The 57671-nt window shown below is 33.6% G+C and carries 50 protein-coding genes and 1 tRNA gene (2 of these 51 only partly in view); 37 read left to right on the forward strand and 14 right to left on the reverse strand.

The genetic code is table 11. The annotated features are described in order from the left end of the window. The 8 genes from ACFSTE_RS02325 to ACFSTE_RS02360 all read left to right on the forward strand — a co-directional run. A protein-coding gene (locus ACFSTE_RS02325; RefSeq protein WP_378258293.1) for an efflux RND transporter permease subunit crosses the window boundary here: on the forward strand, positions 1 to 860 show its final stretch. It extends 2866 nt beyond the left edge of the window; the window shows 860 of its 3726 coding nt (coding positions 2867-3726); its start codon lies off the left edge, out of view; its stop codon occupies positions 858 to 860. A 41-nt stretch (positions 861 to 901) separates the two neighbouring features. Next, positions 902 to 2131, forward strand: a complete 1230-nt coding sequence (locus tag ACFSTE_RS02330; protein ID WP_176027746.1) for a TolC family protein — start codon at positions 902 to 904, stop codon at positions 2129 to 2131. Positions 2132 to 2207: 76 nt separating this feature from the next. Further along, positions 2208 to 2774 (forward strand): DUF3347 domain-containing protein, encoded by a 567-nt coding sequence (locus ACFSTE_RS02335; protein ID WP_378258295.1) that lies wholly within the window; start codon positions 2208 to 2210, stop codon positions 2772 to 2774. Beyond that, positions 2771 to 5260: a heavy metal translocating P-type ATPase gene (locus ACFSTE_RS02340; protein ID WP_378258297.1), complete on the forward strand. Its 2490-nt coding sequence runs from the start codon at positions 2771 to 2773 to the stop codon at positions 5258 to 5260. The genes ACFSTE_RS02335 and ACFSTE_RS02340 overlap by 4 nt, the downstream gene beginning before the upstream one ends. Positions 5261 to 5322: 62 nt before the next feature. Then, a complete protein-coding gene (locus tag ACFSTE_RS02345) occupies positions 5323 to 7038 on the forward strand; it encodes an efflux RND transporter periplasmic adaptor subunit (protein ID WP_378258299.1) in 1716 nt (571 codons plus the stop codon). 205 nt (positions 7039 to 7243) lie between these two features. Beyond that, complete coding sequence (locus ACFSTE_RS02350) at positions 7244 to 7996, forward strand: M15 family metallopeptidase (RefSeq protein ID WP_378258301.1); 753 nt, start codon at positions 7244 to 7246, stop codon at positions 7994 to 7996. Positions 7997 to 8769: 773 nt separating this feature from the next. After that, positions 8770 to 8952 carry a hypothetical protein gene (locus ACFSTE_RS02355; RefSeq protein ID WP_176027741.1) on the forward strand — a complete coding sequence of 61 codons (183 nt, stop codon included), beginning with the start codon at positions 8770 to 8772 and terminating at the stop codon, positions 8950 to 8952. A gap of 182 nt (positions 8953 to 9134) precedes the next feature. Then, positions 9135 to 9899 carry a hypothetical protein gene (locus tag ACFSTE_RS02360; protein WP_176027740.1) on the forward strand — a complete coding sequence of 255 codons (765 nt, stop codon included), beginning with the start codon at positions 9135 to 9137 and terminating at the stop codon, positions 9897 to 9899. Positions 9900 to 10020: 121 nt separating this feature from the next. Here ACFSTE_RS02360 and groL read toward each other — a convergent pair whose 3' ends face one another. The 7 genes from groL to miaB form a co-directional block, all read right to left on the reverse strand. Beyond that, positions 10021 to 11661, reverse strand: a complete 1641-nt coding sequence (gene groL / locus ACFSTE_RS02365; protein WP_176027739.1) for a chaperonin GroEL — start codon at positions 11659 to 11661, stop codon at positions 10021 to 10023. A gap of 115 nt (positions 11662 to 11776) precedes the next feature. Continuing rightward, entirely contained in the window at positions 11777 to 12052 is a 276-nt protein-coding gene (locus tag ACFSTE_RS02370; RefSeq protein ID WP_176027738.1) for a co-chaperone GroES, read from the reverse strand. 157 nt (positions 12053 to 12209) lie between these two features. Beyond that, on the reverse strand, positions 12210 to 12536 hold the full coding sequence (secG, locus tag ACFSTE_RS02375) for a preprotein translocase subunit SecG (RefSeq protein ID WP_176027737.1): 327 nt from the start codon (positions 12534 to 12536) through the stop codon (positions 12210 to 12212). 7 nt (positions 12537 to 12543) lie between these two features. After that, positions 12544 to 13596: a hypothetical protein gene (locus tag ACFSTE_RS02380; protein WP_378258307.1), complete on the reverse strand. Its 1053-nt coding sequence runs from the start codon at positions 13594 to 13596 to the stop codon at positions 12544 to 12546. A gap of 12 nt (positions 13597 to 13608) precedes the next feature. Further along, entirely contained in the window at positions 13609 to 14115 is a 507-nt protein-coding gene (locus ACFSTE_RS02385) for an LptE family protein (RefSeq protein WP_176027735.1), read from the reverse strand. 41 nt (positions 14116 to 14156) lie between these two features. Further along, positions 14157 to 15416, reverse strand: a complete 1260-nt coding sequence (locus ACFSTE_RS02390; protein ID WP_176027734.1) for a sigma-54 interaction domain-containing protein — start codon at positions 15414 to 15416, stop codon at positions 14157 to 14159. A 25-nt stretch (positions 15417 to 15441) separates the two neighbouring features. After that, positions 15442 to 16887, reverse strand: coding sequence for a tRNA (N6-isopentenyl adenosine(37)-C2)-methylthiotransferase MiaB (miaB, locus tag ACFSTE_RS02395; RefSeq protein WP_176027733.1), 1446 nt, complete (start codon positions 16885 to 16887; stop codon positions 15442 to 15444). Between the two features lie 138 nt (positions 16888 to 17025). Between miaB and ACFSTE_RS02400 the strand changes: the two genes are divergently transcribed. The 8 genes from ACFSTE_RS02400 (at position 17026) to ACFSTE_RS02435 (ending at position 27409) form a co-directional block, all read left to right on the forward strand. Continuing rightward, positions 17026 to 17817, forward strand: a complete 792-nt coding sequence (locus ACFSTE_RS02400; protein WP_378258310.1) for a hypothetical protein — start codon at positions 17026 to 17028, stop codon at positions 17815 to 17817. Between the two features lie 92 nt (positions 17818 to 17909). Beyond that, positions 17910 to 20414: a type I DNA topoisomerase gene (gene topA / locus ACFSTE_RS02405; RefSeq protein ID WP_176027731.1), complete on the forward strand. Its 2505-nt coding sequence runs from the start codon at positions 17910 to 17912 to the stop codon at positions 20412 to 20414. A gap of 6 nt (positions 20415 to 20420) precedes the next feature. Next, a complete protein-coding gene (locus ACFSTE_RS02410; RefSeq protein ID WP_378258312.1) occupies positions 20421 to 21584 on the forward strand; it encodes a formimidoylglutamase in 1164 nt (387 codons plus the stop codon). Between the two features lie 112 nt (positions 21585 to 21696). Continuing rightward, positions 21697 to 23070: a T9SS ring complex lipoprotein PorK/GldK gene (porK, locus tag ACFSTE_RS02415; RefSeq protein WP_176027729.1), complete on the forward strand. Its 1374-nt coding sequence runs from the start codon at positions 21697 to 21699 to the stop codon at positions 23068 to 23070. Positions 23071 to 23146: 76 nt separating this feature from the next. Next, a complete protein-coding gene (gene porL / locus ACFSTE_RS02420; RefSeq protein ID WP_176027728.1) occupies positions 23147 to 23782 on the forward strand; it encodes a type IX secretion system motor protein PorL/GldL in 636 nt (211 codons plus the stop codon). Positions 23783 to 23851: 69 nt separating this feature from the next. Continuing rightward, complete coding sequence (gene porM / locus ACFSTE_RS02425; RefSeq protein WP_176027727.1) at positions 23852 to 25396, forward strand: type IX secretion system motor protein PorM/GldM; 1545 nt, start codon at positions 23852 to 23854, stop codon at positions 25394 to 25396. 14 nt (positions 25397 to 25410) lie between these two features. Continuing rightward, the gene (porN, locus tag ACFSTE_RS02430) at positions 25411 to 26301 is read left to right on the forward strand and encodes a type IX secretion system ring subunit PorN/GldN (RefSeq protein ID WP_176027726.1); all 891 of its coding nucleotides are present in this window, start codon (positions 25411 to 25413) and stop codon (positions 26299 to 26301) included. Positions 26302 to 26371: 70 nt separating this feature from the next. Next, positions 26372 to 27409, forward strand: coding sequence for an NAD(P)/FAD-dependent oxidoreductase (locus ACFSTE_RS02435; protein WP_378258316.1), 1038 nt, complete (start codon positions 26372 to 26374; stop codon positions 27407 to 27409). A gap of 109 nt (positions 27410 to 27518) precedes the next feature. Here ACFSTE_RS02435 and ACFSTE_RS02440 read toward each other — a convergent pair whose 3' ends face one another. Continuing rightward, a complete protein-coding gene (locus tag ACFSTE_RS02440) occupies positions 27519 to 27893 on the reverse strand; it encodes a DUF983 domain-containing protein (protein WP_176027724.1) in 375 nt (124 codons plus the stop codon). 57 nt (positions 27894 to 27950) lie between these two features. Here ACFSTE_RS02440 and ACFSTE_RS02445 point away from each other — a divergent pair, with 57 nt between their 5' ends. The 8 genes from ACFSTE_RS02445 (at position 27951) to ACFSTE_RS02480 (ending at position 40355) form a co-directional block, all read left to right on the forward strand. Next, complete coding sequence (locus ACFSTE_RS02445; protein WP_176027723.1) at positions 27951 to 29867, forward strand: ABC transporter ATP-binding protein; 1917 nt, start codon at positions 27951 to 27953, stop codon at positions 29865 to 29867. Positions 29868 to 29986: 119 nt separating this feature from the next. Then, on the forward strand, positions 29987 to 30169 hold the full coding sequence (locus ACFSTE_RS02450) for a CPXCG motif-containing cysteine-rich protein (protein WP_176027722.1): 183 nt from the start codon (positions 29987 to 29989) through the stop codon (positions 30167 to 30169). Positions 30170 to 30272: 103 nt separating this feature from the next. Next, positions 30273 to 30345 (forward strand) — tRNA-Met (locus ACFSTE_RS02455). 718 nt (positions 30346 to 31063) lie between these two features. Beyond that, on the forward strand, positions 31064 to 32344 hold the full coding sequence (locus tag ACFSTE_RS02460) for a hypothetical protein (RefSeq protein ID WP_378258319.1): 1281 nt from the start codon (positions 31064 to 31066) through the stop codon (positions 32342 to 32344). Continuing rightward, positions 32314 to 33006 carry a condensin complex protein MksE gene (locus tag ACFSTE_RS02465; protein ID WP_378258321.1) on the forward strand — a complete coding sequence of 231 codons (693 nt, stop codon included), beginning with the start codon at positions 32314 to 32316 and terminating at the stop codon, positions 33004 to 33006. The genes ACFSTE_RS02460 and ACFSTE_RS02465 overlap by 31 nt, the downstream gene beginning before the upstream one ends. Continuing rightward, positions 32999 to 36169 (forward strand): coiled-coil domain-containing protein, encoded by a 3171-nt coding sequence (locus ACFSTE_RS02470; protein WP_378258323.1) that lies wholly within the window; start codon positions 32999 to 33001, stop codon positions 36167 to 36169. Before ACFSTE_RS02465 ends, ACFSTE_RS02470 begins: the two co-directional genes overlap by 8 nt. Further along, a complete protein-coding gene (locus ACFSTE_RS02475; RefSeq protein ID WP_378297929.1) occupies positions 36166 to 37104 on the forward strand; it encodes a Wadjet anti-phage system protein JetD domain-containing protein in 939 nt (312 codons plus the stop codon). The genes ACFSTE_RS02470 and ACFSTE_RS02475 overlap by 4 nt, the downstream gene beginning before the upstream one ends. A gap of 17 nt (positions 37105 to 37121) precedes the next feature. Next, complete coding sequence (locus ACFSTE_RS02480; protein WP_378258327.1) at positions 37122 to 40355, forward strand: hypothetical protein; 3234 nt, start codon at positions 37122 to 37124, stop codon at positions 40353 to 40355. Between the two features lie 266 nt (positions 40356 to 40621). Here ACFSTE_RS02480 and ACFSTE_RS02485 read toward each other — a convergent pair whose 3' ends face one another. Next, entirely contained in the window at positions 40622 to 42265 is a 1644-nt protein-coding gene (locus ACFSTE_RS02485) for a recombinase family protein (RefSeq protein ID WP_378258329.1), read from the reverse strand. Continuing rightward, a complete protein-coding gene (locus ACFSTE_RS02490; protein WP_378258331.1) occupies positions 42262 to 42426 on the reverse strand; it encodes a hypothetical protein in 165 nt (54 codons plus the stop codon). Before ACFSTE_RS02490 ends, ACFSTE_RS02485 begins: the two co-directional genes overlap by 4 nt. A 521-nt stretch (positions 42427 to 42947) precedes the next feature. Here ACFSTE_RS02490 and ACFSTE_RS02495 point away from each other — a divergent pair. Then, positions 42948 to 43322: a tyrosine-type recombinase/integrase gene (locus ACFSTE_RS02495; RefSeq protein WP_378297931.1), complete on the forward strand. Its 375-nt coding sequence runs from the start codon at positions 42948 to 42950 to the stop codon at positions 43320 to 43322. Between the two features lie 409 nt (positions 43323 to 43731). Then, entirely contained in the window at positions 43732 to 45255 is a 1524-nt protein-coding gene (locus tag ACFSTE_RS02500; RefSeq protein ID WP_378258335.1) for a S1C family serine protease, read from the forward strand. A gap of 356 nt (positions 45256 to 45611) precedes the next feature. Here the strand turns inward: ACFSTE_RS02500 and ACFSTE_RS02505 are convergent, their stop codons facing one another. The 3 genes from ACFSTE_RS02505 to tssD are packed head-to-tail and all read right to left on the reverse strand — an operon-like array spanning position 45612 to position 47850. After that, positions 45612 to 46190, reverse strand: coding sequence for a hypothetical protein (locus ACFSTE_RS02505; RefSeq protein WP_176028905.1), 579 nt, complete (start codon positions 46188 to 46190; stop codon positions 45612 to 45614). Continuing rightward, a complete protein-coding gene (locus tag ACFSTE_RS02510; RefSeq protein ID WP_378258337.1) occupies positions 46190 to 47128 on the reverse strand; it encodes a hypothetical protein in 939 nt (312 codons plus the stop codon). Before ACFSTE_RS02510 ends, ACFSTE_RS02505 begins: the two co-directional genes overlap by 1 nt. 2 nt (positions 47129 to 47130) lie before the next feature. Continuing rightward, positions 47131 to 47850, reverse strand: a complete 720-nt coding sequence (gene tssD / locus ACFSTE_RS02515) for a type VI secretion system tube protein TssD (RefSeq protein WP_378258339.1) — start codon at positions 47848 to 47850, stop codon at positions 47131 to 47133. A 489-nt stretch (positions 47851 to 48339) separates the two neighbouring features. On the opposite strand from tssD, the gene ACFSTE_RS02520 reads away from it, so the two are divergent. Genes ACFSTE_RS02520 through ACFSTE_RS02530 form a run of 3 tightly spaced genes read left to right on the forward strand, consistent with a single transcriptional unit; the run spans position 48340 to position 49591 of the window. Next, positions 48340 to 48567, forward strand: a complete 228-nt coding sequence (locus ACFSTE_RS02520; RefSeq protein WP_176027647.1) for a hypothetical protein — start codon at positions 48340 to 48342, stop codon at positions 48565 to 48567. Then, positions 48536 to 49378: a hypothetical protein gene (locus ACFSTE_RS02525; RefSeq protein WP_378297933.1), complete on the forward strand. Its 843-nt coding sequence runs from the start codon at positions 48536 to 48538 to the stop codon at positions 49376 to 49378. Before ACFSTE_RS02520 ends, ACFSTE_RS02525 begins: the two co-directional genes overlap by 32 nt. A gap of 15 nt (positions 49379 to 49393) precedes the next feature. After that, on the forward strand, positions 49394 to 49591 hold the full coding sequence (locus tag ACFSTE_RS02530; protein WP_176027649.1) for a hypothetical protein: 198 nt from the start codon (positions 49394 to 49396) through the stop codon (positions 49589 to 49591). A gap of 5 nt (positions 49592 to 49596) precedes the next feature. On the opposite strand, the gene ACFSTE_RS02535 is transcribed toward ACFSTE_RS02530, so the two are convergent. After that, positions 49597 to 50031, reverse strand: coding sequence for a helix-turn-helix domain-containing protein (locus ACFSTE_RS02535; RefSeq protein ID WP_176027650.1), 435 nt, complete (start codon positions 50029 to 50031; stop codon positions 49597 to 49599). Between the two features lie 470 nt (positions 50032 to 50501). Between ACFSTE_RS02535 and ACFSTE_RS02540 the strand changes: the two genes are divergently transcribed. The 8 genes from ACFSTE_RS02540 to ACFSTE_RS02575 all read left to right on the forward strand — a co-directional run. Next, on the forward strand, positions 50502 to 50957 hold the full coding sequence (locus tag ACFSTE_RS02540; RefSeq protein ID WP_378258345.1) for a hypothetical protein: 456 nt from the start codon (positions 50502 to 50504) through the stop codon (positions 50955 to 50957). Positions 50958 to 51063: 106 nt separating this feature from the next. Then, a complete protein-coding gene (locus ACFSTE_RS02545; protein WP_378258347.1) occupies positions 51064 to 51315 on the forward strand; it encodes a hypothetical protein in 252 nt (83 codons plus the stop codon). A 180-nt stretch (positions 51316 to 51495) separates the two neighbouring features. Further along, complete coding sequence (locus tag ACFSTE_RS02550; RefSeq protein ID WP_378258349.1) at positions 51496 to 52125, forward strand: hypothetical protein; 630 nt, start codon at positions 51496 to 51498, stop codon at positions 52123 to 52125. A gap of 54 nt (positions 52126 to 52179) precedes the next feature. After that, positions 52180 to 53946 carry a type VI secretion system Vgr family protein gene (locus tag ACFSTE_RS02555; RefSeq protein WP_378258351.1) on the forward strand — a complete coding sequence of 589 codons (1767 nt, stop codon included), beginning with the start codon at positions 52180 to 52182 and terminating at the stop codon, positions 53944 to 53946. Between the two features lie 2 nt (positions 53947 to 53948). Continuing rightward, complete coding sequence (locus ACFSTE_RS02560) at positions 53949 to 54107, forward strand: hypothetical protein (protein WP_378258353.1); 159 nt, start codon at positions 53949 to 53951, stop codon at positions 54105 to 54107. A 2-nt stretch (positions 54108 to 54109) separates the two neighbouring features. Then, entirely contained in the window at positions 54110 to 55069 is a 960-nt protein-coding gene (locus tag ACFSTE_RS02565) for a hypothetical protein (RefSeq protein ID WP_378258354.1), read from the forward strand. A 6-nt stretch (positions 55070 to 55075) separates the two neighbouring features. Next, positions 55076 to 55564, forward strand: a complete 489-nt coding sequence (locus tag ACFSTE_RS02570; RefSeq protein WP_378258356.1) for a DUF4280 domain-containing protein — start codon at positions 55076 to 55078, stop codon at positions 55562 to 55564. Between the two features lie 10 nt (positions 55565 to 55574). Further along, positions 55575 to 57671, forward strand: partial view of a hypothetical protein gene (locus tag ACFSTE_RS02575; protein WP_378258358.1) — the 5' portion only. 1041 nt of this gene lie beyond the right edge of the window; 2097 of the gene's 3138 nt are visible here — the first part of the coding sequence; it begins with the start codon at positions 55575 to 55577; its stop codon lies beyond the right edge, outside the window.

Genomic DNA, 57671 nt, shown 5'->3' on the forward strand with positions numbered 1-57671 from the left:
TTTACGTTCCAGTAGAAAAAGGAGACCCGGTACCTCTGAGCGAATTGGTGACTATCCGGTATGAGCAAGGAGCACAAGCTATAAAAAGTGAGGATACATTTTTGGTAGGAGCTGTATTGTTTGATAAAAAAGCAGGGTTCGCAGAGGTTGATGTAGTGGAAAAAGCACAACGGTTGATCACAGAGAAGATCACTGTAGGGGAGATACAGGTTCCTTCAGGGATTAGTTATCGTTTTACAGGAACCTATGAAAATCAAATCAGGGCAGAAAAAACCCTGTCAATTGTAGTGCCTTTAGCTTTATTGATGATCTTTTTGATTCTGTATTTTCAGTTTAGATCAATAAGCATTTCGTTGATGGTCTTTACAGGAGTGGCAGTAGCATTTGCTGGGGGATTTATGATGATTTGGTTATATGATCAGCAATGGTTTCTCAATGTAGAGATACTGGGAGTTAACCTTCGTACGCTCTTTAATATACAAACCATTAATCTCAGTGTAGCAGTATGGGTTGGTTTTATCGCATTATTTGGAATAGCAACCGATGATGGAGTAGTAATGGCTACATATCTGAAACAAACATTTGATAAAAATACCCCTGCAACCCGGGAAGAAATTCATAGGTCAGTAATAGAAGCGGGAGAAAAACGGATAACCCCCTGTCTGATGACTACAGCGACAACGATTTTGGCATTAATCCCTATTCTTACTGCAACGGGAAGAGGAAGTGATATCATGATTCCAATGGCGATTCCGAGTTTTGGAGGAATGGTCATTGCTTTAGTGACGCTATTCGTAGTACCTGTTCTATTTAGCTGGAAAAAAGAAATTTCGATACGAAGTAGTAAAGAAAATAAATAATTAATAGTGTGAGTCAACAATATAAACATAAAAAAGATCTCTTGAGAAAAAAGAATATGCGTACCACCATTTTATTGGGAATGTTGTTATTCCAGTTTGTATGCAGTGGACAGACCTTACAGGAATATCTAAAAGAAGCAGCAGCAAATAATCCTGAACTGCAAGCGATGAAGTATCAAATTCAGGGAGAAGAAGAAAAGATTAAAGAGGTAGGTAGTTTACCAGAAACATCTGTCGGAGCAGGATATTTTATGAGTGAACCAGAAACAAGAACCGGAGCACAAAAAGCAAAACTAAGTGTGCAACAAAAAATCCCCTGGTTTGGTACAAATGCTTCTAAAAGGAAAACTCAACAGACCAAAAGTGAAATGACCAAGAGTAAATACGAAGTGTTAAAAAGAAAGATTTTTCTTCAGATTGAGCAGAAATACTATCAGGTGTATGGTCTTAAAGCTACTTTAAAGGTATTAGAACAACGAGAAAAAATACTGGATACCTATAAGGAATTAGGTTTGGTCGCAGTAGAGAATAACAAAGCGTCAACAGTAGATATTCTGAGAATTAATATCGCAAAAAATGGAATACTCAATAGTAAAGAAGTCATTAAAGGAGCAATTCTTTCCGCGGAGTCTGCATTTAATCAATTATTGCATAGAGATGGTTTCGACCCGTTGCATATTGTCGATAATTTATTTATTCCCGAAGAAGAACCAACGATGATGCTGGATGATATTACATATCATCCCGAGTTAATTACATATGATTATTATCAAGAGGTGTTGGAAAATCAATTAATAACTAATAAAAGAGAAGCCATGCCGGATATAGGAGTTGGGGTAGATTATATTGTAGTAGAGGAACGCCCCGATATGAACTTTTCAGATAATGGAAAAGATATTGTTATGCCAATGGTTACATTCTCATTTCCATTGTTTTCTAAAAAATATTCTTCTAGATCGAAGCAAATAGACCTGGAGAAAGAAGCAGTAGCCCAGAAAAGAGAAGCCACTCAGAATGTATTGGAGAAAATAATGGATACAGCAATTAATGATCGGATTACAGCAAGAATTAATTATACGACCTATCAGAAAAATATAGATGAAGCACTATTAGCAGAAGAGATTATTAGAAAAACATATGAGACAGGAACTATCGATTTTGAAGAGGTTTTGGAGATACAGGAGTTGATCCTGGAATTTGAAAAGAAAAAAATAGAAGCTATTCAGGCGTATTATTCTCATAGTGCAATTTTAAATTATCTACGGCAGTAAAAACATTCTATAGCAAACGAATTTTAAGTTCGAGATAAACCTCGGATATCAAGTAAACAATTAAAAAAACGAAATAATGAAAACATCAGTAGTAAAAATAATAGTAGTGGCAATTTCTTTTGGAATTTTTTCATGTGGAAAAGACAAAAAAGAGCCCGTAAACAAAACGTCGGTAACAGTAGCAGTAGAAGAAGATAAACCAATTGTTGATATCAATAAAACATCAACAAAAAGTACCGTTGTGTTTGCAGATCCTAAGACTCAAAAGCTGTACGGGTCTTATTTACAGATAAAAAGAGGGTTGGTGAATTCTGATCTCAAAGGGGTGAAAAATGCAGCGAAAGAATTAGAAGGAGTGATAGGAGAAGATACTTCTTTAAAGCAATTAAAAGCTACAGCAAGTCTGATGAGTCTGACCAAAGAATTGACAAAACAACGTGATTTTCTCGTGGGACTTACAGAAGAGATGGAAAGAATCCTTAAGGGGGTAGAGATTACTTCTGGAGAGATATATAAACAGTTTTGTCCGATGGCTTTTGAAGGAAAAGGAGGGTATTGGTTATCCGATTCTAAGGAAGTTAGGAATCCGTATTACGGAGATAAAATGCTGAAATGTGGAAGTGTAGAAAAAACAATTCAATGATCGAAACCTATTACATACAGGGAATGAGCTGTAATGGCTGTAGAAGTCATGTAGAAAAACTGTTGAGAGAAGTTTCGGGGGTTAGAGAAGTTACAGTTGAGTTAGAAAACGGGAAAGCTGTAATAGAAATGGATGATCCGATCATGATCGCTGATTTTCAGAAAGCATTACAAAAAGATACTGACAGATATCTGATAACACAGGAAAAAGAAACGAAAGCATGTTGTAATACTTCTGCTCCCGAAGTCAAAAAGAAAGGAGAAGGAACGGGGGTTTTTTACTGTCCGATGTATTGCGAAGGAGATAAGACATATACGAAAATGGGAGACTGCCCGGTATGTGGAATGGATCTGGTAGAAGAAGTGAAGACCAAAGTCGTCTTGTATACCTGTACGGAGCATCCAGAGATTAAGGAGGAGTCTCCAGGTTATTGCCCTTTGTGTAAGAAAGAATTAGTGGTGTTAGAAGAGGTCTCCTCTGAGGAGAAGAATTACCAGTTGCTTTCTAAAAAAATGTGGATAGCAGTTATCTGCACACTTCCTGTTTTTTGTATTGCAATGTCCGATATGATTCCTCAGAATCCTTTGATGAAACTGTTAAGAGGTACGCAATGGAACTGGATACAATTATTATTGTCGATTCCTGTCGTGTTTTATGCGGCAAGGATGTTTTTTGAAAGAGCTTATAAATCCTTGCGAAATCGTCATTATAACATGTTTACCTTGATCGGGATTGGAGCAGGTAGTGCCTGGGTTTTTAGTGTGTTAGCAGTGATATTTCCTCAGCTAATCCCAATGGACTTTAAGACAGCTACCGGAGAGGTACATGTCTATTTTGAGGCAACGACTGTAATATTGACATTAGCATTGTTAGGTCAGCTGCTGGAAGCTAAAGCACATAGCAAGACTAATAATGCGATAAAAGAATTATTAAAACTAGTTCCTAATACAGCATATCGAATTATAAATGGAAATGAAGAGATCATTGGGATAGACAAGATTGTTCTGGGAGATATTTTAAGAGTCAAGCCAGGAGATAGAATTCCTGTTGATGGAATACTAACTGATGGAAGTACTATTGTAGATGAAGCTATGATCACAGGAGAAGCGATTCCGGTACAGAAAGAGAAAGGAGATGTATTGCACTCAGGGACGGTTAATGGAAAACAATCGTTTCTGATGCAGGCGACCAGAGTAGGAGAGGAAACCTTGTTAGCGCAGATTATAGAGATGGTTAATAATGCGGGTAAAAGTAAAGCTCCTATTCAGAAATTAGCAGATAGAATTTCTGGATATTTTGTTCCGGTAGTTGTGGGAGTCGCTTTTATTACAGCAATAATTTGGGGGATTTATGGACCAGAACCTTCAGTTGTATATGGATTTATCAATGCGATAGCAGTGCTTATTATAGCGTGTCCTTGCGCATTGGGATTAGCTACTCCTATGTCTGTAATGGTTGGAGTAGGGAAAGGAGCGCAGTCAGGAGTACTGGTCAAAAATGCCGAAGTACTGGAAAAAATGACTGCTATAGATACATTGGTAGTGGATAAAACAGGAACTCTTACAGAAGGAAGTCCATCTGTTGTTCAGATAGTGTGGGAGGCAAGCACAAAAAAAGAAGAACTGCTCTCGGTTTTATTTGCTGTCAACCAACATAGTGAACATCCTCTGGGGGCAGCTATTTCACAATACGCAAAAGAGAAAGGTGCAGAAAAAAGAGCTGTAAGAGATTTCGAAGCGGTAATAGGGAAAGGAGTGATAGCTATGGTGTCAAACCAGTCTGTATATGTTGGAAACCTCGAATTAATGGAAGAGTATGGGGTTACTGTATCAGACCGTATTAAAGAGGTAGCATTGAAAGAACAGAAAAAGGGACGTACGGTATCTTATGTAGCGGTAGCGAAAAAAATAGAAGGAATTATCATTTTGGAAGACCTCATAAAAGCAGGAGCAAAAGAAGAAATTGAAAAACTAAAACAAAAAGGAATCAGTGTTGTAATGCTTACTGGGGATCACGAAAAAACAGCTAATGCAGTTGCTAAAAAACTTGGAGAAATCCCTTGTAAAGCCAATATGTTGCCCCAGGATAAACTCGCATATATAGACGAATTACAAAAGAAAGGACAGATTGTGGCAATGGCAGGAGATGGGATTAATGATGCTCCTGCATTGGCTAAAAGCGATATAGGAATTGCAATGGGAACCGGAACAGATGTAGCGATAGAAAGTGCTTCTGTTACATTAGTTAAGGGCGATTTATCAGGGATTGATAAAGCCTATGTGTTAAGTAAAAAAGTGATGAAAAATGTTAAACAAAATCTGTTTTTTGCTATTGTGTATAATGCTGTGGGAATCCCAATAGCAGCAGGGGTTTTATATCCTTTTTTTGGTGTTTTACTATCCCCAATGATTGCTGCTTTGGCAATGAGTTTCAGTTCTGTTTCTGTGATAGGAAATGCATTAAGGTTGCAAAAAATAAGATTGTAAAAACGATACATCTATAAGAATGTTATGCATAATTAGTAGGTGGATAATGAAAAACAAAAGAGATGAGAAAGTATAGTGTATATATAGGTATTTTGATTATAGGAATCGGTATCGGATATGTTTTGTTTGGGAAGAGAGCAGCTGTTGCTTCAGAAGGAGTAAAAGAACATAAACATACAGAAAAGGAACAGATGTGGACTTGTTCAATGCATCCGCAAATTATGCAGCCGGAACCTGGAGATTGTCCAATATGCGGAATGGATCTGATTCCAGCAGATCAAACAACAGATGGGTTGACTTCTGGTCAGTTTAGAATGACTGAAAATGCAATGGCGCTAGCTAATATAGAGACCAGTGTCATCGGGAAAGATGCATTGACTGAAGGGGCGATAAAACTATCAGGAGTAATTACAGAAAATGAAGAAGAAAATGCAGTGCAGACGGTCCATTTTTCCGGCAGGATCGAAAAACTATATGTTAAGTATACGGGGGAGACAGTTCGTAACGGACAATTGTTAGCTTTGATCTATTCTCCAGAATTAGTAGCAGCTCAACAAGAATTGCTCACGGCAGTTTCTTTAAAGTCGGCGCAGCCTGCTCTGTATGAGGCGGTAAAGAGGAAACTTGCATCTTGGAAGCTTACAGCCACGCAAATAGAAGAAATAGAACGTTCCGGAAAGGTGAAAAGCAACTTTCCGGTATATGCAAATGTATCTGGAGTTGTCACTGAAAAAAATATAGAAGTTGGAGATCACTTAAAAGAGGGGCAGGCAATGTTTAGAATTGCGAATCTCAATACGGTTTGGGGAGCTTTTGATGCGTATGAAAATATGATTTCGTCTCTAAAAATAGGGCAAAAAGTAATCGTTAGAACTCATGCATTTCCTGAAGAATCACTAGAAGCTACAGTTTCTTTTATAAACCCTGTGTTAGATAAAAAAACAAGAACAGTAACTGTAAGAGTGTTGTTAAAAAATAAAGACGAGCGATTAAAACCCGGAATGTTTATAGAAGGAGTTATCAAAAAAAATGAAACGGCGAAACAGGGAGGAGAAGCGATTTTGATACCTAAAAGTGCCGTTTTATGGACAGGGAAACGATCCGTAGTATATGTTAAACCAGAACACAAACAAGCTGTTTTTGAAATGAGGGAAGTAGTTTTAGGGGCGTTATCAGGGGATGACTATGTAGTGATTTCAGGAGTGTCAGAAGGAGAAGAAATTGTAGTTAATGGAACATTTACAGTGGATGCCTCTGCTCAGTTACAGGGAAAATATTCTATGATGAACAGAAAAGAGGAAAAGAAAAAAGAAGAAAATATAATAACTCCGGTTTTTAGTGAAGTTTTTCAGCAGGAAATGCAACAGATAATAAATGGGTATATTCAGGTTAAAGATGCGCTTATTAAAGGAGATTACCAGTTAATTAAAGATGCAGGGGTAAAAAATCTGGAGGTTTTTGATAATGTTAAAACCACAGATTTTTCAGAAAAAGAGAAAGGCTTAGTGAGTCAATTAAAAAAGAAAACAGCAAGAATAACAACAGCAACAGCATTGGGAGTGCAGCAGAAAGAATTTAAAAAGCTCTCGGATGCTATGATAGAAATTACAGAGGGATTTGATCAGAAAGGACGCACGCTGTTTGTTCAATTTTGTCCAATGGGAGATGAAAACAGAGGAGCTAAATGGCTTAGTTATGAAGATGAAGTGATGAACCCATATTTTGCAGGAGAAATGCTTAGATGTGGGAGTGTGGTAGATACTTTGCAGAAGCAATAAAAACAGGTTCTTATAACAGAGGGAGCTGATATGACTATTTACTTTGCTTAGAGCCCGGATCAATAATAGTAATAAGTGAAAAGAAGCTATCTTTGGTCTTTGGTAATCAGAAATGCGTATGGAATTCTGAAAAAGAAAATTATTTCAGAGCCTTGTTATAACTTGTTTAATAGGTGTATATGCATTCGTTCATAGAGGGAAAAAGATGAATAAATGGATTGTTTTAATTGTTTTGGGGTGTTTGATTTCTTGTAAAGAAGAGAAAAAAACATCAGTCAAAGAGCAGAATATGATAACAGAGGCTATAGAGAAAATCATTTTGGTTGGGCAAAAAATAGCTAAAAAAACTACCCGGGAGGCAGAAGTAATACAGGTCAGAGAAAACAGAAGAAATCGGTTGTTACATCTCGATGATGAAGCATTTGTGGCAATCAGGGAATTGTCTGATGGTTTTGTGTATGATATTAAATATGCAACCCCTGATAATTTTTTGAAAAAAGCCGTGTATTCATGTGGAGAGTGTTATATCAGAGGAGTGGTTGCGAAAGCTCTAATCGCTGCTAATATGGATTTTAATAAGCAAGGATATAGAATTAAATTCTATGATTGTTATCGTCCATTGAGTGTGCAGAAAAAAATGTGGAAAATCTTTCCTAACCCTGGCTATGTAGCTAATCCTAAAGGAGGATCTGTGCATAATAGAGGAGCAGCAGTTGATATCTCATTAGAATATATGTCGGGAAAACCAGTAGACATGGGAAGTCCATATGATCATTTTGGGAAAGAATCAAGGCACTCTTATACAGGTTTTTCTGATCGTATTCTGAAAAACAGAAAAATACTAAGACAAGGAATGGAAAAACACGGATTTGAAACCATTCGATCCGAATGGTGGCACTATAACTACCCTCCAAAACATCGTTTTAAAGTAGCAGATTTTCAATGGTCATGTAATTAATACAGGAGTTGATTGTTTGAAAAAAAACAGAAGTGTAATTCGAAGATGTTATTTTTTTGTTAAAATAAAATGAGGAAATATGCAGTTGCTCATTTTAAAAAGAGCTCGTAAATAATGATTTATACTAGTAATTTTTATTTTTCTACAAAAAAAACTTAAAAAAAGGGGAAAAATCCCCTCTTTTCGCACTTGCTTTATCCCCTATTTAGTTATAGGTTTGAATCGTAAAAACAAAGAAAAATTAAATGATGATTTTCTGAAACTACTTCAGTTTGTTTTATACTGATTGTTTCTTTTTCAGAGAATTATGGGTTTTTCTGATTGTTTGATATCCCCACGAGTGCGCTTTTGCGTGCAATATTGAAGTGCTTCACATCTTTCTTTTTTTATGAGAAGAGAGGGGTGGGCGTGTTTCAAAATTAAACTAGTGTATAACTACTAAATTGTAACCAGTATGGTATTTAAAAAATATCTTGAAGTTAGAAAAAACAGTGTACAAAATGTGATGGGGGAGAAAAAATCTCAATGTGTTATCAGTCTTATAAAAAAGCAAAGATGTAAGTAATCTGTATTTTTTATAAGTTCAATTCTTCAACACAAGTCATTGATAACTAACAAAACAAAAGTTAGCTTGTTTAGTTTGTCAAAAAATGAAAGTTCTGTGTATTTTTTTTAAAAATAAAGGAAACATTTTTTTGATAAACGCTACAAACTAATAGTTGTAATCAAGGAAACATTTAGAGAAAACAATAATCAGTTAAATCAGGTCCCTCATGAAACGAAGTTATGGATTGCTGGAAAAGCGTAGAATGTTTGTGCATAAATATATTTCAGAAAACCAGGATAGACAGATGAAAATTGTTGTTTCGGAACTTTCTGAACGACTTTTTCTATCAGAACGAACTATCTATAATATCATTAATCAAGAGCCCATAAGTGGGATAATAATAGATTGAACCTACCTATAAAGACACCTTATTCAGTGGATAAGGTGTCTTTATATTACCATAGTTTGTAAAAACGGATTGCCTGATTGAGGTGTTTTCTGATTTTCTTTTTATCAGGAAGAAGTCTTTATGAATCATAGATTTTTCAAATCGATTAAGAAATAAGCAATAACTATAAATATCAATAACTAATGAAACAAAAATTACTTTTAGTAGGTGCTTTTGCACTAAGCGTTTTTTTTATATCCTGTAATAAGGATTCAGTAACAGACCAGTTTGATAATGCAAATGGAGATGTAGCGAAAAAATTAATAGAATCAGTATCGTATGACGCAATGGCTCCTGGAGAAGAAGATTATGAATTGTCAATTACCTATGATGGTAATAATAGAGTGACGAGTGCTACCAACGGAGAAGAAACAGCCGTGTTGACTTTTGAAAATAATCAGCTAAGTACTGTTAGTGGAGAAGAAGAACCATTTAGTATCGATGAATTGTATAAGTCGCCATATGATGCTTTTGAGATAGGAGAAGTGCTTGATTATGATGATAGTGGAAACCCTGTTGTAATTAAGGTTATAGATGAGGGGTATGATTATGAGAATGGAGAGTATGTTCATTATAAAGAAGAGCTAACCGCTACCATAACATATGATGCTACTCCAAATCCGTTTTTTTATACATTTGAAGCAGCGGGCCTTATAGAAATTATGGATAAGGTAATGCTGAATTTCAGTATGAAACCGCAAAGCCCGGAGATTGTAAAAGCTCGGACATTGTTTCCGGTTAATAATATTTCATCTATGGTCTATAAAGATGAAGACGGAGCTGTAGTCGCAGAATTAACAATAGCATATGTGTATGATGCGGATGATTATCCTACCGCTGCAGTGATAACAATTAAAGAAGAAGGAGAGCCAAATGAAGTGTACTCAATTGAATACAAGTATCGATAATAAAAACAGGTCTTTCTTATTGAAAGACATCATCAGGCGCTAATAAAATAATAAAAAAACCATCCTGATAATTCAGGATGGTTTTTTATGTTATTTCTTGTTAGGGAAAACCGGATTAGATTTACATCATTCCAGGCATTCCTCCTCCCATTGGAGGCATTCCGCCACCTGCAGCAGGAGCGTCTTCTTTTATGTCAATTAATGCACATTCTGTAGTCAGGATCATTCCTGATACTGAAGCAGCATTTTCCAGGGCAACTCTCGTTACTTTTTTAGGATCGATAATACCAGCATCCAACATGTTTACATATGCTTCTGATTTAGCATCGTATCCGTAATCATCTTTACCTTCGATTACTTTTGAAATTACTACAGATCCTTCTCCTCCTGCATTTTCTACAATCGTTCTCAATGGAGACTCAACTGCACGGTTTACAATTTGAATTCCTGTAGCTTCATCAGCATTTTCAGTTGTAATGCTACCTAAAGTTGTTTTAGCACGTACTAAGGCAACTCCACCTCCGGCAACGATACCTTCTTCTACAGCAGCTCTTGTAGCATGCAATGCATCATCTACACGGTCTTTCTTTTCTTTCATTTCTACTTCAGAAGCAGCACCAACGTATAATACAGCTACACCACCTGCTAATTTAGCTAGACGCTCCTGTAGTTTTTCCTTATCGTAGTCAGAAGTTGTTGTTTCTATCTGAGCTTTGATTTGGTTTACTCTGTTTTTAATTAATTCTTCATCACCAGAACCATTTACCACAGTTGTATTGTCTTTGTCTATAGCTACTTTTTCAGCAGTACCAAGGTGTTCAATGGTAGCATTTTCCAAAGTGAATCCACGCTCTTCGGAGATTACAGTTCCTCCGGTTAAGATAGCGATATCTTCAAGCATTGCTTTACGTCTGTCTCCAAAACCAGGAGCCTTAACAGCAGCAATTTTTAATGCTCCACGTAGTTTGTTTACCACAAGTGTTGCTAATGCTTCTCCGTCTACATCTTCTGCAATAATTAAAAGAGGTTTTCCTGTTTGAGCAACAGGTTCTAGAATAGGAAGAAGATCTTTCATAGAAGAAATCTTCTTGTCGTATAAAAGGATATATGGTGTTTCCAGATCAGCTGTCATTTTTTCACTATCTGTCACAAAATATGGAGAAAGGTATCCTCTGTCGAATTGCATTCCTTCTACTACATCTACATAAGTATCTGTACCTTTTGCTTCTTCTACAGTGATTACTCCTTCTTTTCCAACTTTGCTAAATGCTTGTGCAATAAGGTCTCCGATTACTTCATCGTTATTGGCAGAGATAGAGGCAACTTGTTTGATTTTCTCAGAAGAACTACCTACTTCTTTGGATTGTTTTACTAAATCGGCAGTAATCGCTTCTACAGCTTTATCAATTCCTCTTTTTAAATCCATAGGATTTGCTCCGGCAGCAACATTTTTTAATCCTTCTTTTACGATAGCTTGTGCAAGTACTGTTGCTGTAGTAGTACCATCTCCGGCAAGATCATTTGTCTTAGAGGCTACTTCCTTTACCATTTGAGCTCCCATATTTTCTAAAGCATCTTCTAATTCGATTTCTTTAGCTACAGAAACTCCATCTTTAGTTACAGTTGGTCCTCCGAATGATTTACTGATAATTACATTACGTCCTTTAGGTCCTAATGTTACTTTTACTGCATTGGCTAATGCGTCAACACCACGTTTAATACCGTCACGTGCTTCTATGTCAAATTTTATATCTTTTGCCATGATATCTTCTTTTTTTGTAAATCAGTATTGTCAAGTTATATGAAACAGATGCAACCCATCTGTTCTGTCATATTATTTTGAATATGATTTGTGTATTTTTTTGTTTGGTTTATTGTTAAACGATTGCTAGGATATCATCCTCACGCATAATTAAATAGTCTTTTCCGTCTAATTTTAATTCAGTACCGGAATACTTACCATAAAGTACGGTGTCACCAACTTTAACAGTCATGTCATGGTCTTTTTTACCACTACCTACGGCAGCTACCTTACCTTTTTGTTGTTTTTCTTGTGCGGAATCAGGGATAAATAATCCCGATGCTGTCTTCGTTTCTGCCGGAAGAGGCTCTATTACAACACGGTCTGAAAGAGGTTTAATGTTTACTCCCATTATGATTGTTTTTAATATTATTTAATTTGAAACATTTTGATCTTTGTTATTTCAGAAATTATGCCACTATAGAGATACTGACAAATTGAAATAAAAATGCCGACTTATATGACAAGTCGGCATTTTTTATATCAAAATTTGTTGTACTGTCTATTCACTATTCAGCATTGTTTTCTTCTGTAGAAGGTGTCTGAGGTGTTTCTAGTTGTACATTTTCTGTATCTACTTTAGACTCAGGAACAGAAGATCCATTCATTAAGTCTATGTTAGATAATAAGATTAGGACTAACAACAGTGTTGCAAGTGCCCATGTACTTTTATCTAAGAAATCAGTTGTTTTTTTTACACCACCTAATTGCTGTGTACCACCGCCTCCAAAAGATGAAGATAACCCTCCTCCTTTAGGATTTTGTACCATGATTACAACAACTAGCAAAAATGATACGATAACGATCAGGATTAAAAAAATTGAAAAAGTTGTCATTATATTGTTATTTATTGTCTTGTAAATTCTTAATCGATCTAATTTGGTCTGCAAAGAAACCACTTTTTTCGGGATTTTTCAAAATTAATATTTTGTATGCCTGAATTGCCTTTTTGTAATTCTTTTGAGCCAGGTATACTCTGGCCAGAGTTTCTGTCATTAATTCATCAGGAGCGATAGGGTTATCCTTCGCTAAATTTCTGGCAGGGGCATTCTTATTTGCAGGTTTTATTTTTGGGGCACTTTCTATAAATTTGTCAATCAGCTCAAATTTGGATTTTTTGATCGACTCGGTTTCGGAAGTGCTACTTGTTTTTTCTTCGTCTAGAGTAGTATTTGTTTCAGATGTTTCTTCTTTTTCTTCTGATTTTTGTTTGGAAGAAGTAATCTCTTTAGAAGTTCTGTTTATTGGGGTAATGGCTGTAAGCTTGAGCCATTCTGCGAAAGAGTGCGTTTCTTTCTTGTCAAATTCCAGAGGTGTTTGTGTTAAGGTTTCCTCATTGGTGTGATCAGCAGATTGCTGTATATCTGTATTCTTTTCTTGCTCACTTTCTGATATCGGGTGTTCGGCTTCTGATTCGGAGATTTGTGATGTAAGTTCCTGTGCAGAGAAGGACTCTTCTGTTTTTTCTTCTTTGTTTTCCGTACCTGTGTTTTCAGAAGATTTGTCAGTGAATAGTAAAGGGTTGAGTACATGTTCAGCTTCTTCTATCTTCATCGTGACAGCATCATCTATCGAAATTTTTTCTAAGCTGGAGACTTCTTCTGGTTCGTTGACCTCAATATCATCGTTGTGAGCCTCAGTAGAAGAGGTGTTCTTTAGAAAAACAGGAGAAGTGATAAAGTCAAATAAGACACTTCTGTCTGTGGTGTAAGCTGCTGTTGTTTTTAGTGCCTGATTGTATCGAAAACTTCCTTGGTCTTTTAATCCTTTGAGCCATAAAGAGCGTACCGACTGAAAGTAAGGGAATTCAGCGATGATTTTTTCTAGTTCATCGGTCTGAAGCCTGCTTAGCTCAGTAGGGTGTTTAAAGAGATATGTAAGTTCTTTATTGTTCAAGTCTGTTTGTTATTACCATTTTGCTAAAGTAGCATTGAATACGTCTTGCGTGATACGTTCGTATATGATCTGTATTGCTTCATCTCGTACAGAATCTTCTGAGGAAGAAGCCGGGTAGTCAAAGAAAAAAGAGAAGCGTTGTTCCAGGTCTTGTTTTGGATCATTTGTGTCATAAAACCGGACATTAACCGATATAGTAAGCCTGTTTTGTGCAGCTGTAATAGCAGAAGTTGCAGTGTTAGGTGAAACACGATCCTCTACAATTTCCCCTTCATATACAATATCTCCATCGGCGCTTACCAGGTTAAGATTCGTCTGATTTAGAATGAGATCTTGTAATTGATTGGTGAACGTCTGATCTGCTCCGGGAATTACTCGGGCAGATTGATTTTGAAAAAAATTAACTTGAAAAGTTTTGGTCTCAGGGCTGATTGATATTCCACTAAAAGAATAAGCCCCACATCCCTGTAGTAAAAAGATGCCAATAACTCCGAGTATGAGATAAAATAGTTTTTTCATGTATTTGCTTCAATATACAGTACGTGCTGTAATTGTTTTTATTATAGATTGTATTGTTTTATTTTTCGATATAAAGTACGTTCGCTAATTCCTAATTCTTCTGCAGCGGCTTTTCGTTTTCCCTTGTGTCTTTCCAGGGATTTTTTAATGAGCTCTAATTCTATATCTTGAAGAGATAGTGCTTCTTCTTCCTCAATTTCCTCTGCAAAGTGATATTTGTCTTCTTCTTTGGTAGTAATTGGCGTGTGAGAAGAGATTTCCAAAACTTCAGGGGTAGGGGGTGTAGGTTCTTGAAAATGAACCGGTTCCTCGTTATTTCCGTATATTTTTTGAATTAACCCTTCATTTTCTTTTTGTACTTGTTGAGAATTGCCACTTTGCATTAATTCCATAGTCAGCTTTTTCAGATCATTTAAATCGCTTTTCATATCGAATAATACTTTGTAGAGAATTTCTCTTTCGTTGCTAAAATCGCTTTCGCTTTTAGTGGAAGAAACTACTGCGGGTAATGTACTTCCAATATTCGGCAGATACCCATTTAAGGTAGGAGCGTTAATAGCTCTGTTTTGTTCAAGGACTGAGATTTGCTCTGCAATGTTGCGTAATTGTCGAATATTTCCACTCCAGTGATACTTTTCCAGTAATATAACTGCTTCGTCATTTAGGCGTATAGTTGGCATTTTGTATTTAATAGCAAAATCGGCAGCAAATTTTCTAAAGAGGAGGTGAATGTCTCCTTTTCTTTCTCGTAGAGGGGGGAGTAGAATTTCTACCGTACTAAGCCGATAATACAGGTCTTCTCTGAATTTTCCTTTTTTAATGGCTTCAAACATATTCACATTTGTAGCAGCAACAATACGAACATTGGTTTTTTGAACTTTGGAGGATCCAACTTTAATAAACTCTCCGTTTTCCAGTACCCTGAGAAGCCTGACCTGAGTTGTTAACGGGAGTTCTCCGACTTCATCAAGAAAAATTGTACCTCCGTCGGCTACTTCGAAATATCCCGCTCTGGTTTGAGTAGCTCCGGTAAACGCTCCTTTTTCATGACCAAATAATTCACTGTCAATTGTTCCTTCGGGAATAGCTCCACAGTTAACGGCAATATATTTTCCGTGTTTTCTGTGAGAAAGAGAATGAATAATTTTAGGAACACTTTCCTTTCCTACTCCACTTTCTCCAGTTACCAATACAGAGATATCTGTAGGGGCTACCTGGATAGCTTTTTCTATAGCGCGATTGAGTTTCGGGTCATTACCGATGATGCCAAAGCGTTGTTTCGTAGCTTGAACGGATTCCATAGTGTTCTTCTTGTCTTAATTATTTTTAGTTGTTATCAGAATATCCTACAGCGTTTCCTAATAAGGTGGCACTGGTACATCCATCTATTTTTACCATAGCAAAATCCCCTATTTTATATTGGTCTTTAGGGAATACAACTACTGTATTTTGGGTTGTTCTGCCGCTCCAGTGTTCAGAAGATTTTTTCGAAGACTTTTCGATAAGAACTTCTACTGTTTGTCCTATAAAAGAGTTGTGTCTGAATTCGCTGTGCTTTCTTTGTAATTCAATAATCTCAGCTAATCTTCTCTTTTTTACATCTAGAGGAATATCGTCTTCCATTTTTTTGGCAGCAAGTGTTCCGGGACGTTCTGAGTATGCGAACATAAAACCGTAGTCGTATTGTACGTACTCCATTAATGAGAGCGTGTCTTTGTGATCTTCTTCTGTTTCAGTAGGGAATCCGGTAATGATATCTTGCGAAATAGCGCAATCCGGAATACGACTTTTGATATTATCAATAAGATCGAAATATTCCTGTCTGGTGTGAAGACGATTCATTGCTTTTAGGATTCGGTCACTTCCACTTTGAATGGGTAAGTGAATATATTTGCAGATATTTCTGTGTTTAGCCATTATATCTATAACCTCCATAGTCATATCCTGAGGATTGGATGTTGTAAAACGAAGACGTAATTTAGGGTATTTGATAGCGACCATATCAAGTAGCTTGGCGAAGTTGGTGGCAGTAGCTTTTTGGAATTCACTGGCATGTTTGAAGTCTCGTTTCAGACCGCCTCCATACCAAAGGTAGCTATCTACATTCTGTCCCAATAAAGTGACTTCCTTATAATTTTTAGAGACCAGATCATCTATCTCCTTCATAATACTTTGAGGGTCTCTACTACGCTCTCGTCCTCTGGTAAAAGGAACAACACAAAAAGTACACATATTATCACATCCTCTGGTGATAGATACGAAAGCAGAAACACCATTGTCCTGTAGGCGGACAGGAGAAATGTCTCCATAGGTTTCTTCCTTGGATAAAATGACATTGACTGCGTTTCTTCCGGCTTCGACTTCTTCGATTAGATTTGGGAGATCTTTATAAGCATCAGGACCTACAACTAGATCCACGATTTTTTCTTCTTCGAGAAATTTACTTTTCAGGCGTTCTGCCATACATCCCAAAACGCCAACTTTCATCTTTGGGTTGTTCTTTTTTACGGCATTGTATTTTTCTAATCGTTTTCGGACGGTTTGTTCTGCCTTTTCTCTAATAGAGCAAGTATTTACTAGTACCAGATCAGCATCTTCCAGGTTTTGAGTTGTGTTAAATCCTTCTTTTTCCAAGATAGAAGCAACAATCTCACTATCGCTAAAATTCATCTGGCAGCCATAGCTCTCTATAAAGAGCTTTCTCTTATTTTCTTTTTTTTGATCAAGAACCAATGCTTGTCCTTGTATGCTTTCATCAATAGTCTTCTCCATATCTGTTTCCTTAGTCCATTCCGGTCAAATAATATGCAAAGATACTTTTTAATACTATTTTGTGACAAAGTGGCATAATTAATTTTTTGTAAATGTTCTATCTTTGGCTGTTTTTAGTCAAAAAATCAGTTATTTTTTATGGATATAAATCAGTTGTTAACCCGTATAGACGGGAAAAGAACCATTGATTTCGGAGATATTTTTACCAAGAGTATCGAATTGTTTAAGAAAGTCTGGATACAGGGTTTTGTTCATTTGTTATTACAGGGGGTCATAGGCTTTGCTTTATTGTTACTGCTGTATATTCCGATGATATTAATGGCAGGGATAGGTGCTTCTTTGGATTCAGGCTATGGAGCGTCGGATTTTGAAGCGTTAGAAGGTGTGGGAGTTGGTATAATGATATTGTTCGTGATATTTGCTATGTGTATTGTGGTGGTGTTGACAGGTGTTCAAATGGGGATTTCTGCTCATTTTTTCAAGGTTTGTAAACAGGTCGATCATCAAGAGCCGGAAACTTCCGATTATTTTATGTTTTTGAAAAAAAGATATATAGGAAAGACAATACGGTTGGGGTTGTCAATGTTTGGGATTGTATTGCTGTCAGTTATGCTGTGTTATTTACCTTTATTCTACGTACTGGTTCCTCTTCATTTGACTCGGGTAGTATATGCTTTTAATCCGGAGCTGACTGTTTCTGATTTGATAAAAGCGAGTTTTAAATTAGGGAATAAATATTGGTTGATAATATTTGGGTTAGTGTTGATTTCTTCTATGTTGTCACAATTTGTGGGAATGCTAATGTGTTTTGTTGGAGTGTTTTTTACAGCTTCTTTTGTATATGTGCCTATTTACTATGTATATAAAGAAGGTGTAGGCTTTGATAAACCGGATGATTTAGAGGAAGATAGTTTGTTGTTTATTGAATAAATAAAAAAGGAGCAGGAATTATGTGTTTTTTGAAAACATAATTCAGGATATGAAAAAATTGATATACTTTTGCTCCTAGAAAAAAATGGATTATGGCAAAGAACTTAGTGATAGTAGAGTCACCAGCGAAAGCGAAAACAATAGAAAAATTTCTTGGGAAAGATTTTACAGTAGCTTCCAGTTTTGGACATATTGCTGATTTGCCGGCAAAGGAGTTAGGGGTAGATGTAGATAAAGATTTTAAACCAAAATATATAGTTTCCAGTGATAAGAAAGAAGTCGTAAAAAAGCTAAAAGATCTTTCTAAAAAAGCAGAAATGGTTTGGTTAGCGAGTGATGAGGACCGGGAAGGAGAAGCTATTGCATGGCACTTGGCAGAAGAGCTGGGGTTAGAAAAAGAGAAAACAAAACGTATCGTTTTTCATGAGATAACAAAAAACGCAATTCTAAAGGCAATCGAGAATCCAAGATCGATTAATTATAACTTGGTGAATGCACAGCAGGCCAGACGTGTTCTGGATCGATTAGTAGGATATGAATTGTCGCCTGTGTTATGGAGGAAAGTAAAAGGAGGATTATCAGCAGGAAGAGTTCAATCTGTGTCGGTACGATTAATTGTCGAGAGGGAAAGAGAAATTCTTGATTTTAAACCAGAAGCTTCCTATCGGATAGATGCTGAGTTTTCTAATGAAAAAGGAAAATCATTTAAAGCAAAACTTCCCAAAAATTTTAAAACAAAACAGGAAGCAGAAGCTTTTTTAAATAAAAATATAGCTGCAATTTTTAAGGTAGCAGATTTAACGACTAAACCGGCAAAAAAATCTCCGGCACCGCCGTTTACTACTTCTACATTGCAGCAGGAAGCCTCTAGGAAGTTGTATTTCTCAGTAAGTAAAACAATGACACTGGCACAACGGCTATATGAGTCAGGACTGATTACATATATGAGAACAGACAGTGTGAATCTGTCAGAAGATGCGCAGAAGGCGGCAAAAGGAGAGATTGTTTCAGCTTATGGAGCGGATTATAGTAATCCTAGACAATATAAAAGTAAAGCGAAAGGAGCACAAGAGGCTCACGAAGCAATTAGACCTACGGATTTTGCTAAGCATACGGTAAATGTAGATTATGATCAACAACGATTATATGAGTTGATCTGGAAACGAGCAATTGCTTCTCAGATGAGTGATGCTCAATTAGAAAGGACACAGGTTAAAATTGGGGCAGATACTCATGCACAACAGTTTTCTGCAAATGGAGAGGTGATTAAGTTTGAAGGGTTTTTGAAAGTGTACCTAGAAGGAAATGATGAAGAAGAAGAAGAACAAGACGGAATCCTTCCGGCAATGAAGGTAAATGAGGAGTTGTTTAATAAGTTTATTTCAGCTACAGAACGATTCACAAGACCTCAGAGCAGGTATACAGAAGCAGCACTCGTTAAGAAACTAGAAGAATTAGGGATTGGTAGACCGTCTACCTATGCGCCAACAATTTCTACAATTCAGAATAGGAATTATGTAGAGAAAGGAGCTAAAGAAGGAGAAGAGCGGGGATATGTAAAGATGTTGCTGAAAGAAGGGAAAGTGACGGAGAAGAGCCTTGTGGAGAAAGTAGGTAGTGATAAAGGGAAGTTGATTCCTACAGATGTAGGAATGGTAGTTAATGACTTTTTGGTAAATCACTTTTCTTCTGTGTTGGATTATAATTTTACGGCAAAGGTAGAGCAAGATTTCGATGATATAGCAGAAGGGAATGAAGACTGGACAGAGGTGATGAAGGAATTCTATAGTGATTTTCATCCACAGGTAAAAGATGTGGCAGAAAACGCAGAAAGAGAAGTAGGAGAGCGGATACTGGGAGTAGATCCAGAGTCAGGAAAGCAGGTAAGTGTACGTTTAGGAAGGTTTGGAGCAATGGTTCAGATCGGTTCGGTAGAGGATGAAGATAAACCGCGATTTGCTAGTTTGGCACCCGGGCAAACATTGTCAAGTATAACTTTTGAAGAAGCAATGGATTTATTTCAGTTGCCTAAAGAGTTGGGAGTGTATAAAGGAGAAACCGTATTGGTTAATAACGGACGTTTTGGTCCTTATGTAAAGTTTGGGGCGAAGTTTGTATCTCTAGAGAAAGGAGAGGATCCGCTTAGTACAAGTTTAGAACGAGCGATAGAGTTAATCCAGGCCAAAGAAAAAGCAGATGCCCCTATTTATGTGTATGAAGAACTACCGGTTCAGAAAGGAACAGGGCGATTTGGACCTTTTATAAAATGGAATGGAATGTTTATCAATGTGAATAAAAAATACGATTTTGATAATTTATCAGAGCAGGATATTATAACATTGATAGAGGAGAAGAAGCAGAAGGAGATTGATAAGGTGATTCACGATTGGAAAGAAGAAGGGATTCGTGTAGAGAAAGCAAGGTGGGGTCGTAGCAATATCATTCAAGGAAAAGTAAAGATAGAGCTGCCAAAAACAGTAGATGCATCAAAGCTTACGCTGGAGAAAGTTCAGGCGCTTATCGAGAAAAATGCTCCGAAAAAGAAAAAGACTACTAAGAAGAAAACAACGAAAAAAACGACTGCTAAAAAGAAATAAGATATAATGTCATTTGAATTTCTTACACCTGTACAAGATGAGGTATTGGCTTATGTAGAGCAATTACCAGATCAAGCCATAGGAAAACAAGTTGCAATTCATTCGGTTGAAGAAGGGGTCCCGTCCTTAGAAAAGGTAAGTGTTGCTATTCTGGGAATAGCAGAGGGTAGAGGAGTGTTTGAAGAAGAAGACAGGCAGTTGGACTTTGCAGAAATCCGAAAATCATTTTATGGGCTCTATCCTGGAAACTGGTTTACTTCCATGGTAGATTTAGGGGATATTCCTCAGGGGAATAGTATTAGTGATACACATTATCTGATAAAAGAGGTAGTTGCTACACTATTACAGAAAAATATAATCCCGTTGATTATTGGTGGGGGACAGGATCTGGTATATGCGCAATATCGAGCCTATGACATCTTGGAACGAATGGTGAATTTGGTTAATGTGGATAGTAGTTTTGATATAGGGGACACCTCTAAAGAAATGACGAATACATCTTATGTGGGGAAAATCATAGTTAACGAACCTTACAATTTATTTAACTATAGTAATATAGGGTATCAGACATATTTTAACTCGCAGGAAGAAATAGATCTGATAGAGCGATTGTACTTTGATGCATATAGATTAGGAGAAGTAATTAATGATATTACAGTAGTGGAGCCTATCATGAGAGATGCTGATATTGTAGTGATGGATATGGGGGCGATCAGCTCTTCGTTCTTAGGAGGGTTTAAGGCTTCTCCTAATGGATTTGACGGAAGAGAGATTTGTGCGATATCTAGATATGCAGGAATCAGTGATAAAGTAAAAAGTTTTGGGATTTATGAATTCAAAAATTTTGAGAATGAAAAAATGGCTGCTGCTTTGATCGCTCAGATTTTTTGGTATTTTATAGAAGGGGTTAATTATAGATCTAATGATTTGGACGTTAAAAAAAGTGGAAATTCACTTCATTATAATGTGCCGATCGGAGATGATATTTTGTCCTTTTATAAGAGCAATAAAACAGGGAGATGGTGGATCGAAATTCCATTTATTTCCTCTGGGAATAATAAATTGCAAAGACATACGTTATTACCATGTACCTATGACGATTATGAGAAAGCTTGTAATCAGGAAATACCAGAAAGGTGGTATAAGGCAAAACAAAAAAACGAAGTTTAATTCTTTTAAATAAAGCTGATTTAAGGTTTTTTTTAGAAAAAAATTGCATTTCTGAAAATAAATAAATAGGTTTACGACCTTAAATCTTGAAGATCTTAACCTAAAACACGTTATGAAAAAAGTTGTATCACTCTTTGCTATCTTGGCAATGCTCTATAGTTGCGGAAAAGGGAACCGTGGAGAACTAGTCGGAGTAAAAGGGAAAAACTGGCATCCAGAAAAACCATATGGAATGACGCTCATCCCCGGAGGATCGTTCATTATGGGTAAGTCTGATGATGACAAAGCAGCGCTGTCTAATGCTCCAACAAAGACAGTGACCGTGCGTTCCTTTTACATGGATGAAACAGAAGTAACTAACAGCGAATACAGACAGTTTGTAGAGTGGGTTCGTGACTCCACTATCAGACAGCATCTGGCAATTATGGCTGATGATCTAGGAAAAACTCCTGCCGATGAAGGTATTGGAGAATATGCATTTTTAGATGCAGATACTACCAATATGACTGTTTATGAAAAATACGTCTATGATAACTATAGTGGAATGGGCGAAACAGGTTATGAAGGTAGAAAACAAAATCTTGATGTAGATATTGTCTGGGATGTAGAAGATTATCCAGATGAATATTACGCCGAGGTGATGGATACCATGTATATTCCTTTAGAAGAATCGTATAACGGTAGAAGAACATTAGACGTAAGTAAATTTAAATTTAGATTTACTTGGATGGATATTCAAGCTGCCGCAAGAGCCAAAAAAGGAAGACGAAAGGATTTCGTTAAGGAAGAAATCATAGAGGTTTATCCTGATACAACCGTGTGGATTAAAGATTTTAACTATTCATATAATGAACCAATGCACAATGACTACTTTTGGCACAGTGCTTATGATGATTATCCTGTAGTAGGAGTGTCATGGGAGCAGGCAAAAGCATTTTGTACTTGGAGAACAATCTATAAAAATAGCTACCAAAAGAAAAAGAATAAAGAGCTGGTTAACTATTTCAGGCTTCCGACAGAAGCAGAGTGGGAATACGCTGCAAGAGGAGGGTTGGAATCTGCTACCTATCCATGGGGAGGTCCTTATGCCTTTAATGACAGAGGATGTTTCTTGGCAAACTTTAAACCTTTGAGAGGAGATTATGCAGCAGATAGCTTTTTATATACGGTAGAGGCCAAAACTTTTGAGCCAAACGATTATAATCTTTACAATATGGCAGGAAATGTATCAGAATGGGTACAGTCTTCTTATGATCCTGCAGGATATGATTACGTTTCATCAATGAACCCAAATGTCAATGATGATCGCAATAAAAGAAAAGTGGTTCGTGGAGGATCCTGGAAAGATGTTGCTTATTTCCTACAGGTAAGTACCAGAGATTACGAATACGCTGATTCGGCAAGAAGTTATATTGGATTTAGAACTGTTCAGGACTACATGGGTACTGACGTAACTAACCAAAATAACACAAGAAATAAACAATAGTCCCAAAATTATCTATCAAAACTAAATTACTAACCTTTTTTTTATTATTTTAAAAAAAACAAAAAACACATTTATTATGGCAAATTCAAAATCTAGCAAAAAATTAATGAACATGGTATACGGTCTTGGTGCGGCCGTTGTAATATTAGGTGCACTTTTTAAGATTATGCACTGGCCATTCGGTAATCTTATGCTGATTATTGGTCTTATCACAGAAGCTTTAGTATTTACAGTTTCTGCATTTGAACCTGTTGATGATGAGTTAGATTGGTCTCTTGTATATCCAGAATTAGCTGGAGGAGATAAAAGAGATAAAAAAGCTAAAGAAGCTAAAGATCCAGAAGGAATGTTATCTAAGAAATTAGATGATATGTTAAAAGAAGCAAGAATTGATGCAGGATTGATGAGTAGTCTTGGAGAAAGCATCCGCAACTTCGAAGGAGCTGCAAAAAGCATCTCACCAACAGTTGATTCTATCGCTGGTCAAAAGAAATATAGTGAAGAGCTTACGCATGCAGCTGCTCAGTTAGAGTCATTAAATAACCTATACAAAGTACAGTTAGAATCTTCTGCTCGTCAAGCTGAAGCAAATCAGGCAATTGCTGAAAATGCAGGTAAGCTGAAGAGTCAAATGGAGAACCTTGCTAGTAATTTATCTTCTCTTAATGGAGTATATGGTGGTATGTTGAGTGCAATGAATGCTAAAAACTAGTATTCGATACATCAACCTTTGTAGTAATTAATAGTATAACAACGTAACTACCAAAAATCTAATAAGAATATGGCAGGAGGAAAATTATCCCCAAGACAGAAGATGATCAACCTGATGTACCTTGTTTTCATCGCTATGTTGGCATTAAACATGTCAAAAGAGGTGTTAGCAGCATTCGGATTGATGAACGAGAAATTGACTGAGTCTAATCAGGCAACTACAGAAAGAAACAGTGCTTTTATGCAAGGTTTAGCTGAAAAAGTTTCTGAACAACCAGCAAAATATACACCACTGAAAGAAAAAGCTGACCAGACAAGTAAATTGTCAGGAGAGTTAGTTTCATATATAGAAAACCTTAAATCTACACTGACTAAAGATGTTTCTGATCCAAAAGATTACGTAACAATGGACAAGTCAGTTACTTTAGATGAATTATTTTTTAAAGGAGGTACAATAACTCCTGCAGGAAAAGAGTTTGTAAGTAAGATAGAAGAGTATAGAGATGGAGTTTCTGGAATCTTAGAAGAAAAATACTCTGATATTGCTAATGATGTTAAAAAAGAATTTTCGACATCAGAAGTTACAAATAGAGATAAAGTGAAAGTAGACTGGTTAAAATATAATTTTGAAGGATATCCTTTAGTAGCTACCCTAACAAAGCTAACACAAATGCAATCTGATGTAAAAAACACAGAAAGCAAAGTGTTATCAGCAATGTTATCAGGACAGTTACAATCAGAGGTTTCTTTATCTAACTTCGAAGCAATTGTTGTACCAGACAAAACGGCTTTCTTTAGCGGTGAAAAATTTAAAGGAAGAATTATCTTAGGAAAGAAAGATAAAACGTTAAAGGCACACAAAGTGGTTGTAAACGGTAAGGAATTATCTCCTGAGTCTATGCAGGAAGGACAAACAATCCTTGATTTCCCAGCAGGAAATGTTGGAGAAAGAGATATCAAAGGAGAATTCCAGTTTAAAGAAGGAGATTCTATTGTAACAATTCCAATTGAAAGCTCTTATGCGGTGATTCCAAAACCAAATTCAGCAGTAATTTCTGCAGATAAAATGAATGTGGTATATAGAGGAGTTAATAACCCAATGACGATTTCTATTCCTGGAGTACCATCTGTAAATGCTACAGCGCCAGGATTGAGAAAAGCTGGAGGAGCAGGAAAATATGTGATGAATGTAACTACTGTAAAATCGCGTGAGGTAAGTATTAAGGTTAGTGGTAAATTACCAAACGGATCTTCAGTAAGTGATAGTAAGAAATTTAGAATTAAAGATATTCCTAGACCTGTTGGAACTGTACGTGGAGAAGACGGATCTATAAAAATGTCTAAAAATGCATTACAGATAGCCTCTGTAGGAGCTATATTACCAGATTTTGATTTCGATATCAAATTAAAAGTAAGTGGTTTCAAATTTAAAGTAGAAGGTCAGCCAACAGTTAGTGTTTCTGGTGGAAGGTTGAATTCACAAGCAAAATCTGCTTTAAGAAAAGCAAAAAGAGGGTCATCTGTACAAATTATTGACATCAAAGCGAGGTTAACTACCAATAAAGGATATAAATTAAAGAAAATATCTCCTGTAATTGTAGAGTTAACTAATTAAAAAAATTAGTAATTATGAATTTGAGAAATCTTATATTAAGTCTTTGTGCTTTAATCATATCCATAGTTTCATACGGGCAGGCGAACATTTTGAACGCAACCGATCCTGATCAAATAGGAAAGAAAACTGCTGAGCAGATTGAACAGGATAATGACCATCCGTTAGAATATGGATATGTAGATGAGCGTGATGTTCTTTGGGCAAAGACTACCTGGGAAATTATAGATTTGGATGAGCGAATTAACTTTCCGTTATACTATCCTATAGACACAAATTCAATAGGATCTAATAGACGTTCATTATATGATGTGTTAATGGCGAATATTAAAAATGGAAATATAAAAAACTTATACTCTGATTCATATTTTACAGAGACACGTACGATCAGTGATTTACAAACTACCTTATCAAAAATAGATACCACGGATTTAGGTTTTGAGCAGTATAATGCCGGAGAAACTGTAGATCCTCAGTATATCAATAAAAGAGATATTACTTCAGCTGATATATCTGAATATCATATTAGAGGGTATTGGTACTTTGATAAGCGTCAAGGTGAATTGAGATACAGATTATTAGGTTTGGCTCCTGTAGCACCAGATGTTAACTTTATCGATGATGATGAGCCAGATATGGTTCCGTTATTCTGGATATGGTACCCTGATGCAAGAGAAGTATTGCATAATGCAAAAGCTTTTAACAGGAAAAATACTTCTATGCCATTTAATTATGATCATATTCTTAATGCTAGAAGGTTTAACTCTATTATTTATAAAGAAGATAATATTCAAGGAGATAGATCTATTAAAGATTATGTGATTGATAATGCTTTAATGCAGTTGCTGGAAAGTGAGCGCGTTAAGGAAAGTATCAGAAACTTTGAAATGGATATGTGGAGTTACTAAACCACACCATAAAATTATAATATATAAAACGCCCGACAGTTTTTGTCGGGCGTTTTATTATTTTTGAGCAATGGTAGATTATATAATAGTTGGTTTTGGGATTGCAGGGGTGTCTGTAACAGAAGAATTAGAACGAAGAGGGAAAACTTATCTTGTTTATGAAGATAGTTCTCAGAAGGCTTCAAGAGTGGCTGCTGGTGTTTGTAATCCTGTGGTTCTAAAACGATTTACAATGGCGTGGAGAGGAGGAGAGCTAATGGATGGAGCCATCTCTTTTTATAAAGGAATAGAAGAAAGATTAAGTCAGTCCTTTGTAGATGAGTTACCAGTTTTGCGAAGATTTAACTCGGTAGAAGAAGAAAACTTGTGGTATGAGGCTGCTGATAGACCTGTATTACGCGAATTTCTATCAGAAAATATTCTTAAGAACAAAAATGAAGGCATAGGAGCTCCCTTTTATTTAGGAAAAGTACATAAGACTCATAAAGTAGCATTGTCACAGCTGTTGTCGTCTTATATGGCATATATGAAGGCTAAAAATTCATTGATAGAAGAACCTTTTGTCCATGATGATATAGAAATACTAGATAATGGAGTTGTCTACAAAGGAGTAAAAGCGCGACATCTTATTTTTTCTGAAGGCTATGGGATGGTACAAAATCCGTATTTTAATCAGTTGCCTCTAGTAGGAAATAAAGGAGAATATGTTATTATTAAAAGTGAAACACTAAGGTTGAAAGAAGCGATTAAAGCAGCTTTTTTTATAGTTCCGTTAGGTAACGATTTGTACAAAATTGGAGCGACATACGATCATCAGGACAAGTCAAAAGAAACGACAGAAGCAGCTAGAGATAAAATCCTAAAAAAGATGAAAGAAGTGCTGCGCTGTGAGTATACAATTGTGTCACAAGAAAGTGGTATACGTCCTACAGTTAGGGACAGGAGACCATTGGTAGGAACACATGATACCTATAAAGTTCTTCATTTACTAAATGGTCTTGGTACGAGGGGGGTGTTAATGGGACCTTTTTTGGCAAAACAGCTATTAAATTCAATAGAAAAAGGAGAAACTTTGGAAGCTGAATATAACATTAATAGATTTGCTTGATAATCCAGATGTAACTGTTTTTGAGCAGCCCATAAATTAAGATTTCTCTTATAACATAGTATCTTTCCCGTAGTTAGTGTCAGGGGACTTCATCACTCGTATATAAGGATTACTCTTTTTTGTAATGTAAGAAGAGGTTGATCCAGATATTTCTTGACAATCTCATGATGATCGGCATAAAGAAAATCAAAGTCCCTACGATACAAAAAAAAGTAGCTAAAAGATCCATTTTAAAAAACAGATTGGCAATGACAAAAGCAGCGACGGCAAAGGCAATTCCTACAGCATAACTAACATACATAGCCCCGTAGAAAAATGAAGGTTCTATCTTGTATTTAGTATTACAATGACTACACCGCTCTTCCATTTTTAAAGTAGTGTTTAGTTTGTAAGGGTTTGAATTGCAATACATGCTTTCGTTTTGGCAAACAGGACAAGCTCCTGTAAAAATGCTGTAAATCTTAGTTCCTTTTAAGAAATTCATACGCGCTTTTATAGTAAAACAAAAATAGTCATCTTTGCACAAAATAGTTAGAAACTGATGTTAAACATACATAATTTATCCATTTCATTTGGTGGAGAGTATCTCTTCGAGGAAATAAGTTTCAAATTAACCGCTGGTGACCGTGTTGGACTGGTAGGAAAAAACGGGGCGGGAAAGTCTACCATGCTTAAAATTTTATCAAAAGATCAGGAACCTGATTCAGGTCAGATTGCAACAGATAAGGATATAAAGATTGGTTTTCTAAAACAAGATATCGATTTTGTACTGGGAAGAACAGTTTTAGAAGAGGCTTATGAAGCTTTTGAAGAAATTAAGAAGATAGAAAGAGAACTGGAGCAAATAAACAAGGCGCTCGCAGAACGAACGGACTATGAAAGTGATTCTTATAATCAGTTGATTACAGAATTGAGTGATCATACACAACATTATGAGATCATAGGAGGGTATAATTATCAAGGAGAGACAGAACGAATTCTACAAGGATTGGGATTTGCCAGAGAGGATTTTGGAAAACTGACAGATACCTTTTCCGGAGGTTGGAGAATGCGAATCGAGCTAGCTAAGTTGTTACTGCAAAACAATGACATTTTATTATTAGATGAGCCGACCAACCATTTGGATATTGAATCGATTATTTGGTTGGAAAATTTCTTAAAAGGATATGCCGGAGTAGTAGTGATTGTATCTCACGATAAAATGTTCCTGGATAATGTAACAAACAGAACGATAGAAATTTCTTTAGGAAGAATCTATGACTATAATAAGCCGTATTCCAAATACCTGGTGCTACGTCAGGAAATTAGGGAGCAACAATTAGCTGCGCAGAAAAACCAATCTAAACAGATCGAGCAGACAGAACGATTAATAGAGAAGTTCAGGGCCAAGGCTTCAAAAGCCACTATGGCGCAATCTCTGATCAAAAAACTGGATAAAATAGACCGGATCGAGGTAGATGAGGATGAAAATGCTGTAATGAATGTTCGCTTTCCTGTTAGTGTACAACCTGGGAAAGTAGTAATAGAAGCAGAAAGTGTAGGGAAGAACTATGGAGAGAAGGAAATACTCAAAGAGGTAGATCTTTTAGTAGAACGAGGATCTAAAATAGCCTTTGTAGGGCAGAATGGACAGGGGAAATCCACCTTGGCTAAAATGATTATTAATGAAATACCATTTACAGGAGACCTAAAACTAGGACATAATGTAGAGATTGGATATTTTGCCCAGAATCAATCAGAATACCTGGATGGAGAGCTGACGATTCACGAGACGATGATTAATGCCGCAGATGAGAAAACAAGAACCAAAGTTAGAGATATGTTGGGAGCGTTTTTGTTTAGAGGAGATGAAGTGGATAAAAAGGTAAAAGTTCTCTCTGGAGGAGAACGAAACAGACTAGCGTTGTGTAAACTTCTTTTACAGCCTTTTAATGTATTGGTCATGGATGAACCGACCAACCATTTGGATATTAAATCAAAAAACGTTTTAAAAGAAGCATTAAAAAACTTTGAAGGGACACTGATTCTTGTATCTCATGATAGAGATTTTCTTCAGGGATTAACCAATAGGGTGTATGAGTTTAGAGATAAAAAGGTTAAGGAATATCTGGGAGATATCGATTTTTATCTCGAGGAACGAAAAGTAGCAGATCTTCGGGAAATAGAGAAAAAAGAGAAACGACAAAAAGAAGTTTCTAAGACAAAAGAAACAGCTAAAAAGTCATATGAAGATCAGAAGAAACTAAAATCGTTAAATAATAAATTAAGTAACGTAGAATCCAAAATCAATAAATTAGAAAGAGAAATCAAAAAGTTAGATGCTGATATGGCAGCTGATTATGATGCAGCAATTGCGAAGCCTAATTTTTTTGAAACATATCAGGAAAAAAAGGATAAATTAATCACTTTGATGGAAGAGTGGGAAGCAGTTCAGGAAGAAATTGATACGATGTCCTAGACGGATACTGTTTTTTGTAGTGAACTCCACAAGTAATAAACTCCTTAATAGGATACATCCTAGTACGGAGTTTTTTTAGATATAAGTATCTTTGAGTAAACTAATGTTAGAAAAGAATAATGATTGAACATTTTTTTCAATGCCCGTACTGCTGGGAAGAAATTTCAATGCTGCTGGATCCTTCGGTGCCCTATCAGGTTTATGTAGAAGACTGCGAAGTGTGTTGTAATCCGATAGAATTACGTCCCAGATTCGATGATCAGGAGTTAACTTCTTTAGAGGTATACTCAATAGAACAGTGAGGAATTCACTTGGGTTTGCTAAGGAAAATATATAATTTTTAGTTTTTTTATGGCTTAAAAATTGTTTAATTAAAAAAAGCTCGTATATTTGCGCTCTCAATATCGCGGGATAGAGCAGTAGGCAGCTCGTCGGGCTCATAACCCGAAGGTCACAGGTTCGAGTCCTGTTCCCGCTACTAGAAATAACCTTCTGAAATTCAGAAGGTTATTTTTTTATCGATGTTTTTCTTTTTGTGAAGTTTCATAAAAAAACAGGACTTTTTAGTAAAAAGTCCTGTGTTAAAGTCCTGTTTTTCTAATTTTTTAACTCTTAGTAATCCATAATTTTCTCTACTATTTAATTTGGGTTTATTAACAGATGTTTTGTTAATCATTTGTATATCAGTAGATTGTTTGTTTTTTCTTTTTGAAAAGATGTTTTAATAGTTGCGACCTTCGGGTGGGAAATCTGAAAGGGTTTAGAAGATTAATTTGTCTGATATTAAAACTTCTATTTTACCGTTCTTAGGTTTTTCACATGTAGTTTTTATTAATTTTATTATCTTAGATACGGAACTACAATTTCCCCAACAGTCTTCTGTAATTGTAATTTTTACTAGTCTATTTATAGTTGAAGATTAGCAAATAAATGGAACCTAGATATCTCAGGAAAAAAGGATATTAGAATTTCGTGTAAAAGAACTTTTTTTAACCTTGAGTTTAATAACAAATAATATTTTTAGTTACTTACATTTTAAACATGTTATGTGTGTAGTATTTGCAGGATGATAAAAGTTTAGAATAAAATCAGAACCAATAGAAGCACAATTACAAGATATAAATGATTTTTATGATAGAATAATTCCGTCAAAAGCTGGAGGGCTTTTAATATATATACTTCATAAAAAAATAGAATTGCAAATTATTCCACATCGTTTTCAGGAGGTGGATTTGGAGTATGCTTTAGACGAGGTTATAGAAATTACTTTAATTGGGAAGCCACAAGCAGAAAGACTTACCCAAGAATTACTTCATTTTTTTATAGAGAATCCTAGAAGCGACCCCTACAAATATATTCTTACTCCTCATGCTATTCGATTTATAGATTTCATAGGGAATAAACTATTTAATGAGCACAAGCATTTTCCACTAAGAAAAACATTTCAGAATTATGGGTTGTTTGAAGCTGAAAAATTTAAAGAAATAACCGGTTTTAAAGTTTGGTATGAAAACAATTTTAAACACAGTAGTAAGACTTTAATTGAAAATCACCTTGAAGCTTTTAAGGATGTGGTTAATGAATCTATTATTAGGCTTAATAGTATTATTTCTAGCCCAGATAATGTCGCATTTAACGACTTAGATGAGTTTACACAAATATTTCGAAGTAGTGTCTCTCGTTCTGAAGAAATAAATGAAACGTTACAACTTAGTGAAAATCTCAAGGCTCAAATTCGAGAAGTAGTCGCTTATTTTGATAATAGAGTAACTAATGTTAACCATATTGTCGCCCAAAAAGAACCGCAAACTCTTAAAGAATTAAAAGAAGATTATGATACTGCGGTAAATATAAAAACTGAGGTGTTTAACTTTTTTGAAATTATAAAAGAAAAGTTGGACGAAATTGTTGACCGATATATTTATGCTGACAAACAACTGGCTAACTTTAAAGAGAATTTTAGAACACGAACTCAGTTCCAAAGGAATCTTCGCAAATTTCTAGAAGTAAGTCTTGAAGCTTCAATTTACGACCGTAATGAGGGAATAAGATTTCACAAGCCTTTTAAATTAAAAGCAATACCAATAGAAAACTTTAAGCATTTAAATGTTAAAAAATACGATACGTTTACTAAAAAGAAAAGTTATGTATTTGCCCAAGAGTTAGACCCAAGCTATGCACAAAAGCAAATGATAAACACAAATTTGGCACTGAATAAACAAGAAGAGGCAGCCAGACAACTTAATATTTTAAAAATAAATTTATCAAAACAGGTTAATACAGATCTTACAAAAGAATTTTACAAACTTCTTGAAGAAACTAAAGATGAAAACATGGCTTTAAAAGTTGTATTCGACATCTTGAAATATGCAAGTAAACAGAAGGAGTATGAACTGAAAATTGAACAAAAAATTCCTGAAAAGTATCAGGATGAAAATATATTAATATGGCAGATGAACATATTACAGAAACAGTAAATAGTCACTTTGTAGATATATTTAAATCGGCGGATGTTCAGGAACATTTTGCTAATTTAAATATCGAGTTATTGCGAGGCAGACACATTCAAGATGATAATCATTATTTTCATCGATTATTGTCTAAGTACTACACAGAGTTTCAAAAGTACTATGCAGTTTTTTATAACCTCTTTTTAGATAAAAAGACATTTGAAGGTGTTACCTATTTCTTTTTGACTTTTAACGAAGATTCTAAAGGCGTGTTATCGTCTAACTCTAGATATAGAGATCTTACTCCAACAGAAACCATAATTGCAATTACATTATTACAAATGTATTATGAAAAGTACTTTGATAAGATAAAAGAGATTTCATTTCAAGATATAAAGGCTAAGATTACAGAAAGTGAGTTTAGTCATTTATATAAAATAGTGTTCTTTAAAAATGGGTCTCGTGATAATTTTACATTTAAAGAGTGGGCGAATGTAATGAAGAATTTTAAAAATGTAATTCAGGATTTTCAGCAATTAGGGTGGGTTGATAATTTTATTCAAATAGACGATAAAAACTTTTCTTTTATTATAAGGGAATCTATACATCGTTTTCAGACGATGTACGAATATGAAATTTTAAACTTTGAAGAGTTTGTGAATAATTTAAATGAATCAAGTTATGAATAGACTCCCATTAATACATTCTATATCTACAATAAATATTGTTAAACATTACAATCAAGATTATCTTATCCATGATACACGTACAGATTTTACAGGCCCTAACGGTATAGGAAAATCACTTTTGGCAGACTTACTCCAAATATTATTTATTGCAGAACGTAAAAAAATTCATTTCGGTACAGATAGCGTTAAGAAAGAATATCGTCAAATACATACAATTCCTTACAATGGCCCTAATGCATATTTCTTTTTAAATATTGAGGTAGAACATAAATTGTACTTGACATTTGGAGTAAACATACCAAATACAAGCTCAGGTCAAATCAAGTTGTTCAGAATACTAAATGAACCTTTTGATCCTAGTTCAGATACTAGAAAAACAATAAAACAACGTCAGAATATAAGTGAATATCTTATACCAGAAGACAAACTCATTTATCACAAAGATTTTATAGTAAATAACACCATTCCATCAATAGATGTACTTATAAGGCGTCTACGGGACACCTACGAACTCCATTTAGATGTGTACGCGAACAAATCGGAGCGTAAAGAGTTATATCAATTCTTTTACGATAAACAAATACTTCCACTTAATCTTAGCCAAGAAGCACATCTTATGGCTTTTGCAAAAGTCCTACAAGCCTTTTCAAAAGCAAATACACTAGACACAGATAAAGATATTAGCCTTAAAAACTTTCTGTTTGAGAACAAAAAAGCAGAAATTGAAGCGAACTACAAGGAAAACAAAAAGAATCTCGATGATTATGTAAAGCGATACAAAGAGTTGAATTTACTTATAGAAAACTTAAAAGAGAAAAGAGAATTTTTAGAAGACCTATATACTTTATTACAAACATATACGTCTTCAGAAAAAGAATACTTTCAATATAAATATCACCAAAGATTATTAAACTTTAATAAACAAAAAAAAGAATGGGATAGTATTGCGGAAAAGAAGGAATCCCTTGAAAAAACTATAGATACACTCAAAAAGTTATTGCCAAATCTAGAAGCCAATAAAAAAGAGGCGATTGCACAATTTAAAGCTTACTCTACAGCATTAAGCAACCTTAATACTTATAAGGACAACTACGAGGTCTATGAGGAAAAAACTAAACAATATAATAAGCTATGTGCTTTAGTAATACCAGAAGTTGTAGACCAAACAAAGTTAAATTTTGATTTCTCTAGTTTTTCACTAAATAAGATAATTGAAAGAATAACTCAGTTCTTACCCTTATTCAAAACCTACGGAAGTGTAGGCAAAATCGAGGAGCAATATCAAACACAAACAGATGCATTAAATGCACTAAAGAAAAAACTTCAAGACGAAAAAATCAATAATGAAAAGTTAATACAAGTTTTAAAACTAGATGATGAGAAATCGTTTGCTTCAAAAATTTTGAAAGAAACTGAAAGCCTTTCATTAGGTCAAGAAACGGTATTACGCTCCTTTCTTTTAGATACTCACTGGGAATATCCAGAAGAAGTATTGGATGGTATAATGTACACAGAAGATTTAACTATACTAGACCGGAATAAAATTAAACAAGATGAAAGTAATGGTGGGTATTGGTATAGCATAGGAGGCTTACAAAAGTTTGTAAAAGAATTGACTACCGAAAGATTATTTGAAAACAAAGAAGATTTAATAAAAGCATTTACCCAAAAGAAAGAAACTCTTGATTTGCAAATAAAGGAGAAACAAACTAAACTTAAACAAATATCATTATTAGAACAAGGAAAGGTTAAAGTACTAGAATCTCTTAATTTAGATTTTAAATGGGATTCAGACATACCTGACCAACGCCAAATTAATGACTACCGAGAAACTTTTGAAATGATTCAAAGTTTAGAAAAGTATAAGTTGAATATTGCAAAAGAGTTGACCACCAATAAAATTGCTCTAGAGTCTTTATCTGAGAAAATTCCATTTAATTTTTCAACAGAAAACTTTAAAGAAGAGTTAAATAAGTGTAATCTTAAACAAGAAAAATTAAATGAACTACAACTTGAAGCAAATGGTAAACACAAAGAAGCAGAAATATTAATAAGATCAAAAACAGAACAACTAAAAGAAATAGACTATAACCCAGAACATGTTAAAGAAGAAAAGGGAAAACTTAAAGATGAGTTAACCAAAGAGAAGAAATATATTCTAGAAAAATACCCAGAACTTAAAAATACTCTAGAAAAGAAATGGGTAAAAGAACAAAAAGATTTTCAAGAAATATATGCGTTGGCAAAAACAGCTTATGAGCAAAAATATGATACATCCTTAACAAATTATAGAGAACTTAATGACGACATTGAAATAAAAGACAATAGGCAACATAAATACGAATTCAAAATACTGGAAAAGAAACTTCTGGGAAATGATATTAGCGTCACTAAGAATATTGAAAAAGCTTTAAACAGTTCTTACATTAATAGAGATAAGCTTGCGAAAACTATCACAAATTCGATGCTTAGTATCTTTAGTAAAACCCATGATGAGTATGATAACTATAGAAAAGTAGTAACTAATTTAAACACCTTTTTTAAAGGAGAACTTATAAGTAAAAAATACTATTTCCAGATTGTATTTGACCCAAGTAAAAAATTTAGTGTAGACTGGGTAAATGATTTATCTTCAAGAACGCAAGCTGCAGGACTTTTCAATTCAGAAGGAGTAGAAAAATTTGTAGAAGAATCATTTAAAGAAATCTCGGGATATGGTGAAACTATAAGTTTTTCAGACTTACTAGATCCTAAAACCTATTTCGAACTTAAAACAGAATTTAAGGATAATAATGGCAAAGAATATCCTGGAAGTACAGGAGAAAGCTATACCGCAAGAGTATTGCTTGGTATAGGAAGACTATCAATTACATCGAAGAATATAAGACCAGGGCTTAAATTTTTAATCCTTGAAGAAGTTTCTAATCTTGATGATGACAATTTTAATACGTTTATAGAAATTGCAAAAAAACATAATTATCAAATAATAACGATGACACCAGAGCCATTTGGCTCTAACGATGACGAAGGGTGGTATCTGCATCAACTTATCGAAGGGAAAACCGATAAGAATAGAAATTATCCAATTCCTAATAGTAGTTTTAAGACCAATTATAAAAACGAACAACTTCAAGGATATCTTAAAAGAATACAGCGTCAATGAATTGGATTGAAATAAAAGCACTAAACAAATTATATAACACAGGTAAGGTCAAAATTAATCAGACCTTAGCAAAAAGCCCAGTGTTAAAAAATCATGAGAATGCTTTAGAGATTGAACGAGGAAGAAAATTTTTTAAACGCAACGATATTTTCCTAGATGTTTATGAGAAAAGATACTTAAAAGATTTTGAGAAATATTCATCTTTTTTAGAAGAAGAAGGACTGCTAAAACCGCAATTAAGATTTAATAAAAAGGATATTGACCTACTTATTCAATTTAAACAAGGCATAGCAGATGGTAGTCTTTTAAAACGAAGAAATGAATTAGAAGAAGCACAAGAATCTGTTAGGGGATTCTCGCATATGTTTTTTAAAAATGACAAATACCTTGATGGAAAAACACTTTTAATAGATGCAATAAATAAAATATTCAATATAACACTAGTAGACAATAAAAGTCAACAATACCTATATATGTTACAATGCGAGGCGCCAAAACTCATTATTCTATGTGAAAATGGTAATTTCCTTAATAGAGATAAAATACCAAGAGCAAATGGATACGAACTATGGTATGCAGGAGGTAGAAATATTCCCAAGCTAGAATACACACACCAAATAAGAAGAGGGCTACCCATCTATTATTCTGGAGATTGGGATAAAGACGGATTAGAAATTTTTGAATTAGCGAAGCAAAAAATTCCAGATTTAGAATTATTGCTTCCCGATGGTATATCAAAAAGTATAAACGTATCAGACCACAAAAGTCTATGGAAATACCCTGAAACTCCAGAAAAACTATCAGGCTTAAATCCAGAACTTTATAACGAAGAAGAAACACTGTTGATAATTGAACTTATAAAAAAGAACCATTGGATTACAGAAGAAGGGAATAAATTAAAAGTAATGATTGAAAATTCTAGTTTTTACAACTAAAAACCTAGTTTAATTTAATGAGAAACGCATACATAGGCTATACCTACCAGCAACAAGTAACATTATTATTCTTAGCTTTAATGGATGTAGAACGTTTTATATCTACTATAGAAATAGAGGCAAAAACACCCGATAATTTTGACGATTTAATAGTTTGTACAAAATCAAAAACCTATCATTTTCAAATAAAGGACTTTAATAATGTAACTTTAGAAGATTTGGAAATAGAAGGAGATACTATTTCTATAAATGGCAAAGAACACAAGTTATCTACCAAGCATAATGTTTTGTTTTTTAACACAATAAAAATTAAACAGAATGACAACTTTCTTGGCTTTCCAAGCTATAAATTTGAGGATAATATTACCTTTATTTCCCTTTCAAGGTCTCAAATACATTCTAAACTAAACCAACTATATCAAGATAATCTAGTAAGGAAAAATCAAATAGAAGCTTTCTTCAGTAGTATCTTAGATAATAGAATATGGACGATTAGACGGGAAATGTTACCCAAACTCAAAACCTTTATAACTAAATTACAAGAGAAGTCTGTTCTAATAAGTCATAAACTTTTAGAATTTGAAGATATTCTATTTATAGAAGGAAAACCCGGAGTAGGAAAAAGCCACTTTGTTAATACCTTATTAAAAGAATATAAGCACACTATTCTATATCGTTTTTGGATAGGAAATCAAGATAAAGATTACGAAGAACGTTTAAAATTTGAAAGGTTCATTGCAGATTTAAACACAAAACTATTTAATGATATAAAAAGTAGAACAGAAGAAGAACTATTAAAAAAGCTAAAAAGGAAAAAGAAAAACTTTATTATAGATGGACTAGACCACGTAGAAAACTATAATAGTAGCCAAATAAATGAATTTATAAATTTTATTGACAGAGCGAAATTATACTGCAAGATTATTGTTTTATCGAGACCTTTAGTCCAAAATATCAATTGGAAAAAACACACACTAGAAAATTGGAATAGTAAGCAAACATCTAAAGTTTTAAAACAGTTATTTCATATTTCAAAACAGCCAGTAATAGGTGATATTTACACAATATCACAAGGCTATCCAATAATTGTAAACTATTTAGCAGAACACTATAAACTCCACCAGACAGTTCCCGAACTTGAAGAAATTGAGGATATTAATTCATATTATCAAAATATTATTTCAAGCGAAAAAGGAAAACACAGCCTATCCTTATTCTTATGCACAAGTTCCTATTTAATGAAATCTGAAATTGAATTATTAGCAGGAGATGAAAAATACTATATACAGGAATTTATAAAAGAACACCCTTACCTATTTGACATTAAATTAAATAGAGTTTCCTTACTACACGATAGTTTTAATACCTTTTTAAGAAAGCAAATTAACTATACACACAAGCTTGAGAATGTTGCTAAAAAAGTAAGTCAATCCATCTTACAATTAGATAAAAGATTCTTATCAAGATTTAGTTTTTTTAAACTAACAAAAGACCAAAAAAGACAGATTTTGGTTAAATATTGCTCCATAAAAACCTTTGAAAAGCTTTTAAAACACACAATAGATTTTGAAGCCATTCAAAGCTTTTATGTTCAATTAAGAGAAGCCTTAAAAGATATTACTGCAAACGAACTTAATGCAAACCATTACTACGATTTATCATTAATAATAAATTTAACAACAAGAGAGCATCTATCTACAAACAATTCATTTTATTATACCTATGTCAAAACTTTAATAGCAAATGGGTTTACTGTTGAAGACATTACAAGTTCCGACTATCTATTTACAATGTTCTACTATGTAAAAACTAAGAATGCCTCATTGCTTTATAATAAAACTTCCAATGGTAATTATGATACAAGATTCTTTTACAAACAGCTACGAAACGATATCATTGAGGAAGAAGACTATATAAAAAAACATAATAATCCCATAACCAAAAAGAAAATCGAAAAAGCATTAAAAAACAAATTGCATTTTCGAGATTATTTAACCTATATAACCGAAAATATTTTTATTCATAATCTAAAGATTAAGGGCTATAAAAAATTAAGAAAATCTATAAAAAAATATATTGAAGGAGATACTTATACTGCAACTTATTTGCTGGATCGTTTTTTAGAAAAGTACAAAGTGCTTAACTATTATCCTGAATGGATGCTTAAAGATGTATATAAAAACCTTATTGCGTATGGTTATAGAATAAATGACAATCAAAATGAATATCAAGATTTAACTTTAAAAAAACTAATTGATAAACATAGTCAATTAGGTAGTTTTGATTTAAGAGATAAAATTCATAATCAAATTAGATTAGCTTTATTTGAAAATAGAGAAATTGATATAAAGAATATTTATCCTTATTGGACGAAGTATTACCAAAGAAAAGACTATTCTTTTTATAGTGTTCCCTTAGCATTAAGAACATTAGAAAAAGATGGATTAATCTCTTTAGAAGAAAGTATTATCTTAATAACTAAAATTCAAAATATATCTGAGAAAGGATATAGACATTTATTAGCTGAATTCATTAAACTATATAAACCAAAAAAAATTATCACATTTTTAGAAAAGAACTTTAATCTTAAAGATTTGAGAGTAGAATGGTTTAAACTGCCAATTAAATATGTAAATACAATAAGTGAGAGGGTATACAATACCGAGATGAATAAAGTTTTAGGTTATCATAGAGATAACTCAATACTAATCGAAGAAATAAAAAATGTTTTATATTCAAAATACTTAGAAGACCTCAAATCAACTTTTAACCTATTTAAAATTAAGATTAGGTATACAAAGAAGGATAATCGGACAGTATCTAAATTTCAAGATTCAAAATTATGGTTTCTCAAAATAGAAGAAAATGATTATGGTAATTACAGAGAGACCAAGCAACAAAGATTTGAAAAAGGTATAATCTCGTATGACAATATTGCCTTTATCAAAAAGAAGAAACTAAAGCCTTATGAGGTAGCATTATATTCAGATGGATATTATAGTTCTCTTCCAACTATAGAAGTTTTTAAAATTTACGATCCCAAAGTTATTACATATCATTTTAAAAAAATACTTTACAATTCGCTAGTAAATAAAACAAAGAGTATCAACTATTTTTATTTACTATTTTATCATCCTGGAAATATTCTAACAATGATAAAACAATATAGAAATAATGATGAGTATAGAAAAGCTATTGAGAGTTTTAAAATATATATGAAGTTGTCAATGTATGATATAAAAGGTTTGTAAATTAAATTTCCGTTATCAGAAAGTAAAGACAAGATAATTATCGGAAACATTAAAAAAATGTATTTGTAGAAAATTTGAAAATAAAGAAATACTCGAAAATAGATGAATTTAAAATTACAAAAACAGGACTCTATTAAAAAGTCCTGTTTTAAAGTCCTGAAATGTTTCTATTTGTATGGTTTTGTAGGCTTTTACATCCTTTTTTGAACCCTGTAAACATCTAATTATCTGATTTTTAGTTTTTTATAACTGTTGTTTTTCTATTCTCATAACCCGAAGGTCACAGGTTCGAGTCCTGTTCCCGCTACTAAACAGGACAAGCTGGTATCTATACTGGCTTTTTCTTTTTTGTAAAATTCCGTATCCCTTGCTATCGTTGCATTTATAGCAAATAATAAATTGATTTCATTGGTTAGATATTGCCTGTTTTCAGGATTAATCGTTAAACCTTTAGGGAAAATCAATTCTTGTAGTTTAGTTTTTATTTCAAAACTCCCTGAATCCCAGTATTTACTGATGTTTTGTGAGAAAATAACAATTGAGTCTATAAAATCATCAAGGTTAGATATTTTTTTGCTTTGACTTTTTAGATTTACATTTAATTGCAATAACTCTTTATCAATTTCCTCTTTATATGTTTTGTATGTATAATCATCAATTACATCATTCATAAGTTTATCTATTAATTTTTTAGATTTATTTTTTAAAGCCTTAATACGTTTTTCTATCGTTTCTTTTATTTCGTATTCATTGTTATTATGATTTTTCAATAACAATTTTATTTGCATTTTAAACGGTTCAATAAGATGTTTATCTAGTTTAAATGATTCTAGGAATTCTATAAATGTATTGTGGACTCCTTTTTTTAATGATCTTTTACTGGAATTAGCGTTTAAATTGACTCCTTTGCATTTTTGGCAAGTGTAATAGTGTAATTTTTTTTTCTTTACCTCGTAGCTAGTTAACTTGTTATTGCAGTACATGCATCTTAAAAACCCTGTTAGGGGTCTATCAACATTTAGTTTACTTATCTGATAACCTCTATTTTTATGAGTTTCTAAAATAGCTTGTACTCTTTTAAAGTTAGCTATTGATACAATAGGTTTCCAGTTACCTTTTATTGGCTTATCCAGAAGTTTATTTGTAGAGATACCACAATAGGTAGCTTTACTCCACATTGCGCTTAATTTTTGTTTAGATATCTTAAGACCATATTTGGCCATTTCCTTCTGAATGATATAATCTTTTTCTCCACGGGCTTTCATAAGCCATGCTTTTTTTAATAGTTTCCCATCTTGGTTGATTTCGATTTGTTGGTGTTGACTTCTTCTGCTAAACTCGGTCACCCTTGTGCCTTTGAGTGTATATCCTAAAGGGGCTCTGCCTAGATAATTTCCATCTTCTAGAAAAGTTTTCATACCAGGCAAAGTATGTTCCATTCGCTCCAGGTTTTCTTTTCTGGCTCTCAACAGTTTTTTGAGTATCTGATATTCTCCATCTTGTGTTTCTGTAGAAATTCCAGAATTAACTTCTATCAGATGTACATTGTTTTGGTGTACTAACTCATTAGTAAGTGCTATTGCATTAGCTCCACTTCGTGAGAACCTATTCATTTTGTATATGAGTATGGCAAATGGCTTGTCTTTTGTTTTCGAAACTTCAGTAATTAGCTTTTTGAATTCTTTTCTTGTAAAATCTCCTTTAGCACTTTCGTATGTAGCCCCAAAATATTTTGTTATAACTAAGCCCTTTTCAAGGGCGTATTGATCAGCAAACTTCTTTTGGTATTTAAGACTTTTATTTACTTCTTGATCTTTACTGGATACTCTGGTATATACCCAAACATTGTTATTAACAGTTATTTGTTTCTCAGCTTTTACAATAAATTTCTCAAAATATTCTAAACTCATTTTTTATTTTTCATTATTTCTATACCAATTAGAGCTAATTTGTATAGCGATTTTATAATTTTTACAGCTTCTTGTTCTGTTAAAGCTTCTAACCCTTCATAAGAACGTAGCTCATCAACGGTCAAAACATTTAAATCATTTTCTTGTTCTTTTGTTTTCATGTGCTTCTATATTCGTTGTGAAAACGAATATAGAGGGGCGAATTTGGGCAATAATACCGTTTGAAAATATTGTCTAATTCAAAGAAAATTTAGTCATTAAAAAGACACAAGAGGTATTACAAAAGAATAGGTTTTTAAAGAGTATAGCTCTTGATATTGAAAAGCTAGACATGGTTAAGACAATTTTTGACCTTGTCTAATTTGGATAATTTTTGTAGGAAAACAAAGAAATTATCGTATTATTTTGAATTTTCGTTTTATATTTTAAGTATTCTAGGTGTAATTATTTTCAGATATATTCTTAAAATAAAAAGCAGCACATATCAAAAATAATCCAGATAAATAGGTTTAGTTTTTCTTCTCTAAATAGCCTTTTAAGACTTTTTAGCAGACTTTAACATATAAAACACTCTGTGTAAAAGCACTGATTTTAATATGTTTATTATGGTTTTTTAGCACTCAAAGTGCTGATAAAAAAGAGGTTATTATGGTCACTAAATGGCTACGTATTTTTTACGGCATTGCCGCAAACATTAAAAGGTGCTGATCACTTATATTTGAATTGTAAGAAGTTTTATAAAAATCAAAAAAATAGCAATGCAGACTATATCTTTCCCGAATTGAAAAAAACCAAAAAAGATTATCTTAGAGACATCTACAGAAAAACTAAAACCGCCAACAAAAAATTCAACCTTTATCTCAAAAAAGTTGGAAAGTTAACCGAAATATATAAAAAAATTACAATGCATATAGCAAGACATTCATTTAGGAACATTGCTGGCGATAAAATTTCTCCTAGAATGCTTCAGAAGTTATATAGACACTCTCACCTAAGTACTACTATTGGCTATCAAGGGAATTTCATACACAAAGAAGCTGATGATACCTTAGTATAGTATTCTAGATTTTTAATAGAATTATACTCCTTACCCAACACTCAGCCTTTACATTTTCAAACTCCATATTTTTCTATATTGCATTCCCATTTGATGATTAACTTTAAAAATCATCGAATTAATCCGAGTTTCCAAAAAAAGAGGAGGAAATAAGTTTATTACTCTTTTATGCGATTCCAGTTTGTTTTTTATTCATGGAATATTCTACTAAGGGGGAGAAAAATTATAAAGTTAAGGTAACATTTTGTCCTACTATGCTACATACGGTTAAAAAATGAAGAACAAATGTTTATCAATCAAGAAATTTTCAAAAACATATACTCAGCTGGTAACTACAACAAATTTTAACATTACAAAAAGACACTCATTTTTATTAAAATCAATTTAAGTAAGCTCTAAATATAAATAAATGAAAAAAATTTTATTATTATTCTCTATTATGATAATGATGAACAGTTGTGCATCAATACTTAACAGTAAAATACAAAAAAATGTCAATGTAAAAACCAAAAACACTAAATCTATCGTCTACGTAAATGGCATAAAACAAGGTTCTGGTACAAGTGTGAAATCTAAAATACCTAGAGACCGTAAGGTTAAGCAATTAAAAATTAAAACTGAAGGTTATAAAGATCAATATATCGTTCACTATCAAAATAAAAAATCACCATGGCATATATTATCATGGGTTCCTTTTGGAGTTACTATTTATCCTATCTTTATGGATTTTGGTCCTAAAAGTTTTGACTATAAAAAAGATGTTTTAGTCGAAGAAAAATTAATTCCTATTGAAGTCAAAACTGAAGATCAAAAATACATTTTTGTAAAAAATACAGAATTTGACCTAGATGAAAAAGCTTTAAGAGTTAGAAAAATCAAACATCGTTCTCTTAAAAAGAATAAAAACAAATTTAAAGAGATCGATTCCAATATAGATAAGATTGAATTTGACAATTCTATCTTTACCTCGTCATTAAATAATATTTTATTAAAATATAAATACACTGATTCTACTAATACTATTTTTAAGAACAAGACAAACTCAGCTTACTTAAGTGCTAAAATTAGTGAGTTAGATATTCAATATGTTTATCAAGTTGCAGCTAAACGTCCTATGACTTTCCTACAAGCTGAAGTAAATGTTTCTTGGGATTTTCAAGATATATACGGACAAAGTATTTATAGTAAAAGTTATAAAACTACTTCAGGACAATTTTCTATAGATTACAATAAAAAATCAACAGCCCTTTTAGCTATAGAAGACGCAATTACTTCATCTTTTTTAAATTTTATAAATAATAAAAAAGTTGAAGAACTTTTAAAAAAAGACAATATCAAAACGAAAAAAACACTACCTTATATTACACTTCATAAAGGAAAATCAATTAACGATTTAGATTCTGCACTGAATAGTACTGTAACAATAAAAGTAGATAAAGGTCACGGAAGTGGTTTTAAAATAAGTACTGATGGTTATATCATAACTAACTTTCATGTTGTTGCTAATTCTAAAGAAAATATTACTATCATTACAAAAGATAATAAAGAGTATAAAGCTAAATTAATTAGGCAGAATGAAGATTTAGATTTAGCTTTATTAAAAATAGATGCTATATTTCCTAGTCATTTTATACTACCCTCTACAAAAAATTATAAAACAGGTAACGATATTTTTATTATTGGTACTCCTACTAGTGTAGAATTAGGTCAAACTTTAAGCAAAGGTATTATTTCTGGTGACAGAGAAAATGAAGGCATTAAGTTAATTCAAACTGACGCTGGAATTAATAAAGGAAATAGTGGTGGTCCAATGATTAGTAAACAAGGACAATTAATTGGAGTTATAAATGCTAAGCTATCTGGCATTGGTATCGAAGGGTTAGGATTTGCGATTCCTGCTGAATTAATAAGCAGCGGACTATTTATTAAATAACCCTGAGAGCACATAGAGAAAGTTGCGCAAATTGCTCTAAAAAGCATTAAATAGTAGTTAAAACACTATTTTATATGCGCAACTTTTAGGTGAACTACGATAAAATACTTGTACTATTGATAAATATACCCATCTGTTTATCCAATACGAATCAAAATTTAACTGAAAGCAAAAGACTATGTATTCCGTCTTATCTAAGATTATTATTTGACTATTGAACCTATATACTAGAAACAAGTAATACATTTCTATACAAGCTCCTGGAAGATTATACCGAGGAACAATTATTAGCTATGTATGGAAAAGAAAAAGCAACATTTATTAAAAACAATCCAGATAAATGGATTTAAATATTGTTACCACACATTTTTCCACTTACCCTCTTCTTTAAGAAAAATCATCATTCTTCGATCATTTTCTCCGTGAAAACCTTCCTGTGAAATTACATATGATATAACAAACCCAATCGTATGCTTTTTATTAAAAACAGGATAAGAATAACAAACAACCCATTCTTTTTTTCGATCATTTTTTATTGCCCGCCACCATTCTCTGGAAAACTCCTCATACGCTTTTTTATACGGAGCTAAATCAATCAAAGCTTCTCTGGTAATCTTGTTTTTATATGGGTAATATCGTATCGGTTCATTGTTTTCTACAGCAGCTCTTTGTTTTATCAAGTAATCCAAGTCCTTTTCGTCTAAATAGGTTAATTCTTCAATCGGATCTCCTCCATCTCTGGTTATTCCATTATTCTTTTCCCACCACAGAGAATCTGGCGGAATCATCAGCTTATTATTAAGGAGTCTCTCCTCTGCATGTTTTTTATAAAAATCCTCTTCAATAAATCCTAAAATTTGCTGCACATCTTTATCCTTATCATATTGATGACAAGAAACACAGATAAGACATATAAATATACAATACCATTTCATCAGTACTCAGTATTTATTTGACTTCCTTTAGGTATTACTACATTTTTCAATGCCTTATATTTTTTATCATGATCCGTAACTACACTTCTATACAATTTATCTCCAATGAGACCTCGTAAACTCTCCTGGAAAGATTTCATTTTGCGAAGCCCCTCATCACTTATATCTTGTGCATATGCTGCATGGTCATGTTTACCTTTATATCCCGTATCTCTTTGGAATATATCAAAACATGAATCAAGATCATTATTGCACCAAGCTTTCATAGCTGGTATCGCTTTTTTCCATGCATGAATAAAAAACTCATGTCCCATAGAATGACACATCTGTGCAATTACTCGCTCTTCATCCCATTTCTCTTCCTTTGCAGCTTCTATATAGTTTCTTATATAAACTTTAATAATTACTTTTAGATAGAAATCCTTAGGACTGTTCTTTATTCTCTCTTTATTACTTACAATCCAAAATGTTCGCACAGATCTTTCAGCATGCCACTTATACGCCTCTATTTTTCTGGGGCAACGTTGATGAAATTGAGTTATGGTACTCGCTAAAGCACCTCCTTTCATATCACTCATTTCTATAAAATGCAAGGCGTGAATATCATAAAAATCTCCACGGCAAGTTGCCGTAAACACCTTTTCATTATCTAAAACGATGGAGTCTCCTTCATTTAAGAACAACCCAAACACTTCTTGTCCTTCGGGTGTCTTTAAAAACAACTTCAGCGATTTGATAACCCAGGGGTGTATAAATCCATCCTTTTTTTTATCTACTGTTTTAGTTATTTCTGTATCTTCACTTGTCCATATACAGTTCTCTATACAAGCTCTACTAACGAGTAATAGAGAAGGAATCTTGCATTCTTGCTCTTTTATTTTCAGTTCCAGCGATCTGGAAAAACCTGCGATATTTAATTTAAATTCATTTCTACCCATTTTCAAAATACCATTTGTTGAGTTTCTATATCACTACTCTCTGGCAATACTTCCAAAGCTATCCTCTGTATTGCTGCTTGCACCTGAATGTTTTTTAGAACATCATTTTGCACTAATTTCCCCTCATACTTGAAATCAACATTAGGATTGTGTAAATCAATAGAAATTAGTTCGCCTATAAGATTCTTAGTTTGAACAGTTAAATACACCGTATCGCCTATCTCTGCACTCGTTAAGCGTTTGTTTGTTTCATCTGTCAGATAGTAGTCTATTAAAGCTGCCTCTTCCTCTTCTGTAATTTTTTTCGTAGTAGTTACATGCGGGTCTGTTTTAGCCCAAGGTTTTGTCAGCATAAGCACTCCATTAAAGAAAGTAGTGGCTGCTGATAGTTTTAAGCGATATAAAATAGAAGAGGTGTTATTGGCATCGAATTCCAGATTATAAAATAAACAATGCACATCGAATAATTTATAAGTACTGCTTCTGCTTATTCCGTCCGCAGAAGAAAATATAATTTCACAATGTTTCGTCATTAATGGAGTAACTGCCCATTCAAAAAAATGATCATTGCGTTTATTAGTTCGTAGTACTATATCGTGTATTTTCCAGTTTGGTTTAGAAAAGGGTCTACCGTTATAGTCGCATTGCTGGGTTATTTCTGTAGTGTAGTTAATGATCGTATACGCTTCTCCCTCCAGGAGAAGTTTGCCCTGTATAGTCATAAGTTAGAGGTTTTGTGTGAATAGTAAAGTTACTAAGTATACAAACAAAAACATTGTGGGTAAACCGCAGACTTTTAACTGATAAATAATTATAAAACAGGGTTATAGAAAGATTTTTACTAGTTAAAAACAACACCTTTTCTTCTTCATCCTTGTTAAATGATATTCTCTGATATTACATTTTTACCAATTTGCAATAACTTACCTAATTTAAAATTACAAAAATACGGATAAACCACATACAAAATACGGTTCTATTGCACTGTTTTTCAGTATTTTAACTAAAAATAATCATCCATAAATAGGATAACTGTCGTTTTTAAGCTTTTTTCTAGTAAAAAAAGAGGGGTTTAACCCCCATTTTTAGGAAAAAAAGACATTAATAAACGGTGAAAATAATTGAAAAAAAAGAGCTTTTTTCTTATTATATAAACTTATTTTTGACTGTAAATCAAATACTTATTTAACTTTTTAATTTTTTTTGTACTTATGAAAACTAATAAGAATGTTTCCAATTATTTTAAAAACTTTTTTTTATCTATTCTTTTATTAAATTTAACACTGTTCCTTACAGGTTGTTCAGGTGACTCTGTGGAGGATTATGAAAAACTTGAGTTTTTAGCCTCTGAAAAAGATGAGGAACCAGATCCTGATAATAGAAAAAATTTTGCAGCATCAGATAAAGATGAAGAACCAGACCCAGATAACAGAGACTAAGAAAATATTAATCGCAATTTTAATGGTCATAGGTGCAGTAATCATTTTCACTGCACCTTTATTACATATAGTGTTTCCTAAAAAACCTGAATACCAAGTTAATTTTGAAGATAAAATAAACAAATTCAATAAAATTAAAGATGCTGAACTTTGTGATCTAAAAGAAAAACAATTAAAAGGTATAATTACCCCCTTAGAGTATATAGAGCAAGCTGAATCATTCCAAGTAGATCGTGAAACGCAAACAGCCTTGTTAAACTATCAATTAAAAAACTTAATAAATGATAATAGAATTTTTGGATTTAAAAATATGCGGATTTTTCTCATTGGTTTTGGCATTAGATTACCATACATATTTTTCTCGACTATTATCCTATTTTTCTTTTTATACTCTAGAGATAAATTAAAATCTAATATTTACTTATATCACTCAGTTCGAATATTATACACCATATCGTTTCTTATATCTTTCTATATGACCATATGGTTTCTTTTACCTAGAGATTTACCAGTTACGTTATATCATTTATTAATCGGAACATTATCTGTTTTAAGTACAATCAGCTCCATACTAATAATTAAATATTATTATAACAAAAAATCTAACTTTATAATACTAGCTCATAAAGTAAAAGAGCTTATCCACTTTATTACCAAAAGCCGCAGGACCACTCTTGATCTAGCAATTACTGCTTCCCATGCAAATCCTAAATTAAAAAATGACATTTCAAGTAAACTCGTTGAATATGATAAAGAACTAAATGAGACAATGAAACGAATTATAGATGAAGTAAAAGAGGTAAAAAATTAATGTAGCTTATTTAAAATGAATATTAAGAAAGACAAGCTATATAAGAAAATTTTTGAACAAGGTTTAATTTATGAATCAGATGCAGATGAATTAAGCAAATCTCTTATGACTTTATTTGAAGAAGAAATTTCAAAGAAACAGAATAAATTAAAGAAGTTAAATTCCAAAAAAGAATCCTTAAGCAAAAATTTATCATCCGAAGAAGAGGAATAAATACGTCATTTTGAATATTTGCTTATATTCTTTTCTATGATTGATTCTAACCTTTCAATTATCAATTCTTCATCTTCAATCTTACCATCAAGAATTTTCATTTTTATATACATCCACAATAAGGGGCTACTTGAAAACTCATCATCTCTAATGTATATATTTTCAATAATTTCAGAAACTGAATAATCATTTATTGCATTTTTACTAACAATTCCCCTAGGTTTAAGATTATTATTAGCTAAATCTGTATTTATTAAATCATCTATAGACACTTTATACGTTTCAGATATTTTTTGCAATGTTTCTATTTTCGGGTAAGCCTTACGATCTATGTAAGAGCCTATATTTCCTCTTTTTAGACCAACTGTTTGACCAAAAGCATCTTTCCCTAACCCTGTTTTACGCAGCAAGTAGCTTATGTTTTCTGAAATGTAATTCATTTATTGTATGAATTTACCATATTTTTTATGTTTTATTCATATAAAATATGTAAATTTGTTTATGACTAAGCGTAAATTTAAAAAAAATAGATAGAATTAACGTGATTATACTAGTAATGAAAGGAAAACAATATAATTCTTTCAAATGAAAGAATACAAAAAATATATAGATCGACAAATTACTTATTGAACTAAATAACGAATTGTAAAACAAGGCTATTATTTGATCATGAAAGAAGATAGGAGACAAATTGTAGAATATTGGCTCAAAGAAAATCAAGATATATTCAACACTCACGGTTTAGACAGATGGTTGAAATTTCCTAAAGGAACAATGCAAAAGTTTTATAAGTACGACAGACGCCTTAGTAATAAAAGGATAAACAAAATATATAGATCAGTTAGCAAACTAACCCTAAGTTTCAACGAATTTAAAAAAACAATTCCTAAACAATAAAAAACTCCCCATTATGAAAAATAATAGTACTACAACGCAAAATGAATATCTAATCTTCATTGTCAAGTCCATGCATATGAATATTGTTTCTTTTATGCATAACCTCTCTTATGGAGATACCTATGAATCCCTAATCTATAAATGGACAATTCAGTTATATGAAAAAAGAATTCCTAAAGAACAAGGATTAAAAATTATCTACAGAGCCAGATGGTTCGCATTAAAACACCCTGATAAAAAAAACAATACCCCAAAATCCAAGCCCAATCTACCTGAACCCCTGCTAAAATTTAAAGCGAATCCTACTTACAAAAGATTACCACTACAAATCAAAAAACAAGTCCTTAAACAAATGGAACTATCAAATTATAACAAGCATCCCATTACTATCGATACCCTATTAAAAAACATATCTTCTAAAAGTCCTAAAAAGAAGAGGAATGGAATTTTCTCAAGTTGGTTTTTTTAAATTGAGTTTGTGTGAAGTCCCGCCCCAAATCTGAACCCCTGCTTATGCTTATTCTTTATATACTGTACTATCGTCATCTATTGCTTATTAATAAAGAATAAAAAGCATGATAAAAATACATACACCTGATATTGATGATCTAAAAATCGACAAAACCATATTCTTAATGGAAACCATTAAGGAATTGGGGTTAGAGATAAACAGCTTTATCATTGCCATAGTACATGGAGAACCTTACGAAACCATTATTTATATATGGATCGATATATTGTATAGTCAGGGAAAAAGTAGCGATACAGCTGCTCGGATCACCCATAGAGCTATCCGCCTTTTTCTGGTTAATGTTGAAAAAAATTAACTCATATACACCTTTTTAGCACGGATGGTTACCAATGCCGGAGCATGCCTTAAGTAATAGTATTACATATTAATCTATTGATAGGTGCACTTTTCCTGTATGCTATTACTGGAATTGCTTCGGCTATTTTCTTAAATAACTTGGGGATAACCATTCTCTAAAACTAATAGCAGTAAAAAAATGTTGAGCATTCTTATTCTTTTAGGTGCAATCGTAAATATTAGCTGTCTTCTGATTTCCAAAAGAAAAAGTATCAGATGGCGGTTCTTATTACATGGAATATCACTGATCATTACTGCATCGGGGCTTATCTATATCAAATGGTACTATCCTGATAGTACCACTGCAATCAAAAGCTATCCGTTGCTGTATCACCAAAGAAATCACAAAGGATTATTCGACCTAAACGACCCTATGCAGAAAGCTGCCAAAGTACATACCGTGCATACTATATCCGGTATCACAAATACCTATAAACGAGCACTTCCTTTTCTACAGAAAGTATGTATATCAAAAAAAGGAATAGAAACAAATCAGTTACTATTGCTACTAACTAATAACAAAAAGGCTACAAAACTTATGGTTACCTATGATCATCATAGCAATAGTATCTTAGAAATCAGTTTAGCTAATACAGCTATTACTTTTAACCAATTACAACAGTTACTAAAGGAAAATGGGTTACTGCCTTCAAAAAGAATTCTTTACGGAAGACCAATAAGCGCACCTCAAAAAACGTATACAACTCGATTATCGAGTGAAAAGACAGAAAAAGGGGAAAAATCCCGATTGACAAGCTGCTTATATTGAATAACTTTGGACGACTTACTATAAAACAAACATATAACAACACTCGATATACACATGGCAACACTTACCACAACTGATATCTCCATAGGAGGAAAAACAATTCCTTCCTATGCAGCATTAACAATACATCAATCATTAGGCGATCATAACACTGTGAACCTCTCCTGTAGAGCAGATGTGGTTGAACAACTATCTGAACAACTTATTGGAGGGAGTAAGGATTTCTTAGGAGAGGTTATCACTATTCGAATTGTAGCATCAGAAAATTATAGTCAGTATAGAGAATTTCTTTTTAAAGGGGTCGTCACAAAAGTAGAAACCCTAAAACAACACCATCAATCGGGTAATCATATTGCCCTTACCGCCATGAGCACTTCTATTCTGGCAGAAGATGGGCAGCATACCTCCTCGTATTTAGAGTTGGGATTGGCAGAGATTCTTGATGCTACCTTTAGCGGATATGATGTCGGTAAATTAGAGACCGCGTTTACCCCCAGACAATCCGATACCATTCATTATAGCGTACAGAAGAATGAAAGTAACTTTGCCTATGCTTCGCGATTAGCAGCAACTACCAATAACTGGTTCTATTACGATGGGGTAAAGTTGGTATTTGGTACGCCTTCCAACGAGGAAACATCACTGGTGTATGGGCGGGATTTAACAAACTTTGGCATGCGTCTCGAGCCACTTCCTAATAAATCCAGCCATCACACTTATGATTACCTGACAGGAGAGCACTATCAAAAAAACAGTAGCGAATCCACAAGTCTTCCTTCTGGATATCATTCCCTAACCTCTAACAAAGCCAATAATCTCTATCCTAAAACAAATAACCAATACCATCAACTCCATACAGATCAGCGATTACAACAACGGTTCGAAAGACAGGTAGAAAATCATACCCATGCCATTACTGCCAGACAGGTAATCGCCAGTGGGGTAAGTGATAATCCGGGCGTGCAATTAGGAACCATTATCTATGTAGAAGGTTATGGACGTTTTAGAATTATCAGTGTCACTCATGGAAATATAGAAGGAGGGCTATACAAAAATCAATTTGAAGCCATTGCAGCCGATATTGATGTATACCCACTAATGAATATGTTTGATATGCCAATCAGTACGATTGAAATGGGAGAGGTCATTGATAATGTTGATCCGCAGGGGTTGAGTCGGGTAAAAGTACGCTTTCCTTTTCAAAAGTATGGAGGTACCACCACCCCATGGATTCCTGTAGTAACTCCTTATGCGGGAGCCGATAAAGGGTTTCACTTTATTCCGGAAATCGGAGAAACCGTTGTATGCCAGTTCGAGAACAACTGTGCAGAACGTCCGTATGTAACAGGAAGTATCTACCATGGACAAGCTCAACCGAGCAGGTATCAGAGTGATGCCAATAATATCAAAGCTATTCGTACCCGTAGCGGGCATACCATAGAGCTTAATGATACTGAAGGCAGAGAAATGATTACGATTAGTGACCGCGTCAATAACTTAATATCACTCGATACCGCTAATGGATGCATTACGATATCCGCTCCAGAAGAAATGATCCTTAGGTCTAAGAATTTATCTATTGAAGTAGCCGAAGATATGAATATTAATGTCAGTGGATTTAAAAATGAATATATAGCTAAAGATCATAGTGTAACCGCAACTAATTTGTATCATACGGCTGATGAAAACATGGAAACAAAAGCAACCCATGTAGAAACTAATGCGGATCAAATTAATGCTAATAGTAGCAAGGAAAATTTAGAGTTAAATAGTGCTAAGCAAGTTGTTAATAATAGTAACGATAAAATAAAACTATTTTAGTCATGGCTGGAAAGATTATTAAAACCTGTAAAAAATACAATGAAACAGCAGAAAGTATTACATGGAATGCTACTAATGGAAATATAGAGTTAACCACCACCAAAAAAATTAGTATGAAAGGAGAAAACGGAGGAGTAAAGTTTACTAAGAAAGGAAAATAAAAATGAAGCAAAGATTGTCATTTTTTAATCAGGAAGATCTCCCAGAGGAGTTTAACAACTCTGTAAAAAGAAAAGAGAAAGTGGTGCTGATTTCTCAGGGACATCACTCTTCATTGGTATGGTATCCTACAAAAAAACAAGAAATTTTTTATATTCCATACCTTACTCAGTATTCAAATCTAACATACGGTGTTAGAATTATTCAGCAGCAAGGTAACTTAGAGCCCCAACAACTGGATTTTGAAATTACAATTCAGGGGATCAATAATCAAGATGGAATATATTGTTATCATATAGATCGAAAACAAGTGTATATAAATAACAACATACCTGATACTACTGTAGAAGAGTTAGCTAGTATGTGTGGAGAGGTGCTATATCCTGTTTTGATTGATTTTTTTGACTATACGATAAAAAATTCTAAACAGATTAAAGAAAGATGGGATACACTTAAAAAGAAAATATACAATAGTTTTCAAGGGGAATATGTTGAAAAATACATAACCGCAACAGAAAAAGTAATACAAAATGAAGTCATCCTGAATCGAGCGTTAAAACAGGATATGTTTTTAGCACTATTTACACATATTGCTGAAACCAGAGCGTATGATAAAAATCTAACAGCCGAGGTACTGTTTAACTTTCCAATAATCCCCTTTACAACCCCCATACGATATGTGGGAGAACAAAGCGTGCAAAAACAGTATACCCCATACAATACCATACAGGTCACTTATAAAGGAAAAATAACAGATGATAGAGGTGTGGCGGAACTTAGGAATAAAAAAAGATTTAGCACACAAACTTCAACAGAAAAAATAATGCCTAAAGGCAACTGTAACCTACAATATGATCTGGACAGAAAAACCGGAATGCTTAAATTTTGTACCGCTGAGATAACAATAGATCTAGATGGGGACCTAAGATCAAATATCATAACAATTAATGAATTACAAAGTTAAACAACTATGAGTGTAACAGGACATATCGTATGCAATGGAGCAATATGCCAGTGTAAAAATGGATTTACTCCAGATACCTTAAAAGTAATAAGTACTCCTAATGAATATGTAAATGATCCGGATGGAACTGAAAAGTTAATTGCCTCTACCATGGATCTAGGAATCCCACTGGAGAAAGGTACTTTTGGTCAATGCAAATTACAACCTACCTCTGGGGGCTATCTTCCCTGTGTACCCAGTATCACCGCTTGGCAAGATTTTTATGATAAGGTAACATTAAGTAATGAAGGACAAGTATTAGTAAAAGACAGCAAAGGAATATGTGCTATTGCAGGTACGCCCTGTGTAGAGTTTATAATGCATGGACAACAACCATCGGTATCAGCCACAGAAGTGCAACAAGCAAATGAAACGATGCAAAGTCAATTAAACCCACTAGTTGACCCCAAAAAAACAGAAGATATAGATCCATTCGAATGTATTCAATTAATTTAATACGCTAACAATGACTAAAGGTTTTGGAATACGAGTTATAGAAGAGGATCTAAAAGATCCTGAAAAAGTAGTAAACTGGGATGAAACCAGCAGGTGTCTGATATTAAAAGATAGTGTGTCGGTAGATTTAGAACTATATGAAACCGGGGCAAATTTGTCTGCTTCAGGAACAGATTTGTTTAAAGGTTTTTTATGGGATCTTTGGGATATAGAACGAGGTACTTCTTACAGTTGGGTAAAATCGGTAAATGGTATTAAAAAACCAGCAACAGATAGAGCGAGTCAAAAAAGCATTACTGTTACTGTAAAAGAAGGCTACAAATCAAAACAAGGATATTGGATAGAAGCTTTTAAGGAAGCGTCAAATTTTGAAACAGGGTGCTATACTACCGATGCTTTAAGCATGATCATCACTTTTGAGCCACCGCCACCTACCGTAAAAGCAACATGGTTCAATCCGGATGGTAGTGAAATAACAGAAACAAAATACCTGGGGCAATGGGTAATGCTCAAATTAGAAACTACAGGATTAAATGAAGAACAGGTTCAGGTTTCTATATGGGATGATCGAGGAGGAGATACCAGCCTACTATATGAGTATGATGGGGAAGTTCATTCTAAAGAAAGAATTACCAATCACAATAGAAAAAAAGAAGAGGAAATTAAAAGATGGAAAGGTAAATCTATACATGATAGACTTGTGTTTCCAGAAAGTTATGATAAATTTCAAAAATATAATCAAACTATCGGCATAGATGGAACCTTAACTTTTTTAATTTCTTTAAGCCCTACATGGGAAAAGTATAAAGTAATGTGGGGAGATTTAATAGAACTAAGAGTTCTTGTAGATCATCCAAGATTAGAAAAATATGCAATTTCTGAAGTTTGGTGGGGAATAAAGCCAAACAGATATGACCCTAACTATATCTCTACACCCTTAAAAGTACGCTTGCCCAAACCTGATGAACTTGCTGAGTCCAGACCCGATTATGCAGCAAAAACAGTAGTCATAGAAGATAGCGTACTAATGGAAGCCAAGGGAACAGATCCTTGTCATTATAAGTACATAGAAATTAGTGAATTTAACAAAGATAAAAAAACCAAAAAAGACAAAAAGCAGAGAACATACGTAGCCTTTGAAGAAAAACCACTTAATAAGCCTGACTTCGATCCATATGAGGTAGTCACCGGGGGCAATGGACATAGAAGAAAAATTATCATCGATTTGATTAATGAGAATGATAAAGAAGGTACTGCCCCAAAAGCATGTATCGCAGAAAATATCCCGAAAACAACCTCTGGAGATGAGCATAAAGACAATATGCTTGTATTTGACATAGCAGACGAATTTATCAAAAAAGTAACCGAATCAGATGGTAAAAGTGAAGTAGAATCCTTTCTTGAAAAGCAAATAAAGAAAATGTCATCAGAAATGGGCTATAACGTAACCACAAATGACATTACCTTTAAAAGAAAAAATGAAGGACAATTCATTGATACCAGAATAGTAGAAGTATTAGAACATACCCAGACAAAACTGGTATTTTATGCATTATACCCATACAATACCAATTTTATAAAATTATGGGGCATAGCAACACCCCTACCTTTTATTTTGCGGTATTTATGGACAGGCAGTATCAAACCACATCCGTATACCATAATAGCCCAAAGCTGCCGATACAAACGAAATATTGTAATCAATACCTACCCTAACATAAAATGGTCTGTATATTTAAACCTCAATCAGGCGGATACATCCAAACAAATGGGATGGGGCAACAATATAAGACAGACCAACAAAGAAAAAAAGAATGCCCCCAAAGGATTTATAAAAAGTGGGGATGGTTCCTGGGATTTTGGGTTAAAAGCCGCTTTTAACCGTAATAAAGAATATGATGAGTTCTCTGATAAAACAGCTTTTGCTAAACAGGATGAATATGACCTCTCGGCACCGTTCAAAGAGGTTATTGATCCCATTATGGATAACCTTAATGATATTGGGGGATTTATTAAAGAAACAATTTTAGGGAAGAAAAAAGACTCCGAATCCGATCATGATACCCCTACTGCAGAACACCAGAGAGTACTGGATCAAGAAGCAAGA

It is taken from the genome of Aquimarina hainanensis (assembly GCF_042684685.1).
GTDB classification, from domain to species: Bacteria; Bacteroidota; Bacteroidia; order Flavobacteriales; family Flavobacteriaceae; genus Aquimarina; species Aquimarina hainanensis.

Excerpts from the sequence above, each read along its gene's own strand:
- ACFSTE_RS02475 (WP_378297929.1), top strand. The coding sequence starts at position 36,166 with ATGAATTGGATTGAAATAAAAGCACTAAACAAATTATATAACACAGGT.
- ACFSTE_RS02470 (WP_378258323.1), top strand. The coding sequence starts at position 32,999 with ATGAATAGACTCCCATTAATACATTCTATATCTACAATAAATATTGTT.
- secG (WP_176027737.1), bottom strand. The coding sequence starts at position 12,536 with ATGACAACTTTTTCAATTTTTTTAATCCTGATCGTTATCGTATCATTT.
- ACFSTE_RS02480 (WP_378258327.1), top strand. The coding sequence starts at position 37,122 with ATGAGAAACGCATACATAGGCTATACCTACCAGCAACAAGTAACATTA.
- tssD (WP_378258339.1), bottom strand. The coding sequence starts at position 47,850 with ATGACTATACAGGGCAAACTTCTCCTGGAGGGAGAAGCGTATACGATC.
- ACFSTE_RS02565 (WP_378258354.1), top strand. The coding sequence starts at position 54,110 with ATGAAGCAAAGATTGTCATTTTTTAATCAGGAAGATCTCCCAGAGGAG.
- ACFSTE_RS02505 (WP_176028905.1), bottom strand. The coding sequence starts at position 46,190 with ATGAAATGGTATTGTATATTTATATGTCTTATCTGTGTTTCTTGTCAT.
- ACFSTE_RS02560 (WP_378258353.1), top strand. The coding sequence starts at position 53,949 with ATGGCTGGAAAGATTATTAAAACCTGTAAAAAATACAATGAAACAGCA.
- ACFSTE_RS02550 (WP_378258349.1), top strand. The coding sequence starts at position 51,496 with ATGTTGAGCATTCTTATTCTTTTAGGTGCAATCGTAAATATTAGCTGT.
- ACFSTE_RS02540 (WP_378258345.1), top strand. The coding sequence starts at position 50,502 with ATGAAAAATAATAGTACTACAACGCAAAATGAATATCTAATCTTCATT.
- ACFSTE_RS02450 (WP_176027722.1), top strand. The coding sequence starts at position 29,987 with ATGATTGAACATTTTTTTCAATGCCCGTACTGCTGGGAAGAAATTTCA.
- ACFSTE_RS02400 (WP_378258310.1), top strand. The coding sequence starts at position 17,026 with ATGGATATAAATCAGTTGTTAACCCGTATAGACGGGAAAAGAACCATT.
- ACFSTE_RS02485 (WP_378258329.1), bottom strand. The coding sequence starts at position 42,265 with ATGAGTTTAGAATATTTTGAGAAATTTATTGTAAAAGCTGAGAAACAA.
- ACFSTE_RS02340 (WP_378258297.1), top strand. The coding sequence starts at position 2,771 with ATGATCGAAACCTATTACATACAGGGAATGAGCTGTAATGGCTGTAGA.
- ACFSTE_RS02555 (WP_378258351.1), top strand. The coding sequence starts at position 52,180 with ATGGCAACACTTACCACAACTGATATCTCCATAGGAGGAAAAACAATT.
- porN (WP_176027726.1), top strand. The coding sequence starts at position 25,411 with ATGAATTTGAGAAATCTTATATTAAGTCTTTGTGCTTTAATCATATCC.
- ACFSTE_RS02490 (WP_378258331.1), bottom strand. The coding sequence starts at position 42,426 with ATGAAAACAAAAGAACAAGAAAATGATTTAAATGTTTTGACCGTTGAT.
- ACFSTE_RS02370 (WP_176027738.1), bottom strand. The coding sequence starts at position 12,052 with ATGGGAGTAAACATTAAACCTCTTTCAGACCGTGTTGTAATAGAGCCT.
- ACFSTE_RS02335 (WP_378258295.1), top strand. The coding sequence starts at position 2,208 with ATGAAAACATCAGTAGTAAAAATAATAGTAGTGGCAATTTCTTTTGGA.
- groL (WP_176027739.1), bottom strand. The coding sequence starts at position 11,661 with ATGGCAAAAGATATAAAATTTGACATAGAAGCACGTGACGGTATTAAA.
- ACFSTE_RS02390 (WP_176027734.1), bottom strand. The coding sequence starts at position 15,416 with ATGGAATCCGTTCAAGCTACGAAACAACGCTTTGGCATCATCGGTAAT.
- ACFSTE_RS02350 (WP_378258301.1), top strand. The coding sequence starts at position 7,244 with ATGAATAAATGGATTGTTTTAATTGTTTTGGGGTGTTTGATTTCTTGT.
- porK (WP_176027729.1), top strand. The coding sequence starts at position 21,697 with ATGAAAAAAGTTGTATCACTCTTTGCTATCTTGGCAATGCTCTATAGT.
- ACFSTE_RS02520 (WP_176027647.1), top strand. The coding sequence starts at position 48,340 with ATGAAAACTAATAAGAATGTTTCCAATTATTTTAAAAACTTTTTTTTA.
- ACFSTE_RS02410 (WP_378258312.1), top strand. The coding sequence starts at position 20,421 with ATGTCATTTGAATTTCTTACACCTGTACAAGATGAGGTATTGGCTTAT.
- ACFSTE_RS02435 (WP_378258316.1), top strand. The coding sequence starts at position 26,372 with ATGGTAGATTATATAATAGTTGGTTTTGGGATTGCAGGGGTGTCTGTA.
- ACFSTE_RS02345 (WP_378258299.1), top strand. The coding sequence starts at position 5,323 with ATGAGAAAGTATAGTGTATATATAGGTATTTTGATTATAGGAATCGGT.
- miaB (WP_176027733.1), bottom strand. The coding sequence starts at position 16,887 with ATGGAGAAGACTATTGATGAAAGCATACAAGGACAAGCATTGGTTCTT.
- ACFSTE_RS02545 (WP_378258347.1), top strand. The coding sequence starts at position 51,064 with ATGATAAAAATACATACACCTGATATTGATGATCTAAAAATCGACAAA.
- ACFSTE_RS02385 (WP_176027735.1), bottom strand. The coding sequence starts at position 14,115 with ATGAAAAAACTATTTTATCTCATACTCGGAGTTATTGGCATCTTTTTA.
- porL (WP_176027728.1), top strand. The coding sequence starts at position 23,147 with ATGGCAAATTCAAAATCTAGCAAAAAATTAATGAACATGGTATACGGT.
- ACFSTE_RS02530 (WP_176027649.1), top strand. The coding sequence starts at position 49,394 with ATGAATATTAAGAAAGACAAGCTATATAAGAAAATTTTTGAACAAGGT.
- ACFSTE_RS02535 (WP_176027650.1), bottom strand. The coding sequence starts at position 50,031 with ATGAATTACATTTCAGAAAACATAAGCTACTTGCTGCGTAAAACAGGG.
- ACFSTE_RS02360 (WP_176027740.1), top strand. The coding sequence starts at position 9,135 with ATGAAACAAAAATTACTTTTAGTAGGTGCTTTTGCACTAAGCGTTTTT.
- ACFSTE_RS02525 (WP_378297933.1), top strand. The coding sequence starts at position 48,536 with ATGAAGAACCAGACCCAGATAACAGAGACTAAGAAAATATTAATCGCA.
- porM (WP_176027727.1), top strand. The coding sequence starts at position 23,852 with ATGGCAGGAGGAAAATTATCCCCAAGACAGAAGATGATCAACCTGATG.
- ACFSTE_RS02510 (WP_378258337.1), bottom strand. The coding sequence starts at position 47,128 with ATGGGTAGAAATGAATTTAAATTAAATATCGCAGGTTTTTCCAGATCG.
- ACFSTE_RS02500 (WP_378258335.1), top strand. The coding sequence starts at position 43,732 with ATGAAAAAAATTTTATTATTATTCTCTATTATGATAATGATGAACAGT.
- ACFSTE_RS02465 (WP_378258321.1), top strand. The coding sequence starts at position 32,314 with ATGGCAGATGAACATATTACAGAAACAGTAAATAGTCACTTTGTAGAT.
- ACFSTE_RS02355 (WP_176027741.1), top strand. The coding sequence starts at position 8,770 with ATGAAACGAAGTTATGGATTGCTGGAAAAGCGTAGAATGTTTGTGCAT.
- ACFSTE_RS02440 (WP_176027724.1), bottom strand. The coding sequence starts at position 27,893 with ATGAATTTCTTAAAAGGAACTAAGATTTACAGCATTTTTACAGGAGCT.
- topA (WP_176027731.1), top strand. The coding sequence starts at position 17,910 with ATGGCAAAGAACTTAGTGATAGTAGAGTCACCAGCGAAAGCGAAAACA.
- ACFSTE_RS02570 (WP_378258356.1), top strand. The coding sequence starts at position 55,076 with ATGAGTGTAACAGGACATATCGTATGCAATGGAGCAATATGCCAGTGT.
- ACFSTE_RS02445 (WP_176027723.1), top strand. The coding sequence starts at position 27,951 with ATGTTAAACATACATAATTTATCCATTTCATTTGGTGGAGAGTATCTC.